Annotated in this window: 45 protein-coding genes (1 of these 45 running past the window's edge); 14 read left to right on the forward strand and 31 right to left on the reverse strand. The window is 71.5% G+C overall.

Annotation, left to right across the window (positions count from 1 at the left end; translation table 11 throughout):
- Positions 1–122 precede the first annotated feature (122 nt).
- The 4 genes from ACWCRJ_RS01595 to ACWCRJ_RS01610 form a co-directional block, all read right to left on the reverse strand.
- A complete protein-coding gene (locus tag ACWCRJ_RS01595; protein WP_450937355.1) occupies positions 123–791 on the reverse strand; it encodes a DUF2567 domain-containing protein in 669 nt (222 codons plus the stop codon).
- 34 nt (positions 792–825) lie between these two features.
- Complete coding sequence (locus tag ACWCRJ_RS01600; protein WP_450937356.1) at positions 826–1,686, reverse strand: ABC transporter permease; 861 nt, start codon at positions 1,684–1,686, stop codon at positions 826–828.
- Between the two features lie 70 nt (positions 1,687–1,756).
- Positions 1,757–2,782, reverse strand: a complete 1,026-nt coding sequence (locus ACWCRJ_RS01605) for an ABC transporter ATP-binding protein (protein WP_450937357.1) — start codon at positions 2,780–2,782, stop codon at positions 1,757–1,759.
- Between the two features lie 109 nt (positions 2,783–2,891).
- Positions 2,892–4,112, reverse strand: a complete 1,221-nt coding sequence (locus ACWCRJ_RS01610) for an NYN domain-containing protein (protein ID WP_450937358.1) — start codon at positions 4,110–4,112, stop codon at positions 2,892–2,894.
- A gap of 256 nt (positions 4,113–4,368) precedes the next feature.
- On the opposite strand from ACWCRJ_RS01610, the gene ACWCRJ_RS01615 reads away from it, so the two are divergent.
- The gene (locus ACWCRJ_RS01615) at positions 4,369–4,533 is read left to right on the forward strand and encodes a hypothetical protein (protein WP_005478180.1); all 165 of its coding nucleotides are present in this window, start codon (positions 4,369–4,371) and stop codon (positions 4,531–4,533) included.
- A gap of 105 nt (positions 4,534–4,638) precedes the next feature.
- On the opposite strand, the gene dnaE is transcribed toward ACWCRJ_RS01615, so the two are convergent.
- Positions 4,639–8,178, reverse strand: coding sequence for a DNA polymerase III subunit alpha (gene dnaE, locus ACWCRJ_RS01620; protein ID WP_450937359.1), 3,540 nt, complete (start codon positions 8,176–8,178; stop codon positions 4,639–4,641).
- Positions 8,179–8,395: 217 nt separating this feature from the next.
- On the opposite strand from dnaE, the gene ACWCRJ_RS01625 reads away from it, so the two are divergent.
- From ACWCRJ_RS01625 to ACWCRJ_RS01635, 3 genes are all read left to right on the forward strand, one after another.
- A complete protein-coding gene (locus tag ACWCRJ_RS01625) occupies positions 8,396–9,730 on the forward strand; it encodes a DUF2252 domain-containing protein (RefSeq protein WP_450937360.1) in 1,335 nt (444 codons plus the stop codon).
- Between the two features lie 103 nt (positions 9,731–9,833).
- Positions 9,834–10,517 (forward strand): hypothetical protein, encoded by a 684-nt coding sequence (locus ACWCRJ_RS01630; protein ID WP_450937361.1) that lies wholly within the window; start codon positions 9,834–9,836, stop codon positions 10,515–10,517.
- Between the two features lie 77 nt (positions 10,518–10,594).
- Entirely contained in the window at positions 10,595–11,395 is an 801-nt protein-coding gene (locus ACWCRJ_RS01635; RefSeq protein ID WP_450937362.1) for a DsbA family protein, read from the forward strand.
- 134 nt (positions 11,396–11,529) lie between these two features.
- Here ACWCRJ_RS01635 and ACWCRJ_RS01640 read toward each other — a convergent pair whose 3' ends face one another.
- A complete protein-coding gene (locus tag ACWCRJ_RS01640) occupies positions 11,530–12,162 on the reverse strand; it encodes a hypothetical protein (protein WP_450937363.1) in 633 nt (210 codons plus the stop codon).
- A 271-nt stretch (positions 12,163–12,433) separates the two neighbouring features.
- Between ACWCRJ_RS01640 and ACWCRJ_RS01645 the strand changes: the two genes are divergently transcribed.
- On the forward strand, positions 12,434–15,709 hold the full coding sequence (locus ACWCRJ_RS01645) for a helix-turn-helix transcriptional regulator (protein ID WP_450937364.1): 3,276 nt from the start codon (positions 12,434–12,436) through the stop codon (positions 15,707–15,709).
- 173 nt (positions 15,710–15,882) lie between these two features.
- Positions 15,883–17,559, forward strand: a complete 1,677-nt coding sequence (locus ACWCRJ_RS01650) for an alkaline phosphatase D family protein (RefSeq protein WP_450937365.1) — start codon at positions 15,883–15,885, stop codon at positions 17,557–17,559.
- A 23-nt stretch (positions 17,560–17,582) separates the two neighbouring features.
- Here ACWCRJ_RS01650 and ACWCRJ_RS01655 read toward each other — a convergent pair whose 3' ends face one another.
- Positions 17,583–18,281 carry a dienelactone hydrolase family protein gene (locus ACWCRJ_RS01655; RefSeq protein WP_450937366.1) on the reverse strand — a complete coding sequence of 233 codons (699 nt, stop codon included), beginning with the start codon at positions 18,279–18,281 and terminating at the stop codon, positions 17,583–17,585.
- A 38-nt stretch (positions 18,282–18,319) separates the two neighbouring features.
- Here ACWCRJ_RS01655 and ACWCRJ_RS01660 point away from each other — a divergent pair, with 38 nt between their 5' ends.
- Entirely contained in the window at positions 18,320–19,444 is a 1,125-nt protein-coding gene (locus ACWCRJ_RS01660; RefSeq protein ID WP_450937367.1) for a mechanosensitive ion channel family protein, read from the forward strand.
- A gap of 76 nt (positions 19,445–19,520) precedes the next feature.
- Here ACWCRJ_RS01660 and ACWCRJ_RS01665 read toward each other — a convergent pair whose 3' ends face one another.
- The 5 genes from ACWCRJ_RS01665 to ACWCRJ_RS01685 all read right to left on the reverse strand — a co-directional run bounded on the left by ACWCRJ_RS01665 (position 19,521) and on the right by ACWCRJ_RS01685 (position 24,305).
- Positions 19,521–21,107: a Na+/H+ antiporter gene (locus ACWCRJ_RS01665; RefSeq protein ID WP_450937368.1), complete on the reverse strand. Its 1,587-nt coding sequence runs from the start codon at positions 21,105–21,107 to the stop codon at positions 19,521–19,523.
- 72 nt (positions 21,108–21,179) lie between these two features.
- Positions 21,180–21,656, reverse strand: a complete 477-nt coding sequence (locus tag ACWCRJ_RS01670; protein ID WP_450937369.1) for a GNAT family N-acetyltransferase — start codon at positions 21,654–21,656, stop codon at positions 21,180–21,182.
- Positions 21,653–22,597 (reverse strand): RluA family pseudouridine synthase, encoded by a 945-nt coding sequence (locus ACWCRJ_RS01675; protein ID WP_450937370.1) that lies wholly within the window; start codon positions 22,595–22,597, stop codon positions 21,653–21,655. Before ACWCRJ_RS01675 ends, ACWCRJ_RS01670 begins: the two co-directional genes overlap by 4 nt.
- A 76-nt stretch (positions 22,598–22,673) precedes the next feature.
- On the reverse strand, positions 22,674–23,285 hold the full coding sequence (gene lspA / locus ACWCRJ_RS01680) for a signal peptidase II (RefSeq protein ID WP_450937371.1): 612 nt from the start codon (positions 23,283–23,285) through the stop codon (positions 22,674–22,676).
- A gap of 81 nt (positions 23,286–23,366) precedes the next feature.
- Positions 23,367–24,305, reverse strand: coding sequence for a TraR/DksA C4-type zinc finger protein (locus ACWCRJ_RS01685; RefSeq protein ID WP_450937372.1), 939 nt, complete (start codon positions 24,303–24,305; stop codon positions 23,367–23,369).
- A 650-nt stretch (positions 24,306–24,955) separates the two neighbouring features.
- Between ACWCRJ_RS01685 and ileS the strand changes: the two genes are divergently transcribed.
- Positions 24,956–28,099: an isoleucine--tRNA ligase gene (ileS, locus tag ACWCRJ_RS01690; RefSeq protein ID WP_450937373.1), complete on the forward strand. Its 3,144-nt coding sequence runs from the start codon at positions 24,956–24,958 to the stop codon at positions 28,097–28,099.
- Between the two features lie 252 nt (positions 28,100–28,351).
- On the opposite strand, the gene ACWCRJ_RS01695 is transcribed toward ileS, so the two are convergent.
- From ACWCRJ_RS01695 to rsmH, 16 genes are all read right to left on the reverse strand, one after another.
- Positions 28,352–29,647, reverse strand: a complete 1,296-nt coding sequence (locus ACWCRJ_RS01695; RefSeq protein WP_450937374.1) for a DivIVA domain-containing protein — start codon at positions 29,645–29,647, stop codon at positions 28,352–28,354.
- A 52-nt stretch (positions 29,648–29,699) separates the two neighbouring features.
- Positions 29,700–29,990 (reverse strand): YggT family protein, encoded by a 291-nt coding sequence (locus ACWCRJ_RS01700; RefSeq protein ID WP_028796910.1) that lies wholly within the window; start codon positions 29,988–29,990, stop codon positions 29,700–29,702.
- Between the two features lie 50 nt (positions 29,991–30,040).
- Entirely contained in the window at positions 30,041–30,682 is a 642-nt protein-coding gene (locus tag ACWCRJ_RS01705; protein ID WP_097250399.1) for a cell division protein SepF, read from the reverse strand.
- A gap of 128 nt (positions 30,683–30,810) precedes the next feature.
- Positions 30,811–31,530: a YggS family pyridoxal phosphate-dependent enzyme gene (locus ACWCRJ_RS01710; protein ID WP_450937375.1), complete on the reverse strand. Its 720-nt coding sequence runs from the start codon at positions 31,528–31,530 to the stop codon at positions 30,811–30,813.
- A gap of 5 nt (positions 31,531–31,535) precedes the next feature.
- Positions 31,536–32,300: a peptidoglycan editing factor PgeF gene (gene pgeF, locus ACWCRJ_RS01715; protein WP_450937376.1), complete on the reverse strand. Its 765-nt coding sequence runs from the start codon at positions 32,298–32,300 to the stop codon at positions 31,536–31,538.
- Entirely contained in the window at positions 32,297–33,487 is a 1,191-nt protein-coding gene (gene ftsZ / locus ACWCRJ_RS01720) for a cell division protein FtsZ (protein WP_450937377.1), read from the reverse strand. The genes pgeF and ftsZ overlap by 4 nt, the downstream gene beginning before the upstream one ends.
- A 279-nt stretch (positions 33,488–33,766) precedes the next feature.
- Positions 33,767–34,564: a cell division protein FtsQ/DivIB gene (locus ACWCRJ_RS01725; RefSeq protein WP_450937378.1), complete on the reverse strand. Its 798-nt coding sequence runs from the start codon at positions 34,562–34,564 to the stop codon at positions 33,767–33,769.
- A 58-nt stretch (positions 34,565–34,622) separates the two neighbouring features.
- On the reverse strand, positions 34,623–35,720 hold the full coding sequence (gene murG, locus ACWCRJ_RS01730) for an undecaprenyldiphospho-muramoylpentapeptide beta-N-acetylglucosaminyltransferase (protein WP_450937379.1): 1,098 nt from the start codon (positions 35,718–35,720) through the stop codon (positions 34,623–34,625).
- Positions 35,721–35,726: 6 nt separating this feature from the next.
- A complete protein-coding gene (ftsW, locus tag ACWCRJ_RS01735; RefSeq protein WP_450937380.1) occupies positions 35,727–37,076 on the reverse strand; it encodes a putative lipid II flippase FtsW in 1,350 nt (449 codons plus the stop codon).
- An 88-nt stretch (positions 37,077–37,164) separates the two neighbouring features.
- Positions 37,165–38,592, reverse strand: coding sequence for a UDP-N-acetylmuramoyl-L-alanine--D-glutamate ligase (gene murD / locus ACWCRJ_RS01740; RefSeq protein WP_450937381.1), 1,428 nt, complete (start codon positions 38,590–38,592; stop codon positions 37,165–37,167).
- Complete coding sequence (gene mraY / locus ACWCRJ_RS01745; RefSeq protein ID WP_005478222.1) at positions 38,574–39,647, reverse strand: phospho-N-acetylmuramoyl-pentapeptide-transferase; 1,074 nt, start codon at positions 39,645–39,647, stop codon at positions 38,574–38,576. The genes murD and mraY overlap by 19 nt, the downstream gene beginning before the upstream one ends.
- On the reverse strand, positions 39,644–41,059 hold the full coding sequence (locus tag ACWCRJ_RS01750; RefSeq protein WP_450937382.1) for a UDP-N-acetylmuramoyl-tripeptide--D-alanyl-D-alanine ligase: 1,416 nt from the start codon (positions 41,057–41,059) through the stop codon (positions 39,644–39,646). The genes mraY and ACWCRJ_RS01750 overlap by 4 nt, the downstream gene beginning before the upstream one ends.
- Positions 41,060–41,063: 4 nt before the next feature.
- The gene (locus ACWCRJ_RS01755; RefSeq protein ID WP_450937383.1) at positions 41,064–42,731 is read right to left on the reverse strand and encodes a UDP-N-acetylmuramoyl-L-alanyl-D-glutamate--2,6-diaminopimelate ligase; all 1,668 of its coding nucleotides are present in this window, start codon (positions 42,729–42,731) and stop codon (positions 41,064–41,066) included.
- Between the two features lie 62 nt (positions 42,732–42,793).
- Positions 42,794–44,575, reverse strand: a complete 1,782-nt coding sequence (locus tag ACWCRJ_RS01760; RefSeq protein WP_450937384.1) for a peptidoglycan D,D-transpeptidase FtsI family protein — start codon at positions 44,573–44,575, stop codon at positions 42,794–42,796.
- Positions 44,576–44,766: 191 nt separating this feature from the next.
- Positions 44,767–45,363: a hypothetical protein gene (locus tag ACWCRJ_RS01765; RefSeq protein ID WP_450937385.1), complete on the reverse strand. Its 597-nt coding sequence runs from the start codon at positions 45,361–45,363 to the stop codon at positions 44,767–44,769.
- Positions 45,364–45,493: 130 nt separating this feature from the next.
- Positions 45,494–46,450: a 16S rRNA (cytosine(1402)-N(4))-methyltransferase RsmH gene (rsmH, locus tag ACWCRJ_RS01770; protein ID WP_450937386.1), complete on the reverse strand. Its 957-nt coding sequence runs from the start codon at positions 46,448–46,450 to the stop codon at positions 45,494–45,496.
- A 328-nt stretch (positions 46,451–46,778) separates the two neighbouring features.
- Between rsmH and ACWCRJ_RS01775 the strand changes: the two genes are divergently transcribed.
- The 4 genes from ACWCRJ_RS01775 (at position 46,779) to ACWCRJ_RS01790 (ending at position 52,530) form a co-directional block, all read left to right on the forward strand.
- Complete coding sequence (locus ACWCRJ_RS01775) at positions 46,779–47,324, forward strand: beta-class carbonic anhydrase (protein WP_005478235.1); 546 nt, start codon at positions 46,779–46,781, stop codon at positions 47,322–47,324.
- 285 nt (positions 47,325–47,609) lie between these two features.
- Positions 47,610–48,650 (forward strand): AAA family ATPase, encoded by a 1,041-nt coding sequence (locus ACWCRJ_RS01780; RefSeq protein ID WP_450937387.1) that lies wholly within the window; start codon positions 47,610–47,612, stop codon positions 48,648–48,650.
- The gene (locus ACWCRJ_RS01785; protein ID WP_450937388.1) at positions 48,647–50,005 is read left to right on the forward strand and encodes a DUF58 domain-containing protein; all 1,359 of its coding nucleotides are present in this window, start codon (positions 48,647–48,649) and stop codon (positions 50,003–50,005) included. Before ACWCRJ_RS01780 ends, ACWCRJ_RS01785 begins: the two co-directional genes overlap by 4 nt.
- Positions 50,002–52,530, forward strand: coding sequence for a transglutaminase TgpA family protein (locus tag ACWCRJ_RS01790; RefSeq protein ID WP_450937389.1), 2,529 nt, complete (start codon positions 50,002–50,004; stop codon positions 52,528–52,530). The genes ACWCRJ_RS01785 and ACWCRJ_RS01790 overlap by 4 nt, the downstream gene beginning before the upstream one ends.
- Positions 52,531–52,891: 361 nt before the next feature.
- Here ACWCRJ_RS01790 and ACWCRJ_RS01795 read toward each other — a convergent pair whose 3' ends face one another.
- The 3 genes from ACWCRJ_RS01795 to ACWCRJ_RS01805 form a co-directional block, all read right to left on the reverse strand.
- A complete protein-coding gene (locus tag ACWCRJ_RS01795; protein ID WP_046913833.1) occupies positions 52,892–53,293 on the reverse strand; it encodes a DUF3040 domain-containing protein in 402 nt (133 codons plus the stop codon).
- A gap of 287 nt (positions 53,294–53,580) precedes the next feature.
- Positions 53,581–54,351, reverse strand: a complete 771-nt coding sequence (locus tag ACWCRJ_RS01800; protein ID WP_046913834.1) for a methyltransferase — start codon at positions 54,349–54,351, stop codon at positions 53,581–53,583.
- 132 nt (positions 54,352–54,483) lie between these two features.
- Positions 54,484–55,023, reverse strand: coding sequence for an SAV_6107 family HEPN domain-containing protein (locus ACWCRJ_RS01805; RefSeq protein WP_020115262.1), 540 nt, complete (start codon positions 55,021–55,023; stop codon positions 54,484–54,486).
- 175 nt (positions 55,024–55,198) lie between these two features.
- On the opposite strand from ACWCRJ_RS01805, the gene ACWCRJ_RS01810 reads away from it, so the two are divergent.
- Both ACWCRJ_RS01810 and ACWCRJ_RS01815 read left to right on the forward strand, forming a co-directional pair.
- The gene (locus ACWCRJ_RS01810) at positions 55,199–56,143 is read left to right on the forward strand and encodes an ATP-binding cassette domain-containing protein (protein ID WP_450937390.1); all 945 of its coding nucleotides are present in this window, start codon (positions 55,199–55,201) and stop codon (positions 56,141–56,143) included.
- Positions 56,115–57,671, forward strand: the 5' portion of a protein-coding gene (locus ACWCRJ_RS01815; protein ID WP_450937391.1) for a YhgE/Pip family protein. Its footprint extends 528 nt past the window's final position; the window shows 1,557 of its 2,085 coding nt (coding positions 1–1,557); it begins with the start codon at positions 56,115–56,117; its stop codon lies beyond the right edge, outside the window. Before ACWCRJ_RS01810 ends, ACWCRJ_RS01815 begins: the two co-directional genes overlap by 29 nt.

Raw genomic sequence — 57,671 nt, forward strand, 5'->3', positions numbered from 1 at the left:
GGCAGTCCTGCGGGCCTGAAAAGCTCGGGGCGCAGCCCCTGCTTTTCAGGGGCGCGGGGAACTGCGCGAGAAGCCCCACGCACCCGCACCCGACAACGGCCCCCACCCGCACCCCGGAGGGCCTACGCGCTCGGGGAAGACGTACCGTGCCCGTCCTCGAACACCGGCGGCTCCGGATCCCGCGGCCCGAACAGCGCGGTCAGGCACAGGTGCACCAGCAGCGCCGCCATCGGCCACGCCAGCAACGCCCCCTTCGCGGCCAGCTTCAGCGGCGCGGAGAACGTCACCCCCTGCCCGACCTCCTTCGCCCGCGCCGCGACATCGGTCTCGGGCCCGAGCCAGACCCCGAGCCGCCATGCCAGCACCCCCGCCAGCAGCCCGCCGACCGTGAGCGCCGCGACGAGCGGCACCCCGCCTCGCCGGCGCAGCAGGAAGACGACGAGCGCGCACAGCGCACCGGCGCCCAGGGCCAGCAGCACGAACGTCCCGTCGACACCGACGGCCTGTTCGCCCTCGGTGTCCTCGAAGTAGACGGCCGACCCGTCGGAGACGAGCGGCACGTGCGGCGCGAGCCACCACCACAGCAGACCGAGCACCGCACCGCCGAGCACCGCCGTGACCACGGTGAGGACGGCGGCCTCGATCAGTTCGGTCCGCAGTCCGGGACCGGCCGGCTTCTGCGGCTCGTACCAGAGTTCCGCCTCGCCCCCGCCGCTGGTGGGCGGCGGACCCCAGGGGTCGTTCGGGGACTGGTTGTGCGGCGGCGGAGGGGGAGTCAACGGTGCGGTCACCCTGCCATCGTGCCAGGCCCGGCCGGGCGCCGCGTCACCGGACGGCGGCCCGCCGGTACGCCCAGGTGGCGACGGCGAGCGAGACGACCCCGACCCCCGCGCACACGGCGAGGTCTCCGACCACGAACGCCCAGTCCGGGTTCGGCCCGAACGTCCGCGCGAGGGCCTCGACCCCGTACGTCGAGGGCAGCAGATCCCGGGCGAACTGGATGAAGCCCGGCATCCGGTCGGCGGGCAGCACGCCGAGGAGCAGCGCGGCCGACATGCCGAGCTGCCCGAGGACGGTGGCGAGTTCCGGGCGCGGGGCGAGCAGACCGAGCGCGGCGCCCAGTCCGGCGAGGGCGGCCCCGGCGAGCGGGATCACGGCGGCGAGCATCCAGAGGTGGGTCAGCGGCAGCCCGAAGAGCACACAGCCGAAGACGGCGGTCACGACGGTCCCCGGCACGGTGAAGGAGGCGTACGCACCCGCGGCGCCCAGCACCACCGCCGCCGGCGGCACCGGCAGCGTCGCGTAGTGGTCGAGGCCACCGGTGGAGCGCAGCTGCCCGAAGTACTGGGCCAGCAGGTTCAGGGCGACGAACGCGACGACCAGGACCGCCGAACCGGCGACCACGGCGTGCGCCTCGGCTCCGCCGTCCACCACTCCGCGCATCAGGATCATGATCCCGATCGACTGGAAGGTGGCCACGAACAGCAGGGGGATCCGCGCGACCCGCGCCCGGGAGAGCTGCGCCCGGTACACGGCGCACAGCGAGGGCCACAGGCGCGCGCGAGGACCCAGCTCGGCGGCTTCGCGCTCCACGCGCCCTTCTGCGGCCAGGGCCTGGCCCGTCAGGATCTCGGCGGGTACGACACTCACGTCGAGCTGCTCCTCTGCGCTTCGGCTGTCGCCCATTGTCGTACGGCCGCGGCAGCCCGGCCGTTCACGCCCGCGCCGGCCGTTCTCCGGTTCACACCCGTGTCCCTCACCCCTTGACCAGTCCCTGTGCGCTGCCCGCGCTGCCGCCGAGCGCCAGGTAGACGTCCTCCAGGCTGGGCGTGGCGAGGGTGAAGTCGTCGAGCGCCACGAAGGCGGCGCCCCCGGTCACCGTGGCCACCACCGCGCGCGCCTCCTCGGGGGCGAGCCGGAGCGTCCAGCGGCGCCCGGACTCCACGGCGCGCGGGCGCAGCGCGGCGACCTCGGGCACGTCCAGCGGGGCCTTCTCCCGCCACACCAGCTCGACGCGCACCTCGCCGGCGACCCGCTCCTTCAGCCCGGCCGGGGTGTCGCAGGCGATGACCCGCCCCTGGTCGAGGACGGCGACCCGGTCGAGGACGGTCTCCGCCTCGATGACGTTGTGGGTGACCAGCAGGACCGTGGTGCCGGACTGGGCCCGCCGCCGGTCGACGGCGGCCCACACGGCCCGCCGCGCCACCGGGTCCATGCCGCTGGTCGGCTCGTCGAGCACCAGCAGGGGACGCTCCCCGACGAGCGCGGTGGCGAAGCAGGCGAGCCGCCGCTGCCCGCCGGACAGCTTCTTCAGCGGTCGTGCGGCTAGCCCGGTCAGCCCCAGCTCCTCCAGCACGGCGTCGCGCTCGGCCCGTGCCCGCCGTACCTCCAGCCCGCGCAGCCGCCCCGTGGTCTCCGCGGCGAGGGCCACGGTCAGTTCGTCCAGGGCGGTCGACTCCTGCCCCAGATAGGCGAGGATCCGCGCGGCCCGCTCGGGATGGCGCACGATGTCGTGGCCCAGGATGTCGACGGTGCCGTCGTCGGGCCGCATCAGCCCGGTCAGCTGCCGTACGAGCGTGGTCTTGCCCGCCCCGTTGGGCCCGAGCAGACCGAAGATCTCCCCGCGCCGGACCTCCAGCGCCACCGCGTCGTTCGCCCGCACCTCGGGAGTGCCCGGCGTACCCCGCCGCCCCCGGGTCGCCGGATAGGTCTTGGTGAGCCCCCGCACAGCGCACACGACATCCCCACCATGCCGGACCGCCTGTGCCGTACGCGTACTCACGAGGGACGAGCCTACGGGGTCCGGGGCGCCCTTTTCCCTCCGGGTCACCCGAGCCGCACTCCCCGGCACCCGGCGCCCGGCCGTGCACGCCCGCGCACGCGACCCCGGGCTACGAGGCGCTCGCGCCACCTCCGGAGGTGGTCCGCACATCGATCTCCCGCCAGAAGCCGGCCCGGATCGCGTACCGGTCGTGCTCGTCGATCTGGTCGTCCTTGTGCGCCAGCAGCCCGAACCGGGCCGCGTACCGCAGCAGCTCCCCGTCGACCCGGTGCGGCACCCGCGGGTACATCCCCGACAGCTTCTGCAGATGCGCCTGGTCGGGCAGCCGGGCCATCCACCGCCGGGCGAACACCTGTCCAACCTCGAAGGGGTCGCCGCCGACCGTGGTGATGTCCTCCTCCCGGTCGGCCCACCGCTGCTCCGCGCTCGTCAGCTGCGCCAGCGTCGGCATGGCCGCCGCCTCGGGCGGCTCCGCCGCGCCGCCGGGCCGGTCCACCCAGCCCTTGTCGGAGGACCACCGCAGGGTGGCCGTCGCCGGGTGCTGCGCGGGGTGCGCCCCCGGTGCCCGCATGGCGGCCAGGTCCTTCGGCGTCGGTACGCCCTTGTGCGCGGCCGCCCGTTCCTCGGTCCCGTTGCGCGCGGCATCGGCCGCCGAGGTGTGTTCGGGCTCTCCCGTCGGCCGTTCGGTGGCGGCCGCGAGGGCCGACTCGGGCAGCGGCGCCGACAGGATCGCGGCGATCTCCGGGCGTGGCACCGACTGCGGGGCGCAGACCCCGCCGAGATCCTTGGCCCGTACGGCCTTGGTGATCCACATCCGGTCGAGGACCCGCCGCTCGTCGGCCTCGGCGACCAGGTCCTCGGACTGGTTGTAGTCGCCGTCGGCGGCCTGGACGGCCCACAGATGCACGGCGACGCCGTGCTCCTTGGCGGCCATCATGCCCGGCAGCAGATCCCCGTCGCCGGTCACGAGGACCACGTCGGAGCAGGCGCGGTTGCGGGCCAGCTCGGTCAGTTCGGCGTGCATTGCGGCGTCCACGCCCTTCTGCGCCCACCGCCCGTCGCTCCGGGTCAGCGCGCCGAGCCGCACGGTCACCCGGGGCATCACGCGCAGCCGGCGGTGCTCGGGCTGCGGGACGCGGTCGGGGGCGCCGTCGAACCAGTAGATGCGCAGCAACGGCCGCTCGGTGTCGGCCTCGGCGCGCTCGCGCAGCCCCTGGATGAGGGCGGCGTGATCGACGGTGATGCGGGAGCGGGAGGGTTCCCCGGCGAGGAGGCTGGCGGCCGCGCCGAGCAGATACCCGGCGTCCACCAGGACGATGCAGCGGTCCACGCGATCCACCCTCTTTCCGGGAGGTTTGCTTCGGGCTTCCTTCGAGTCTGCCCGACCACGCGGAGGTTAACGGCCGGAACTCGATCTTCGGCGTGGCGTCTTCACGCCGTGCCACGCCGTGCGCCCTTCCGCGACACGGCACGCGGTCCGACAACTCTCGTCACGGACGGTGATTTTCCGAAATGCGCGCCTTGTCATGCTATGTGAATCTGGTCGCGGCCCTGGCCCCTAGACCCCCTTCAGGAGGCAGATCACCATGGCCAAGAACAAGAAGCAGGACCGTAAGCAGCCGCAGTCCGAGCGTGGCCGGCAGGAGACCCAGCAGCCCTCACTGGAGTCGCAGACCGAGACCCGCATGACCCAGGTGACACCCGGCGACATGGCCCGCAAGGGCCGGCAGAAGCGCTTCGGCCACAACTGACATCGCGGGCCGGGCTGTTGCAGCCCGGACACACCGAGGGGCGCGTCCGCACCACCGGACGCGCCCCTCGCGAAGTTCACGCCTGTCGCGCTCCGCCGGGCCTCATCAGCCGGCCAGGCAGGACGGGCCGAGCAGCACCTTCAGATCGCCGAACAGGGCCGGGTCGGGCTTCACCCGGTGCCGGTCCAGGCGCAGCACGGTCGTCTTGGTGGGACCCTGGAGCCGGATCCGGACCTCGCTGTCGCCCCTGTGGTGAGTCAGGATCTCGCCGAGCCGGCTGACCATGGGCGGGGTGACACGGGTGGCCGGGATGGTGAGGATCACCGGCGCGTTGGTGCCCGCGTTCGACAGGTCGGGGACCTGCATCTCCATCGCGACCAGCCGCGGCACCTCCTCGCGCTTGTCGAGGCGGCCCTTGACGAACACGACCGCGTCCTCGACGAGTTGGGTCGAGACGAGCTGGTAGGACGCCGGGAAGAACATGCACTCGATGGAACCGGCGAGGTCCTCCACCGTGGCGATGGCCCAGGCGTTGCCCTGCTTGGTCATCTTGCGCTGGAGGCCCGAGATGATGCCGCCGATGGTGACGACCGCTCCGTCGCCGTGTTCACCGCCGGTGAGCTGGGCGATGCCCGCGTCGGCCTTGTCGGAGAGCACGTGCTCCAGACCGAAGAGCGGGTGGTCGGAGACGTAGAGGCCGAGCATCTCCCGCTCCTGGGCGAGGAGATAGGTCTTCTCCCACTCGTCGGTGGTGAACTCGACGTCGAGTCCGAAGCCGGGCTCGGTGCTCTCCTCCTCGCCCATGCCGCCGAAGAGGTCGAACTGGCCCTCGGCCTCCTTGCGCTTGACCGCGACCACGTTGTCGATCATCGAGTCGAAGTGCGCGGTGAGGCCCTTGCGGGTGTGCCCCATCGTGTCGAAGGCGCCCGCCTTGATCAGCGACTCGGTGGTGCGCTTGTTGCAGGCGACGGCCTCGACCTTGTCGAGGTAGTCGGGGAAGGAGGCGTACTTCCCCTTGGCCTTGCGGCTGCGGATGATCGACTCGACCACGTTCGTACCGACGTTGCGCACGGCTTCGAGGCCGAAGAGGATCACGTCGTCGCCCTGGGCGGCGAAGTTGTGCTCGGACTCGTTGACGTTCGGCGGGAGCACCTTGATCTTCATGCGTCGGCACTCGTTGAGGTAGACCGCCGACTTGTCCTTGTCGTCCTTGACCGAGGTGAGCAGCGCGGCCATGTACTCGGCCGGGTAGTTCGCCTTCAGATAGCCGGTCCAGTAGGAGACCAGTCCGTACGCGGCGGAGTGGGCCTTGTTGAAGGCGTAGCCGGCGAAGGGGACCAGGACGTCCCACAGGGCCTGGATGGCTTCGTCGCTGTAGCCGTTCTTCCGGGCGCCGGCCTGGAAGAGGACGAAGTTCTTCGCCAGTTCGTCGGGCTTCTTCTTGCCCATCACGCGGCGGAGGATGTCGGCCTCGCCGAGCGAGTACCCGGCGATGATCTGGGCGGCCTTCTGCACCTGCTCCTGGTAGACGATCAAACCGTAGGTGACCGCGAGGACCTCTTCGAGCGGCTCCTCCAGCTCCTTGTGGATCGGCGTGATCTCCTGGCGCTTGTTCTTGCGCTCCGCGTAGTTGATGTGCGAGTTCATGCCCATCGGGCCCGGTCGGTACAGGGCCGAGACGGCGGAGATGTCCTCGAAGTTGTCGGGCTGCATCTGGCGGAGCAGGGAGCGCATCGGGCCGCCGTCGAACTGGAAGACGCCGAGGGTGTCACCGCGGCAGAGCAGTTCGAAGGTCTTGGGGTCGTCCAGCGGGAGGGCGAGCATCTCCAGGTCGATGCCCTTGTTGGCCTTCACCATCTTGATGGCGTCGTCCATGATCGTGAGGTTGCGCAGGCCCAGGAAGTCCATCTTCAGCAGGCCGAGCGACTCGCACTGCGGGTAGTCCCACTGGGTGATGGTCACGCCGTCGGTGTGCCGCACCCAGATCGGGGCGTGGTCGACGATGGGCTCGCTGGACATGATCACGCCGGCCGCGTGCACACCCATCTGCCGGACCAGGCCCTCGACGCCCTTGGCGGTGTCGATGACCTTCTTGACGTCCGGTTCGTTCTCGTACATCGACCGGATCTCGCCCGCCTCGCTGTAGCGCGGGTGGGAGGGGTCGGTGATGCCGTTGAGGTCGATGCCCTTGCCGAGGACGTCGGCGGGCATCGCCTTGGTGAGCCGGTCGCCCATCGCGTACGGGTAGCCCAGCACGCGCGCGGAGTCCTTGATGGCGTTCTTCGCCTTGATCTTGCCGTAGGTGCCGATCATGGCGACCTTGTCGGCGCCGTACTTATCGGTGACGTACCGGATCACCTCGACGCGCCGGCGCTCGTCGAAGTCGATGTCGACATCGGGCATGGAGACGCGTTCGGGGTTGAGGAACCGCTCGAAGATCAGTCCGTGCGGGATCGGGTCGAGGTCGGTGATGCCCATGGCGTACGCGACGATCGAACCGGCGGCGGAGCCACGGCCGGGGCCGACCGCGATGCCCTGCTTCTTGGCCCACATGATGAAGTCGGCGACGACGAGGAAGTACCCCGGGAACCCCATCTGGATGATGACGTCCATCTCGTACTCGGCCTGCTTCTGCCGGTCGTCGGGGACGCCGCCCGGGAAGCGGCGGGCCATGCCGCGGCGGACCTCCTCCTGGAACCAGGTGACCTCGGTGAAGCCGTCGGGGATGTCGAACTTCGGCATGAGGTTCTTGGCCTCGAACATGCCGGAGGTGTCGATCTGCTCGGCGACCAGCAGGGTGTTGGCGCAGCCCTCCTGCCAGGCGTCCGAAGAGTCGACGGCGTACATCTCGTCCGTGGACTTCAGGTAGTAGCCGGTGCCGTCGAACTTGAAGCGGTCCGGGTCGGAGAGGTTCTTGCCGGTCTGGATGCACAGCAGGGCGTCGTGCGCGGTCGCCTCGTGCGCGTACGTGTAGTGCGAGTCGTTCGTGACCAGCGGCGGGATGCCGAGCTTCTTGCCGACCCGGAGCAGGTCCTCGCGGACCCGGTGCTCGATGTCGATGCCGTGGTCCATCAGCTCCAGGAAGTAGCGGTCCTTGCCGAAGATGTCCTGGTACTCGGAGGCCGCCTTCACCGCCTCGTCGAACTGGCCGAGACGCAGCCGGGTCTGCAGCTCGCCGGAGGGGCAGCCGGTGGAGGCGATGAGCCCCTCGGACCACTGGGAGATGGTCTCCTTGTCCATCCGGGGCCACTTCTGCAGCCAGCCCTCGGCGTACGCGTCGGAGGAGAGCTTGAAGAGGTTGTGCAGTCCCGTCCTGTTCGCCGCCCAGATCGTCTTGTGCGTGTAACCACCCGAACCGGACACGTCGTCGCGCTTCTGGTGCGGCTGGCCCCACTGGATCTTGCGCTTGTTGCGCCGGGACTCGGGGGCGACGTACGCCTCGATGCCGATGATCGGGGTGACGCCGGCCTTCTTGGCGGTGTGGAAGAAGTCGTAGGCCCCGTGGAGGTTGCCGTGGTCGGACATCGCGATGTGGGTCATGCCCATCTCGTTGCACGCGTTGAACATGTCCTTGAGCCGCGCGGCACCGTCCAGCAGCGAGTACTGGGTGTGGACGTGCAGGTGCGTGAACGGCGGCTTTGACACGGCTTCGGCCTCCAAGGGACACAACAGGGGAAACAGGCGTGAACGGCATCCCCACGGGCTGCGGACAGTCTGGGGGACAGCGTCGAAGTCTATGCCTCGGGACTGACACCGCGAGGGGTGTCCCCCGTACCTTTCGACGGAGGAGTCGCGGGCACTCGCGCGCGGCTTCGCACGTTGAGAGAGCGACCCACCCGTGATCATCAGGAGGCACCCCGCGATGTCGGTTCCACAGCTCGACGACGAGCGCCGCGGCGAGGAGATCCTCGCCGTCTTCGACACCGCCTTCGGCCAGCTCCTGGCCGCCGATCCGGCCGCGTTCCGCGTGAAGTTCCGGAAGATGGCGGCCTCGGCCTTCGCGTTCTACCGGGGCACGGCGTGCCTTTTCTACAACGACCTGGACGACGAGAAGGCCTCCGGTCCGTACCTGGACGAGCGCACCTCGCGCGTGTGGATCCACGGCGACCTGCACGCGGAGAACTTCGGCACGTACATGGACTCCACGGGCCGCCTGATCTTCAACGTGAACGACTTCGACGAGGCGTACGTCGCCCCCTTCACCTGGGACCTGAAGCGCTTCGCCGCCTCCGTGGCGCTCGTCGGGTACGCGAAGGCGCTCGGCGACGAGCAGATCACGGAGCTGGTGGAGACCTACGCGGCCGCCTACCGCGAGCGGATCCACGCGGTGGCGGCCGGCGCCAAGCGGGACGAGGTGCCTCCGTTCACGCTCGACACCGCCCAGGGCCCGCTGCTGGACGCGCTGCGCGACGCCCGCTCGCTGACCCGTTTCGGCCTGCTGGACTCGATGACGGAGATCCGCGACTTCGAGCGCCGCTTCGCGCCGGGGGGCGGCTCCATCGAGCTGGACGCGGCCACGCGCTACAAGGTGCTGGCCGCCTTCGACGGCTATCTGGAGACGCTCCCGGAGTCCTCGCTGACCCGCCCGGACTCCTACCGGGTGAAGGACGTCGTCGGCCGCCGGGGCATCGGCATCGGCTCGGCGGGCCTGCCGTCGTACAACATCCTGCTGGAGGGGCAGAGCGACGCCCTGGAGAACGATGTGGTGATCTACATCAAGCAGGCCCAGACCCCGGCCGTCTCCCGGCACATCACCGACCATCGGATCCGTGACTACTTCCAGCACGAGGGCCACCGCACGGTGATCTCGCAGCGCGCCCTGCAGGCCCACGCCGACCCGTGGCTGGGCTGGACCGAGCTGGACGGCGCCGGGCAGCTGGTCGCCGAGGTGTCGCCGTACGCGGTGGACCTGGACTGGAGCGACATCGACGACCTGGAGGAGATCGCGGCGGTCGTCGCCGACCTCGGCCGGGCCACGGCCACGATGCACGCGGCGGCGGACGACCTGACGGGGCAGTCCCTGGTGCCGTTCTCCACGGAGCGGGCCATCGACGCGGCGATCGCCGCCGACGAGGAGGGCTTCGCACCGCTCCTGGTGGACTTCGCGCACGCCTACGGGGCTCGCGCGCGCAAGGACCACCAGATCTTCGTCGACCTCTTCCGCAACGGCCGGATCCCCGGCCTGCGCAACCACTGAGCACTCGCGGAAGGACACCGACGAGGACGAGACGAGACGTCGGGCACTCACAGGGACCTTTTAGCGGTCCCTTACGTGCCTGCGTGGGAGACTCTCAGACGCCATGGACATATCCGGGACCCATTTCAGAGCCGTACGCGCGGCGCTGTTCACGGCTGTCGTCGTGACGCTCGGCACCGCGTCGCACGTGCTGCTGTCCGGGGTCCCGCTCCCGCTCACCGTCGTCGCCGCGATCACCGCCGCCGTCTTCCTCGTCGCCTACGCGCTGGCCGGCCGCGAGCGCGGCTTCGGGCGGATCGCCGGGGTGCTGATCCCGCTGGAGCTGACCGCCGACACGGTCTTCACCGCGGGTCAGCACGCCTGTTACGGCGAGGCGGGCGGCCCCGTCACGGGGCCGCTGCGCCAGGTCGGGCTGGACGTGCTGTGCGGCGGCAGTGTGGGCGCGCCACTGGCGCGGGTGGCCGGCGGTTCCGAGCGGGCGGCGGCGCTGCTCGCGGGCGCCGGTCCGGGGGTCGCCTGGCTGCTGCTCGCCGCGCACATCGGCGTCGGCCTGCTGGCCGCCACCTGGCTGCGGCGCGGCGAGCGGGCGCTGGCCCAGTTGCTGGACGCCGCGGTCGCCGCGGGTTTCCGGCCGCTGCTGATCGCGGTCGCCGCGGTCCTGGTGCGGCCCCCGCGGGCGCAGCACCGGCCGACGCGCACCGCGCACCGTACGGCCAGTGCCCGCACCCTTCTCCACACGCACTCCCTGGGGCGGCGTGGACCGCCGTGCTCGGTCACCTTCGCGTGACCACCTCCTGAGCACGAGCAGGTCCCCCTCACATCTCCGCGCACCACGTGTGCGCGTTTCCCAGGGAGTTCATCCACATGAGCAAGCGGAACAGCAGCGCGGCGAAGTCGGCGGCCCGTGAGCGGCTGCGTCTGGAGCGTGAGCGTCAGGCCAAGCGCGCGAAGGTCAGGCGGCAGGCGATCGTGGCGTCCTCGATCGTCGCGGTCCTCGCGATAGCCGGCGGCATCGGCTACGCCGTCGTCCAGAACAACCAGCCCGGCAAGTGGGAGGAGGCCGCCAAGGCCACGGTGGTGGCCCCGGGGAACACCTCGGGCAAGAACGGCACCACCGTGCTGATCGGCGACTCCACGACCAAGAACGTGGTCCACCTGTACGAGGACCCGCGCTGCCCGGCCTGCGCCGCCTTCGAGCAGACCGTCGGCGAGACGGTGAACAAGGGCATGAAGGACGGCGACTACAAGCTCTCCTTCACGCTGGGCACCTTCCTGGACGGCAACCTCACCGGCGAGGGCTCGAAGAACGCGCTGAGCGCCCTCGGCGCCGCCCTGGACGTCAGCCCCGAGGCCTTCCTCGACTACAAGACCGCGCTGTACTCGACGAAGTACCACCCGGAGGAGACCACCGACGAGTTCGCCAAGGACAGTTATCTGATCAAGGTGGCGAACACGGTCGACGCGCTGAAGAACAACACGAAGTTCCAGGACGCCGTGAAGGAGGGCACCTACGACGCCTGGGCGATGAGGATGAGCAAGTCCTTCGACGACGCCGAGGGGGTCAAGTCGACCCCCACCATCAAGATCAACGACAAGACGATCGCCAACCCGTCGACGGTCGCGGACTGGGAGAAGGCGCTCAAGGACGCGGGCGTCACCAAGTAGCGGGCCGTAGGCGGCGGCAGGCGGCCGCCGCAGGGCGCGCGTGAACGGGCGGGCGCCCCGGAGAACGACTCCGGGGCGCCCGCCCGGCTACGGCTACGGCTAGGACGGCTCGGCGGCTACGGCGGCTACGGCGGCTACGGCGCGATGTACGGCTTCACGCGCTTGCGGTAGTCCTCGGCACGGACCTCGTTGTAGTACTTGTCGGCGTCCTCGTCGTCCGAGGTGAAGATGTAGACCGGGCACTCGTCGGACTCGGCCTTGCCCTTGTACGCGTACTGCTCCTTGCCGGTGCGCGCCTCGACGACCCGCACCCGGTACGAGGTGTTGTACGTCCGGATCTTCAGCGGCTTGCCGTCGGCCTCCATGTCGCAGACCTTGCCGGTCGCGGTGGCCTTCGTGCGCTCGACGCAGACGACCAGCTCCGCCTCCTCCGGCTTGTCCTCGTAGCCGAGGAACCAGCCCTTGGGGAAGTCGCCGTCGACCGGCACGCTGCTCGTCCAGCCGTCGCCGGTGCTGTTCATGAGCTGCGCCGGGTGCACGGTCTTCTTCGCACGGTCGTAGGCCGGCAGCCCCTCGAAGCCGAGCCCGTCCGTGCAGACCCGCTCCAGGTCCTGGGTCGTCACCGGAACCTCCGGTGCGTCCGCGGCGGCCCCGCCCGACGACGATCCGCCGCCGCTCCCGGCCCCCGTGGTCGCGGCGGGTGACGAACACCCGCACAGGACCGCGCCCAGCACTCCTGCGGCGACCCAGATCCGGGCACGCTGCATGACGACCTCCCTGCCGAAAGAAAGAGCGGCAGGCAGGGCATGTCCCCCCGGGTCATGCCCTGTCCCCCTGCCCTGCCGAACAGAAGCCTGCCGGACTCCGGGCCCCCGGATATCGGGGAAGATCCCCCATGTAGTGGTGCGACCCCCGGGGAAGTGGGGGCTACCCTGTACGCGCCTCGAAGGCACATTCGAGGGGTGCCCGGCGGGGGTTGCGTACGGGGGCGTACGAGGGTTGCCACGACCATCCCGACAGGGCGCAGGGGGCCTGCAGTTGTCGTCGTTCTCTTCGATGCCGTCGTCGTTCTCCTCGACGCGGTCCTCGGCGTTCTCGTCGGTTCCGGCGTTCTCGTCCCTCACGTCCCTCACGTCCCTCACGTCCTTCTCGTCGTTGTCGTCGCCCGCTCCGGTCGGCAGACAGGCGGAGCGGGACCTGCTGACGGCTGCCGTCGGGGCGGCCCGGGACGGGCGGGGTTCGTCGGTGTTCGTGCTGGGCGAGCCCGGTATCGGCAAGTCCCGGCTCGTCGAGGACGCGGCGGCGGCCGCCGCCGGTGCCGGGGCACGGGTCCTGCGCGGGCGCGCCGCGTCCGCCGGGCGGGCCGTACCCCTGCGTCCGCTGGCGGAGGCGGTGTTCTCGGGGTTACGGGGCGAGGGGGCGCCCTCGGGCGGGGACCTGGGCCTCTACGAACCGCTGCTGTCCCGGCTGTGCGGGCTGGCACCGCAGGACGGCGCCCCGCTCGTCGGGTACGCCGAGGCGGTGCTCCGGCTCCTGCACGTCCTCGGCCGGGAGGGCGGCTGTGTCCTGGTGCTGGAGGATCTGCACGACGCGGACGCCGACACGCTCGCCATCGTCGACTATCTGACGGACAACCTCTCCGGCCAGCGTGCCGTGCTGCTGGCCACCCTGCGCGGCGAGCCCGGCCCGGCACTCGCCCTCGCCGAGGGCGCCACGTCCCGTCGTACGGCCCGCACGGTCCGCCTCGCCCGCCTCGGGCCGGCCGGCACCGCCGAGCTGGCCGCCCGGTGTCTGGGCCACGACACCGCCGAGGACGTACCGGCAGCGGTGCTGGACCGGCTGCACACCGTGTCCGAGGGCGTCCCCTTCGTGGTGGAGGAACTGCTGCGGGCCATGGTCGACGGCGGCGGTCTCGTCCGGGACGGGGGCTCCCGCTGGACGGTGACCGGCTCGCTGGACGCCGGCGTGCCCGACACCGTCGCCGCCGCCGTCCTGCAGCGTGTGGACCAGCTGCCACCGGCCGGCATCGCCCTGCTGGAGGCGGCGGCGGTCCTCGGCAGACGCTTTCCCGTGGACATCGCCGCCCGCGCGGCGGGCCTGGACCACGCCACCGCCCTCACCCAGCTCCGCCACGCGGCCCACGCCCATCTGGTCTCCGACGCCACCACCGCGTCGGACCCCGGCTGGCACACCTTCCGCCACGCCCTCACCGCCGACGCCATCACCCGCCGCCTCCTCCCACCGGAGCGCACGGCCCTGTGCCTGGCGGCGGCGGACGCGATCGAGGCGGCGGAGGGGGTGGGGCGTCAGGAGGCGAGCGCCGGCGGGCCGGGCTTCGACCGGGCAGGCATCGACGGGGCGGACCGTGACGAGGCGGGCCTCGAAGGGACGACCGCCGACGGGACCGATCCGACACGCCCGAGCAGCTGGGGTGGGCGCGGCGGAGGCGAGGGCGGCGGGAGCCACCGCGTCGGCCTCTCCCCCGGGCCGGACCACCCCCGCCGGCCCCTGGGCGCAGACGCCGACGACGACCTGTACCGGCTCGCCGCGGAGCTGTGCGTGGCCGGAGGGCGGTCGGCGCGGGCGGCCGTGCTGCTCGTCCGGGCCGGACGGCAGGCGGTCGCGCGGGGTGCGTTGTTGACCGCCGTCGAACTCCTCGACCGGGGTCTGGAACTGACCGCCGACACACCGGACGCGCCGCCCGAGGCCGTGGCCCGGCTGCTGGAGGAGCTGCTCGACACGCTGGTCCTCACCGGAGACGTACGGCGCGTGCCCGAGCTGGGAGACCGGCTGGACCGGGTCCTGACGGTCTCGGGCGCGCTGGCCACGCGCCGGGCGGCGGGCTTTCTGACCCGCGCGCGGGCCGCCGCGACCGCCCAGCAGTGGGAGGGCGGCCTGACCGCCGTACGGCAGGCGAGGGAGCTGCTCGGCGACACGCCCGACCCGGCGGCCCGCGCGGCCCTGGACGCGGTCGCCGCCCACCTGGTGCTCAACTCGCAGCGCCCGGACCGGCTGGAGGGCGCCCGCGCGCTCGCCGAGGGCGCCGTCGCGACCGCCGAGGAGGTGGGGCTGCCGGAGGTGGCGTGCAAGGCGCTGAACATGCTCGGCTACTGCCTGCGGCCCCGGGACCTCGCCGAGGCGGAGGACGCGTTCGCGCGGCTGGTCGCCATCGCCGAGGCCCACGCGCTGCCGGTGTGGCGGATCCGCGGCCTGCTGGAGCTGGGCGTGCTCGACCGCGTCCGGTTCACCGGCACGGACCGGCTGCTGGCCGCCCGCGCGGCCGCCGAGGACACCGGCGCGGTGCTCCTGACGGCCTGGGCCGACATGCATCTGACCCTCGCCCACATCCTGCGCGACGAACACGACCGGGCGACGGAGTCCGCGCGCCGGCTCCGGACGACGGCCCGCAGACTGCGGCTGCGCGAGGTGGAGCTGATCGGCACCGGCGTGGACGGCATCATCGCCGCCTCGCTCGGGGAGCGGGAGAAGCTCGACGCCACCCTGCGCACCCTGGAGCGCGCACTCGCGGGGCGGAGCGCCGGGGCCCTGTGGGGCTACGCCGACACCTCCGTGTGGGGCTGGGCCCAGGGCATCTGCTCCCTGCTGCGGGAGGAACCCGACCGCGCGCTGGCCGAGTTCACGGAGGCGGACGGGGTCATGCGGGCACTGCCCAGCACCGGTGGCGTGACCGGCTTCCTCGGCCCCTACCTCCTCCTGCGCACCCTGCGCGGCACGGCCGACTGGGGCGAACTGGACGGCCCCGGCACCGAACGGCTCGCCCAGGTCCAGTGGGACCGCCCCTTCGCCGGCTGGTCCCGAGCCGTCCTGCTGGGCCGCGAGGGCCGCGCCGCCGAGGCCGCCAAGGCGGCGGAGGAGGCGCTGACCGGGACCGCCGGGACCCCCCTGGCCGCGCATCTCTGTCTGCGCCTGGGCGCCGAGGCCGCACTCGCCGACGGCTGGGGCTGGCCCGTCGAATGGCTGCGTGCCGCCGAGCAGTTCTTCCACGAGCGGGGCACGACCCGCGTGTCGGCCGCGTGCCGGGCGCTGCTGCGCGACGCGGGCTCCCCCGTGCCCCGCCGCCGCCGGGGCCACGACACCATCCCGGCAGAGCTGCGGCGCGCGGGGGTGACCGCACGGGAGTACGAGGTCCTGCGGCTGCTCGGTGCCCGGCTGGGCAACCAGGAGATCGCCGAGCACCTGTTCCTCTCCCCCCGCACCGTCGAGAAGCACCTCGCCAGCCTCCGTGACCGCACCGGCCGCCCCGACCGCGCCGCCCTGATCGCCCTGGCCAGGAAATACGCCGACGAGCGGTGACCGGCGGGCCGGCTCCTCGGCGCCTGCCCGCCGTGGCACGGCCGCTGACGACTCCTCAGCCCGCGCCGGAACGCGATCACCACCCCACGCGCAGCGCACAACCGTCTGAACTCTGCGCGGATTTCGGGCTTCTGTCTTACCCCCGGCTCTACTGATCAGTAATCTCATCGGCCGTGACCAGTCGCAGATCTCACTCCCGCCCCGACTCCCCCGCCCAGCCCCCGGGTTCGGCCGCTCCGAGTCGCCGCACGGTCGTCAAGGCGGCCGCCGCCGGGGCCGTTCTCGCCGCGCCGCTCGCCGCCGTGATCCCGGCCCACGCGGCGCAGTCCCCCGCCTTCCTCCACGGCGTCGCCTCCGGCGACCCGCTGCCCGACGGTGTCCTGCTGTGGACCCGGGTGACACCCGTCGCCGCCGCGATACCCGGTTCCGGTCTCGGCCCGGACGTCGAGGTCGGCTGGACCGTCGCCCTGGACAAGGCGTTCACGAACATCGTCGCCAAGGGCTCGACGACCGCGACCGCCGCCTCCGACCACACCGTCAAGGCCGACGTCCGCGGCCTGGTGCCCGCCACGAACTACTGGTTCCGCTTCTCGGCCGGCGGCACCGACTCACCCGCCGCCCGCACCCGCACCGCCCCGGCCGCCGACGCCGCCACCGCCAACCTGCGCTTCGGCGTGGTCTCCTGCGCCAACTGGGAGGGCGGCCACTTCTCCGCCTACCGCCATCTGGCCGCGCGCGGCGACCTGGACGCCTGGCTGCACCTCGGCGACTACATCTACGAGTACGGCACCGGCGAGTACGCCACCCGCGGCAAGGTCGTACGCCCGCACGCGCCGACCCACGAGATCGTCTCCCTCGCCGACTACCGCGTCCGGCACGCCCGTTACAAGACCGACCCGGATCTGCAGGCCCTGCACGCGGTCGCGCCGGTCGTGGCCGTCTGGGACGACCACGAGATCGCCAACGACGCGTGGTCGGGCGGCGCCGAGAACCACACCGAGGGCGCGGAAGGCACCTGGGCGGCACGTCAGGCGGCGGCCAAGCAGGCGTACTTCGAGTGGATGCCGGTGCGCCCGGCGCTCGCGGGCACCACCTACCGCCGCCTGCGCTTCGGCAAGCTCGTCGACCTCTCGCTGCTGGACCTGCGCTCCTTCCGCTCGCAGCAGGTGGGCGTGGGCGACGGCGAGGTCGACGACCCGGACCGTACGCTGACGGGCCGGGCCCAGCTCGACTGGCTGAAGGCCGGGCTGAAGTCGTCCGACACGACGTGGCGGCTGGTCGGCAACTCGGTGATGATGGCGCCGTTCGCCCTCGGCAACCTCACGGCCGACCTCTTCGAACCCCTCGCGGAGCTGCTCGGTCTGCCGAAGGAGGGCCTCGCCCTCAACCCCGACCAGTGGGACGGCTACACCGACGACCGCCGCGAACTCCTCGCGCATCTGCGGCAGAACGCGATCGGCAACACGGTCTTCCTCACCGGCGACATCCACATGGCCTGGGCCAACGACGTACCGGTCAACGCCGGGACGTACCCGCTGTCGGCCTCCGCCGCCACCGAGTTCGTGGTCACCTCGGTCACCTCCGACAACCTTGACGACCTCGTCAAGGTCCCCGAGGGCACCGTCTCCGCGCTGGCCTCCCCGCTGATCCGCGCCGCCAACCGGCATGTGCACTGGGTCGACACCGACCGCCACGGCTACGGCGTCCTGGACATCACCGCCGCGCGGGCCCAGATGGACTTCTACGTCCTCTCCGACCGTACGAAGCCCGACGCGACGTCCTCCTGGGCACGCTCGTACCGGACACGGAGCGGAACCCAGAAGGTGGAGCGGACGTACGACCCCGTGTAGGCCGCGATGAACCGGCGGCGGGACTAGAGGGTTTCGAGGAAGCCGAGCGCCACCCGCCAGGTGGCCTCGGCGGCCTCCTCGTCGTAGTCCGGCAGCTCGGGGTCGGTGTAGAGGTGGCCGGCTCCGGCGTATCTGTAGACCTCGACGTCGGCCCCGGCCCTGCGCATCTGGAGGTACCAGGCGCTCAGCCAGTCGTCCGGCTCGAAGGGGTCGGGCTCGGCGACGTGCAGCTGGACGGGCAGGTCGTCCACGGACGCGGTGGCGGCGATGTCCGAGGTGCCGTGCAGAAGCAGCAGCCCGCGCGCGTTCTTGTCGCCCAGGGCCAACGTCTGGGCGGTCGCGGCGCCCAGGGAGAACCCGGCGTAGACGAGGCCCCGCTCCGAGTACGGCGCGGCGGCCAGGACCGCCCGCTTGAGAAGCTCCTCCCTGCCCAGCTCCTCGTTGAAGGCCATGCCGTCCTCGACCGTGTCGAACGTCCGGCCGGCGAAGAGGTCGGGGGTCCACACCTCGTGTCCGGCGGCGCGCAGCCGGTCCGCCGCGTGGCGCACCGCGGGCCGCAAACCGTAGGTCGAGTGGAAGAGCACGATGTTCATGAGGCCATCGTGCCAGCCGGGTCCGGCAGCCGGCCCGCCGACCGGTTCCCCGAGCAGCCCGCCGGCCGGTTCGCCGACCGATTCGCCGTAGGGCCGCGGCGCCCGTACCCAGAGCGCGTCGGAAGTCACATGTTCATGACCCCGCGCGGCCGGTTACGTTCGAAGGCATGGAGAATCTACTCCGCCCATTGATCGTCGTCGGCGGTTCGGTCGTCCTCACGCTGCTCATCGGCTGGACGACCGACCTGCTGCTGCGCAAAGCGGACCAGCGGCACCACGAGACACCTCTGTGGGGCCTGCTGCGCCGCGGCCGCATCCCCTACCAGCTGGTCCTGTGCGCGGCCTTCCTCAGAGCGACGTACGACGAGGCGCAACTGCTGGAGCAGCACCGGACCGCCGTCGGCCGCACCCTGACGCTGGTGCTGATCGGTTCGACGGCCTGGCTGGTGATCCGCATCGCGGCGGCGATAGTGGAGACGACGTACAGCCGTTACGCCCGTGTCCACCGCGACGCCGCCCGGGTACGCCGGGTGCGCACCCAGGTGACGCTGATCATGCGGGTGGTCGCGGCGATCGTCGGTGTGGTCGCCGCGGCCGCGATGCTGCTGACCTTCCCGGCGATGCGCGCGGCCGGCGCATCGCTGCTGGCCTCGGCCGGGCTGCTCGGCATCGTCGCCGGTATCGCCGCGCAGTCCACGCTGAGCAACCTCTTCGCCGGGCTGCAGATCGCCTTCGGCGACATGGTCCGCCTCGGTGACGTGGTCGTGGTGGAGGACGAGTGGGGCACGGTCGACGAGATCACCCTCACCTTCCTGACGGTCCGCACGTGGGACGAGCGCCGCATCACGATGCCGGTCTCGTACTTCACCTCGAAGCCCTTCGAGAACTGGTCCCGCGGCGGCGCCCAGATGACCGGCACGGTCTTCCTCCACGTCGACCACGCCGCGCCGCTGCCCGCGATGCGCGACAAGCTCCGCGACATCCTGCGGTCCTGCCCCGCGTGGGACGGCCGTCACTACGACCTGACCGTCACCGACACGACCCCCTCCACCATGGAGGTCCGCGCCCTCGTCACCGCCAAGGACCCGGACGACCTGTGGACCGTCCGCGTCACCGTCCGCGAACAGCTCATCCACTGGCTCACCGAGACCCACCCGTACGCCCTCCCCCGCGTCAACACCGCCGACGCGGTCCTCTCCCCGGCCCACCCGGGCGGCCACGCCGACGGCCGCGTCCCCCGCCTCACGCGCGGCCGAGTCCACGAGCCCCCGAGGTCGACGGGCCGAGGCTGACAGACCGCGGGTGCGGGCTCAGCGGCCGTTCACGCCCCCTGAGCCCGCACCCGCACCCGCACCCGCACCCGCCGACTCACCGCAGACTGCGCACATCCAGATGCCGCAGCACCCGGTCCACCACCTCGGGATTCGCCCCCGGCTCACTGCGCGCGGCCAGCACCTCGTGCCGAGCCGCGCTCAACATCTCCCCCTGGATCCGCCGCATCCGGCGAAGCCTGTGCACCCGCTGCTCGTGTCCTTCCCGGCGCTCGTCCTCCCCCACCTCCGGACTGATCCGCACGCCGATCTCGAAGGCCCGCCGCAGCAGCCGCTCGGACATCTCCTCCGGCAGCTCCTCCGTCTCCTCGATCTCCTTCAGCCGCCGCTTCGCCGCCTTCGCCGCCCGCACGGCCAACGCCTTCTCGAACTCCTTCTCGGCCCCCTCGTCCGCCCGCACCCCCAACCACCGCACCAGCCGCGGCAGGGTCAGCCCCTGAAGCACCAGCGTCGCCATGATCACGCCGAACGCGATGAACACGATCTCGTCCCGGTCGGGGAACGGCGCCCCGCTCTCGGTCTCCAGCGGAATCGCGAGCGCCAGCGCCACGGACGCCACCCCCCGCATCCCCGACCACCACATCACCACGGTCTCGCGCCACGACACCGGGATCTCCTCGTCGTAGTCCCGCTTCGCGTGCAGCCGCCGGGCCAGCCAGGTGGCAGGCAGCAGCCATGCCAGACGTACGAGCACCACGACCACCACGACGGCCGCCGCCCAGCCGAGCATCTCCTGCCACCGCCCGGACGCCGTACGGATCGCGTTGTGCAGCTCCAGCCCGATCAGCCCGAAGGCGACGCCGGTGACGAGCGTGTCCACGACGTCCCAGACGGTGTGCCCGGCGAGCCGTGTCAGGACGTCGTCCGCCCCGAGCGCGTACTCCGCGAGGAACAACGCGGTCGTCAGCACCGCGAGCACCCCGGACCCGTGCAACTCCTCGGCCATCACGTACGACGCGTACGGCACGAGCAGGGTCAGCCCGATCTGCAGCGTCGCGTCCTCCAGGAAGTCCATCAGCCTGTTGGCGGCCCAGCCGAGCACGATCCCCACGACGACGGCGACGACCCCCGACAGCACGAGCTGGAGCGCGGCCCGGGGCCAGGAGAAGGATCCGCTGACGGCCGCGGCGATGGCCACGTGGTAGAGCACGATGGCCGTGACGTCGTTGAAGAGACCCTCGCCCTCCAGGATCGACACCAGTCGGCGCGGCAGCCCGAGTTGGCCCGCCACGGCCGTCGCCGCCACCGGGTCGGGCGGCGCGACCAGAGCGCCGAGCGCGAGGGCCGCCGCGATCGGCAGTCCGGGCACGATCGCGTGCGCCACGGCGGCCACGGCGGCGGTGGTGACGAACACCAGCGCCACGGCCAGCAGGAGGATCGGCCGCAGGTTCGCCGTGAACTGCCGCCAGGAGGTGCGCCGCACCGCCGCGTAGAGCAACGGCGGCAACAGCAGCGGCAGAATGAGCTCGGGCGGGATCTGCACGTTGGGCACGAAGCCGGGTACGGCGAGGGCGATGCCCAGCAGCGTCATCAGTACCGGCGCCGGCAGTTTCAGCCGCTCCCCCACCGGCACACTGACCACGGCCCCGACCAGCAACACGAAGAACAGGGCCAACTGATCCATGGGGGCGCTCCGCTGGTGCTAGACGATCACGACCGGCCGGTATTCAGAGTGCCCCACCCGCACCGTCGAACGCTAAATCGACCGCCGCATCGCCCGATGAGGTATCCCCGCGTCCAGGAACTCCGGCCCGTACGCCACGTACCCCAGCCGTTCGTAGAACCCGAGCGCGTGCGTCTGCGCCCCCAGGTCCACCGCGGTCAGCCCGCGCTCCCGCGCCGCCTCCTCGACGGCCCGCACCAGCGCGACCCCGACACCCAGCCCGCGGGCCTCCCCCACGACCGCGAGCCGCCCCAGGGAGCCGACGCCCGGAGCCCCACCGGTCTTGCCGGCGGCGGCCTCCCCGTACAGCAGCCGCCCGGCCCCGAGGGGCGTCCCGTCGTCCCGGACGGCGAGGACGTGCACGGCCCCGGCGTCGTACGCGTCGTACTCAAGGTCCTGCGGCACGCCCTGCTCGACGACGAAGACCTCCTTGCGCACCGCGAAGCACGCCTCGCGGTCGGCGGGACCGTCGGCGACGCGCACCTCGTAGGACACCGGCACGGGACTCACGCGTACGTCTCCTCGCGCACCTTGTCGAGGGCCTTCTGCAGATCGGCCGGGTAGTCGCTCTCGAACTCGACCCAGCTGCCGTCCCCGGGGTGCTCGAAGCCGAGCCGGACGGCGTGCAGCCACTGGCGGGTGATGCCGAGCCGCTTGGCGAGCGTCGGGTCGGCGCCGTACGTCAGGTCGCCGACGCAGGGGTGCCGGTGGGCGGACATGTGGACGCGGATCTGGTGGGTGCGCCCGGTCTCCAGCTTGATGTCGAGCAGCGAGGCGGCCCGGAACGCCTCGACCAGGTCGTAGTGCGTGACCGACGGCTTGCCCTCGGCGGTGACGGCCCATTTGTAGTCGTGGTTCGGGTGCCGTCCGATGGGCGCGTCGATGGTGCCGCTCGTGGGGTCGGGGTGGCCCTGGACCAGCGCGTGGTACCGCTTGTCGACGGTCCGCTCCTTGAACTGGCGCTTCAGTGAGGTGTAGGCCCGCTCCGACTTGGCGACCGTCATCAGTCCCGAGGTGCCCACGTCGAGCCGGTGCACGATGCCCTGGCGCTCGGCGGCGCCCGACGTCGAGATCCGGTACCCGGCGGCGGCGAGCCCGCCGATGACGGTCGGCCCGGACCAGCCGGGGCTGGGGTGCGCGGCCACGCCGACCGGCTTGACGATCACCAGCACGTCATCGTCGTCGTGCACGATCTCCATGCCCTCGACCGGCTCGGCGACGATCTGCACCGGCGCGGGCGCCTGCGGCATCTCGACCTCCATCCAGGCCCCGCCGTGCACCCGCTCCGACTTGCCGACCACCGACCCGTCGACCGTGACCTTCCCCGCGGCGGCGAGCTCGGCCGCCTTGGTACGGGAGAAGCCGAACATGCGGGAGATGGCGGCGTCGACACGCTCGCCCTCCAGGCCGTCGGGCACGGGCAGGGTACGGATCTCGGGAATCGTGCTCACCCGTCGAGTATGCCGGACGGGTGAGAGCCGCCCGACCGTGCCTGTGGACAACCTCCTCGACGCGGCGGCCCCGCTCTCAGCCCTTGTGGACGGTCCCGTCCGGGTCGAGCCCCCGGAACGACAGCAGCACGATCAGGATGCCGCCGCACACGATGGCCGAGTCGGCGAGATTGAAGACCGCGAAGCCCTTGGGCGCGATGAAGTCGACGACCGCGCCCTCGAAGACTCCCGGCGCACGGAAGATCCGGTCCGTGAGGTTGCCCAGCGCGCCCCCGAGCAGCAGGCCGAGCGCGATCGCCCAGGGCAGGCTGTAGAGCTTGCGGGCGAGCCGGGCGATGACCACGATCACGATCGTCGCGATCACCGTGAAGATGATCGTGAAGGCCTCGCCGAAGCCGAAGGCCGCACCCGCGTTGCGGATCGCCTCGAACTTCAGCCAGTCCCCGATGATCTCGATCGGTTCGTGGTGCTCCAGCTTGGCGACCACAATCATCTTGCTGACCAGGTCGAGCGCGTACGCCAGCGCGGCGACCCCGAACAGCACGGCGATGCGGCGCTTGCCGCGCGGGCGCGCGGGCGCGTCGGCCTGCTCCGCCACGGCACCGTTCCCGCCGTCGGACTGCTCCGGGTCGGTCCCCGCCGCGTCTGGGATGTCCGGCGTACCGATGATGCGCTCCGCCTCTGCCACGTGAGTCCCTCAACCTAGGTTCCTGACTGAGGACAAAGGTACGACACGACCCTCACGGACCAGGGGCTCAGGCCGCGATCACTAGCGGCGTTCCTGCTTCTGCTTGCACTCCACACAGAGAGTGGCCCGGGGAAACGCCTGCATCCGTGCCTTTCCGATCGGATTGCCGCAGTTCTCGCAGAGGCCGTACGTGCCCGAGGCCAGCCGGTCCAGGGCGCGCTCGGTCTGGTCGAGCATCTCGCGCGCGTTGTGGGCGAGCGACAGCTCGTGCTCGCGCGTGATGTTCTTCGCCCCGGTGTCGGCCTGGTCGTCGCCGGCGCCGTCCCCCGAGTCCCGCATCAGGCCCGTGAGCGACCGCTCGGAGGCCTCCAGCTCGGCCCTCAGCCGCACGGCCTCGGACTGCAGCTCCGTGCGGGCCTCGGTGACCTCGTCCGGGCTCCAGGGGTCCTCGCCGGGCCGTACGGCCAGCTCGCCGGGCTCCACCGCGGCGGGCCGCGCCTTGGGGACGGCGGAGGGCTTCCGCTTCGCCGCCGTAGCCGTACCAGGAGTGTTCTTCGCAACCACCGTCGTGGCTCCCGTCGTCTCGGCGGCCTGGGCCGCGTCCGCCTTCTTGACCGTGCTCTTCTTCGCAGAGGGGCTCTTCGCCACGCTCTTCGCCGTGCTCTTCCTGCCCGCGCTCTTCCTCGCGGCGGGCTTGCGCGCGTCGGCCTTCCCGGCCGCCGCGGCCTCCTCGGCCGCCACCGCCGTCTCGGTCGCCGTCGCCTTCTCGGTCGCCGTCGCCTTCTCGGTCGCCGTCGCCTTCTCGGTCGCCGTCGCCTTCCTGGCCGCGGTCTTCTTCACGGCCGTCCTCGCGGCGACCGTCCCTTCGGCCGCGGTCTTCTTCGCCACCGCCTTCTTCGCCACCGTCTTCCCGCCGGCCGCCTTCACCGCCGCGGCCTTCGCACCCTCGCCTCCGCCGCCGGAGGCCACCGTGGATCCACCGGACGCCGGCTGCTGTACGGCGGTCTTCTTCGCCACCATGGCCGCGGCCCCTTCACATATTGTGATCTTGCACGCGAATCGTGCTGGGACGATAAATCGACCTGAGTCCCTCGGCAACGGGGCAGACCACCCGATTCTCCCACCTCACGGCCGTCACGCGACGAGCCTGCAAGCGTTGTGCCCAGCTCCCCGCCGGGTATTCCGGCCCGGCGGACGTCCCAGGATCCGGACGCCCCGCCCGCGCCATTCGGGTCACCCCGCAGGTCACCGCGCGCCCGGCCGCGAGGCCCGCCGAAGGCCCCGCCCCACCCCTCCCACGCGCCCTCGAAAACCGGTCGGCCGCCGTCCGTGCGGCGCCGTACACTGGGCGCAGCGAGAAGCGTGGATGGGGACGAGTAGCGTCGTACGCAGCCCAGAGCGACCCGGGGACGGTGGAAGCCCGGGGGCGAGCGCGATGTGAAGATCACCCCGGAGCCGCCGGAAGAAAGCCGCAGCCCATGGCGCCGTCCGTGGGGCGCGGCGAGTAGACCCGGTATCGCGACCCCAATGAGGGGGCTCACCGGCGCGTACGGCGCACAGGGGAGCCAAGGAGGGTGGTACCGCGGGAGCGCGCCGCACACGGCGTACGAAGGATCGAAGCTCTCGTCCCTCCGACGGAAGGCAGCAAGTCCGTTGGAGGAAGCCCGCTCATGACAGAGCCGACGTACCGCCAGGTGCCCGCCCAGGTCGATCTGCCCGCGCTCGAGCACGCGGTGCTCGACTTCTGGCGCGACCAGAAGATCTTCGCCAAGAGCCTGGAGCAGTCCGAGGGCCGCCCCGAGTGGGTGTTCTACGAGGGACCGCCCACCGCCAACGGCATGCCGGGCGCCCACCACATCGAGGCCCGCGTCTTCAAGGACGTCTTCCCGCGCTTCCGCACGATGCGCGGCTACCACGTGGCCCGCAAGGCCGGCTGGGACTGCCACGGCCTCCCGGTGGAGCTGGCGGTCGAGAAGGAACTCGGCTTCAACGGCAAGAAGGACATCGAGGCGTACGGCATCGCCGAGTTCAACGCCAGGTGCCGCGACTCGGTGACCCGGCACACCGACGCCTTCACCGAGCTGACGACCCGCATGGGCTACTGGGTCGACCTCGACGACGCCTACCGGACCATGGACCCCGAGTACGTGGAGTCCGTCTGGTGGTCGCTCAAGGAGATCTTCGGCAAGGGTCTGCTGGTCCAGGACCACCGCGTCGCCCCCTGGTGCCCCCGCTGCGGCACCGGCCTGTCGGACCACGAGCTGGCGCAGGGCTACGAGACGGTCGTCGACCCCTCGGTGTACGTCCGTTTCCCGCTCACCTCCGGTCCTCTCGCCGGCGAGGCAGCGCTCCTGGTGTGGACGACCACGCCGTGGACGCTGGTGTCCAACACCGCGGTCGCCGCCCACCCCGAGGTCACCTACGTGGTCGCCACGGACGGCACGGAGAAGCTCGTCGTCGCCGAGCCGCTCGTCGCCAAGGCGCTCGGCGAGGGCTGGGAGACCACCGGCCAGACCTTCACCGGCGCCGAAATGGAGCGCTGGACCTATCAACGTCCGTTCGAGCTCGTGGAGTTCCCGGAAACGGCCCATTTCGTCGTCAACGCCGAATACGTCACGACCGAGGACGGTACGGGCCTGGTCCACCAGTCCCCCGCCTTCGGCGAGGACGACCTCAAGGTCTGCCGCGCGTACGGCCTGCCCGTGGTGAACCCCGTCCGTCCCGACGGCACCTTCGAGGAGGACGTCCCCCTCGTCGGCGGCGTCTTCTTCAAGAAGGCGGACGAAAAGCTCACCGAGGACCTCCAGCAGCGCGGCCTGCTCTTCAGGCACATCCCGTACGAGCACAGCTACCCGCACTGCTGGCGCTGCCACACCGCGCTCCTGTACTACGCGCAGCCGTCCTGGTACATCCGCACCACCGCCGTCAAGGACCGTCTCCTCCAGGAGAACGAGAAGACCAACTGGTTCCCGGACTCGGTCAAGCACGGCCGCTTCGGCGACTGGCTCAACAACAACATCGACTGGGCGCTCTCCCGCAGCCGCTACTGGGGCACCCCGCTGCCGATCTGGCGCTGCGAGGAGAACCACCTCACCTGCGTGGGCTCCCGCGAGGAGCTGAGCCGCCTCTCCGGCACCGACCAGTCCGAGCTGGACCCGCACCGCCCGTTCATCGACGCGGTCACCTTCCCGTGCCCCGAGGACGGCTGCGGCGCCACCGCCACGCGCGTCCCGGAGGTCATCGACGCCTGGTACGACTCGGGTTCGATGCCGTTCGCGCAGTGGGGCTACCCGTACAAGAACAAGGAACTCTTCGAGTCCCGCTACCCGGCCCAGTTCATCAGCGAGGCCATCGACCAGACCCGCGGCTGGTTCTACACGCTGATGGCCGTCGGCACCCTGGTCTTCGACAAGTCGAGTTACGAGAACGTCGTCTGCCTCGGCCACATCCTCGCCGAGGACGGCCGCAAGATGTCCAAGCATCTGGGCAACATCCTGCAGCCGATCCCGCTCATGGACCAGCACGGCGCCGACGCCGTCCGCTGGTTCATGGCGGCCGGCGGCTCCCCCTGGGCGGCCCGTCGCGTGGGCCACGGCACCATCCAGGAGGTCGTCCGCAAGACCCTCCTCACCTACTGGAACACGGTCGCCTTCCAGGCCCTGTACGCCCGCACGTCGAACTGGGCGCCCAGCGCGGCGGACCCGGCCCCGGCCGACCGCCCGGTCCTGGACCGCTGGCTGCTGTCGGAACTCCACGCCCTCACCGACCAGGTGACCGGGGCCCTGGAGGCCTACGACACCCAACGCGCCGGCAAGCTCCTCTCGGCGTTCGTCGACGATCTGTCGAACTGGTACGTACGCCGGTCGCGCCGCCGTTTCTGGCAGGGCGACAAGGCGGCGCTGCGCACCCTGCACGAGGTCGTCGAGACGGTCACGAAGCTGATGGCCCCGCTGACCCCGTTCATCACCGAGCGCGTCTGGCAGGACCTGATCGTGCCGGTCTCCCCACAGGCCCCCGAGTCCGTGCACCTGTCCTCCTGGCCGGAGGCCGACCTCTCCGCGATCGACCCCGAGCTGTCCAGGCAGATGGTCCTGGTCCGCCGCCTGGTGGAGCTGGGCCGCGCCACGCGCGCGGAGTCGGGCGTCAAGACCCGCCAGCCCCTCTCGCGCGCCCTGGTGGCCGCCACGGGCTTCGACTCCCTCGACCCCGAACTGCACGCGCAGATCACGGAGGAGCTGAACGTCAGCTCGCTCGCCTCGCTCTCCGAGGTCGGTGGCTCCCTGGTGGACACCACCGCCAAGGCCAACTTCCGCGCGCTGGGCAAGCGCTTCGGCAAGCGCGTCCAGGACGTGGCCAAGGCCGTGGCGAACGCCGACGCGGCCGCCCTGTCCCTGGCCCTGCGCGAGGGCACCGCCTCGGTCGAGGTCGACGGCGAGACCGTCACCCTCGCCCCCGACGAGGTCATCATCACGGAGACCCCGCGCGAGGGCTGGTCGGTGGCCTCCGACTCCGGCGCCACGGTAGCCCTCGACCTGGAGATCACGGAGGAGCTGCGGCGGGCGGGCCTGGCCCGTGACGCGATCCGCCTGATCCAGGAGGCCCGCAAGAACAGCGGCCTCGACGTCGCCGACCGTATCGCCCTGCGCTGGACGGCCACGGACCCGGCGGTCACGGCCGCCCTGACCGAACACTCGCCGCTGATCGCCGACGAGGTCCTCGCCACGGACTTCACCACCGGCGAGGGCGACGAGACCTTCGGCACGCCCTTCACGGACGAGGGCCTGACCCTGACGTTCCGCCTCCGCAAGGCGTAGGCCCGTCGCCCTGCTCGGCCGGGCCGGCGAGCAGGGCCCCGCTCCGCACCACCCCGGGTGACCATGAAGGCCCGGGCGCCGTGAGAGATCTCGGTGTCCCGGGCCTTCGGCGTTGCGTCCGCCGCACATCCGCGCGCATCCCCGCGCGACCGCCCCGTCCCGGGGGCACGCACGGCAAAAGGGCGGGGCCCCGGAAAGAAATCCGGGGCCCCGCCCTGAACGCTGCCGACGCCTACGGCGTACCAGTAATCGTCAGTTGTCGTCCTCGTCGATCAGGAACCCGCGCATCGGCGAGGGAGCCTGCCCCATCGGAGAGGGACCCTGCGGCCGGACCGGAGCCATCGGCTGGGTCATGGCGGGCGACATCTGCTGCTGACCGCCGTAGGAGGGCGCGGCCGGAGACGGGGCGCCGCCCATGCCTCCACCCATGCCTCCGCCCATACCGCCCGGGTTGCCGCCGTACGACGGGGCGCTCGCGCCGGCCGGAGCCATCGAGGGCGCCGGGGACGGCGGCAGCGACGCGGTCGCCGGGGTACGCGGCGGGGCCAGCGAGTCGTCCGCCTGGGTCTCCAGCTGACGCAGCTGCGACTCCAGGTACGACTTCAGACGCGTGCGGTACTCGCGCTCGAAGCCGCGCAGGTCCTCGACCTTGCGCTCCAGCGTGGCGCGGGCGGACTCCAGGGAGCCCATCGCGACGCGGTGCTTCTCCTGCGCGTCCCGCTCCAGCGCGTCGGCCTTGGCACGGGCGTCCCGCTCCAGACCCTCGGCGCGGCTACGGGCCTCACCGACGATCTTGTTGGCCTCGGAACGGGCCTCGGCGATCGCCTGGTCGGCGGTCTGCTGGGCCAGCGAGAGCACACGCGCGGCGCTGTCGCCGCCGGGACCCTGGCCGGGGCCGCCCATCGGACCGCCCATGGGGCCGCCCATCGGACCGCCCATCTGCTGCATGGGAGGCTGGCCGCCCATGGGACCCTGGCCCATCTGGCCCTGGCCCATCTGCGGCTGCATCTGGCCCTGACCCATGGGGCCCTGGCCCATCGGTCCCTGACCCATCGGGCCGGGACCCTGCTGCCCACCCTGGCCACCGGGGCCGGCGGGCAGCTGCGGAGCACCGCTCGGCAGCTGGGGCGGGCCACCCATGTGGCCCCCCATCTGCTGCGGCGGGCCCGATATCCCAGCGGGTACGGGTCCACCGGGACCGCGCATACCCTGCTGCTGCATACCGCCCTGCTGCATGCCGCCTTGCTGCATGCCACCCTGCTGCATGCCGCCCTGCTGCATACCCTGCTGCTGCATGCCACCCTGCTGCATGCCACCCTGCTGCTGGTCCTGAGGCTCCGGGGGCTTGCGCATGTTCTGCTGGTTCTGGGCAGCAGCACGCGTGGCCGCGGCCAGTTTGGCGCGCAGGTCCTCGTTCTCGCGTAGCAGGCGCGTCAGTTCGGCTTCGACCTCATCGAGGAAGGCATCGACCTCGTCCTCGTCATAGCCTTCTCGGAGGCGGACGGTCGTGAACTGCTTGTTCCGCACGTCCTCGGGGGTCAACGGCATCTCTTCACCTCAACGTAGTCATCGGCAGTCGGCAAGACCGGATCGTCCACAGTCACCTCGCGAGTCCACCCACGATGTTGATCAGGATGTAGACGATGATCATCAGTACGAAGAAGGACAGGTCGAGCGCCACGCCCCCGAGACGCAGCGGCGGGATGACCCGCCGCAGAAGCTTCAGCGGTGGATCGGTGACAGTGTAGGTGGCCTCCAGAACGACCACCATCGCCTTGCCGGGTTGCCACGAGCGGGCGAACTGGAACACATAGTCCATGACCAACCGGAAGATCAGCACGATGAGGAAACACATCAGAGCGATCCAGAGCACTTGCCAAACCACGCTCATGATCCGTGCTTCCCTCTCCCCTGTCCCACGTCTTGTTCCGGTCCTGCGTCTCAGCTCTGGTTGAAGAACCCGCCCTCTGCGATACGGGCCTTGTCCTCCGCCGTGACATCGACGTTAGCAGGCGACAACAGGAACACCTTCTGCGTCACCCGCTCGATGCTGCCGTGAAGACCAAACACCAAACCGGCCGCAAAGTCGACAAGTCGCTTCGCGTCTGTGTCGTCCATCTCAGTCAGATTCATGATCACCGGGGTGCCCTCACGGAAGTGTTCCCCGATGGTACGGGCCTCGTTGTAGGTCCGCGGGTGCAACGTGGTGATCCGGTAAGGCTCTCGCTCGGACACGACCTTGGGCATGATCACCGGTGCGTTCTTCTCCAGACTCGAACGTTCTTGTGTGATGGACGCCACGGGCGCGATCCGGGCGGGTCGCGCCGATTCCGCGGGGAGCGAAGTGGCGTGCGACACCGGTTCGCGCTGCACGGGGGGCTGTACCACTCGCACCGATTCATCCCTTTGGGACTGGTGTGACTGGTGTGCCTGATGCACCGGCTCGTGCCGGCGGTGGTCCCGCTCGGGCTCCGGGTCGAGCTCGGGCTCGAAGTCGTCATCGGGGTCGAAGCCCCTGCCGTCGTACCCATCGTCCTCCACGAGGCCGAGGTAGACCGCCATCTTGCGCATCGCGCCGGCCATGCTCTGAGTCCTCCGCTCTGTGGTGGATCCACTGACGACTTCCAAGTGCCCGCGATCCACGAGGTCGTTGCGCCCGCCTCTCGACGGAATGACCATATTTTCTGCTGTGGTCCGACTTCTTGGCGACGTTACCCGAGCCCGGGACGGACTCCGAGTACCGCAGTGCCGACGCGCACATGTGTCGCTCCGGCCGCGACGGCCTCCTCAAGGTCCGCACTCATCCCGGCGGAGACCATGTTCGCAGCCGGATGGGCTCGGCGCAGGTCGGTCGACAAATCCATCAACCGCTCGAAAGCGGCCCGTTGCCGTCCGGCGTACTCCCCGGTGAGCGGCGCGACGGTCATCAGACCATCGACCCGCAGCCCCGGCGCCCCCGCGAGGAGGTCGGCCAACTCTTCGATTCCGTCCGGCCCGACACCCCCTCGTTCCCCGCGGCCGCTCGCGTCGGCGTCGAGCGCGACCTGGATGAGACATCCCACCTCGCGCCCGGCCCGGACGGCCTCCTTCGACAGAGTCGTGACAAGCCTGGAACGATCGACGGACTGCACGAGATCCGCATAACGCACCACAGAGCGGACTTTATTGGTCTGCAATTGCCCCACGAAATGCCACACAAGGGGCAGATCCGAGCATTCGGCAGCCTTGGGCGCCGCGTCCTGGTCCTTGTTCTCGGCGACATGACGCACACCGAGTTCCGACAGGATCCGCACATCGTCCGCCGGATAGGTCTTGGTCACCACGACCAGGGTGACCTCGTCCCGCCCGCGCCCCGCGGCCGCGCACGCCGCCGCGATGCGACCCTCCACCTTCGCCAGGTTCGCGGCGAGTTGTGCCTTACGGTCCGTCATGCCCATCAGTCCAGCCAGACATATCCCGCGAGTCGCCCTGTGGCGCCGTCGCGGCGGTACGAGAAGTGATCGCGCGACTCCAGCGTGCACACCGGCGACTGCTCCCGGTCGTGCACCCCGAGGCGCTCCAGCTGTGCGTGCACTCCGGCGCACACATCCACGGACGGCGTGCCCCAACTGGTCTCGGCGTACGCGGCCGGCTCGACGGTGGCCACCTCGGCGCGCATCGCTTCGGGCACTTCGTAGCACCGGCCGCAGACGGCGGGTCCGGTCCGGGCGACGATCCGGGCGGGTTCGGCGCCGAGTTCGGTCATGGCCCGAACGGCGGCGGGGACGACGCCGGCGACCATGCCGGGCCGGCCCGCGTGGGCGGCGGCCGCGACCCCGGCGACGGGGTCGGTCAGCAGGACGGGTACGCAGTCGGCGGTGAGGACGGCGAGGGCGAGACCGCGCCGGGTGGTGACGATCGCGTCGACGGACGGGATGTCGCCGGAACCCGAGCCTGGGCCGGAGCCCGGGCCCGAGCCGGAACCCCAGGGTCCGTCGACCACGGCCACGTCCGCGCCGTGCACCTGGTTCATCCAGACGACCCGGTCCGGTTCCAGACCCAGCGACTTGGCCGCCAGCTCCCGGTTCGTCGTCACGGCGCCGGCGTCGTCCCCGACCGCCCCGCCGAGATTGAGCTGCTCATACGGAGCGGCGCTCACCCCGCCCCACCTGTCGGTGAAGGCGAAGCGCGCGCCGCCCACGTGCTCGTGCCGTCCTATCACTTGAGGAAGTCCGGCACGTCCAGCTCCTCCGCCGCACTGTCCGAGTAGGACCGGGACGGCGGGACCGGCGGGGTGACAGGCGCCTCGTTCACCGGCTCCGGGGCGGGCGCCGGCTCCTCCTTCGGCTTGACGCTGCCGAGCGAGCCGAAGGACGGCCGGCTCTCGGCGGGCCGGACCGGCGCCGGCTCCTCGCGCTTGGCCGCGGCCGAGCCGAGGATGTTGTCGCGCTTGGCCGGGGGCTGACCACCGTCGAACCCGGCCGCGATGACCGTGACCCGGACCTCGTCGCCGAGCGCGTCGTCGATGACCGCGCCGAAGATGATGTTGGCCTCGGGGTGGGCGGCCTCGCTGACCAGCTGTGCGGCCTCGTTGATCTCGAACAGACCGAGGTCGGAGCCACCGGAGATGGAGAGCAGCACGCCCCGGGCACCGTCGATGGACGCCTCCAGCAGCGGCGAGGAGATCGCCATCTCGGCGGCGGCCACCGCGCGGTCGTCGCCGCGGGCCGAGCCGATGCCCATGAGGGCCGAACCGGCCTCGGACATCACGGACTTGACGTCGGCGAAGTCGAGGTTGATCAGGCCGGGCGTGGTGATGAGGTCGGTGATGCCCTGGACACCGGAGAGCAGGACCTGGTCGGCCGACTTGAACGCGTCCAGAACGGAGACCTGGCGGTCCGAGATGGAGAGCAGCCGGTCGTTCGGGATGACGATGAGGGTGTCGACCTCTTCGCGGAGTTCCGCGATGCCGTCCTCTGCCTGGTTGGCGCGGCGGCGGCCCTCGAAGGTGAAGGGGCGGGTGACCACGCCGATGGTGAGGGCGCCCAGCGAGCGTGCGATGTTGGCCACGACGGGCGCGCCGCCGGTGCCGGTGCCGCCGCCTTCGCCGGCCGTCACGAAGACCATGTCGGCCCCCTTGAGGACCTCCTCGATCTCCTCGCGGTGGTCCTCGGCCGCCTTGCGGCCGACGGCCGGGTTGGCACCGGCGCCGAGTCCGCGGGTGAGTTCGCGGCCGACGTCGAGCTTGACGTCGGCGTCGCTCATCAACAGAGCTTGCGCGTCGGTGTTGATGGCGATGAACTCGACGCCCTTGAGACCGACCTCGATCATCCGGTTGATGGCATTGACACCACCGCCGCCGACACCGATGACTTTGATGACTGCGAGGTAGTTCTGCGGTGCTGCCACGTCGAAGGCCTCTCGCCTCGAGTTACGTGTCGCCGCTTCGCGGGGTACCCGTGATGCGACGACTGATGCCGAAGTGGGACGGTCCGAACGCCGACCCGAACCCTAACGCTGAAGTTTAGGGTTACCAGTGTGACTGTTCCTTGGACTCTTCCGAACAGGACACTAAGTCGACAAGTGGCGCACGTTCAACGAACACGCCGAACCTCCCGTTTTTCTTTTCACCCTATGTGATCAGGCATAGCGATGCCCAACCAGGGTGCTGGCCTGCACGGATGCGCGTCAACTCCCTGATGACGCGGGCGCGGTGGGGGCGCTCACGTCGAAGTGCCCCGCGTCCGGGGCTGCTTTGATCAGGGCGGCGAGCGCGCGGGCCTTCGCGCGCCCCTTCTCCGCACTCCCCCACGCGACGGTGCGGTCCCCGGCCAGCTCCAGCGTGATGGAGTCGTAGGAACGGACCTTGACGACCAGGGTCTCGTGCGCGATCACGGCCGGAATGTCACCGGCGACCCGTACGGCCCCCCGTACGAGCCGGTCCTCCCCGAATCGCCGCAGCCCGGCGGCGGACGTACTCGCCCGGGTCACCGTCAATTCCAGTACGGGAACCCCTTCCGGGGCGCGCGAAACCGTGGCAAAACGCACCCCTTTCGCGTCCACTTCGACGTACTTGCCCGCATTTCCGGCCGCTTCGACAATCAGGACCGGAGTACGTTCGCGCACTTTCAGCCCGATTCCGTGGGGCCAGGAGCGGGTGACCTCGACCGAGTCGATTCGCGGCAATTTCCGCAGCAGACGTGACTCGATCCCGTCGAGGTCGACGGAGATCAGCGGGTCGCCGAGCGGTACGCCGGCGGCCCGGCGCACCTCCCCCACGGTGAGCACGCGGGTGCCCGACACGGACACCCGCTCCGCCCGTAGCCACGAGGAGCCGTACAGGGCCCAGACCGAGGCGCCGCCGGTCAGCACGAGGGCGACCGCGACGGCGATCAGCGCCCGGGGGCCGGGGAGCCGCCGCCGGGGCGGCGGGCCGGGGTCCAGATCCTCGTCTGCGCCGCGTTCGGCGGTGGTCGGTCCGGCCACGCCCACTCCCTCTCCTGGCCCGGTTCGCCTCCGGGCGCCTCAGCCGGCGAACCGCTCCCTAGCGGTGTCCACGCCTGGCGGCGATCGCCTCGTACACCATCCCGACGAGCAGGTCGTCGGCGTCCCTGCGGCCGAACTCGCTGGCCGCGCGGGACATCTCGTACAGCCGGTGCGGGTCGGCGAGGACGGGCAGGACGTTCTGCTGCACCCACTGGGGCGTCAGCTCCGCGTCGTCGACCAGCAGTCCGCCGCCGGCCTTGACCACCGGCTGGGCGTTCAGTCGCTGTTCGCCGTTGCCGATGGGCAGCGGGACGTAGGCGGCCGGGAGCCCGACGGCGGAGAGTTCGGCGACGGTCATCGCGCCCGCGCGGCAGAGCATCATGTCGGCCGCGGCGTACGCGAGGTCCATCCGGTCCACGTACGGTACCGGGATGTACGGGGGCATCCCCGGCATCTGGTGCACCTGCGGCAGTTCGTTCTTCGGGCCGACCGCGTGCAGGATCTGGATCCCGGCCTGCTGGAGGTAGGGCGCGACCTGCTGGACGACCTCGTTGAGGCGGCGGGCGCCCTGGGAGCCGCCGGAGACCAGCAGGGTCGGCAGGTTCGGGTCGAGGCCGAACATCGCGCGGGCCTCGGGGCGGGCGGCGGCCCGGTCGAGGGTGGCGATGGCACGGCGCAGCGGGATGCCGATGTAGCGGGCGTCACGGAGCTTGCTGTCCGGCGTGGAGACGGCGACCTGGGCCGCGTACCGGGAGCCGATCTTGTTGGCGAGGCCGGGGCGGGCGTTGGCCTCGTGGACGACGATCGGCACGCCGAGGCGCTTGGCGGCCAGATAGCCGGGCAGGGCGACGTAGCCGCCGAAGCCGACGACGGCGTCGGCCTTGGTGCGCTCCAGGATCTGCTCGGTCGCCTTGATCGTGCCGCGCAGCCGGCCGGGCACGGTGATCAGCTCGGGGGTGGGCTTGCGCGGCAGGGGCACGGCGGGGATCAGCGCGAGTTCGTAGCCGCGCTCGGGGACGAGGCGTGTTTCGAGGCCGCGCTCCGTGCCCAGGGCCGTGATGCCCACGGTCGGGTCCTGCCTGCGCAGGGCGTCCGCGAGCGCGAGCGCGGGCTCGATGTGACCGGCGGTTCCGCCACCGGCGAGTACGACATGCACCGAAATTCACCGCTCTCCGGACGAACGTGCCGAGACACGCCGTCGCATCGTGTTCCATCTCCCTGGCCCCGAAGGGCCGCCGCCACGCTTTCTACCAAAGCGGGGTTGCCGCATGGCCAGCGCCGCCCGCGCTGCGGGTTCGTCGCGCGCGAAGGCGATCAGCAACCCGATGGCGAACATGGTCGGCAGCAGGGCGGAACCTCCGTAGGAGAACAGCGGGAGCGGGACTCCGGCGATCGGCAGCAGACCGAGCACCGCACCGATGTTGATCACTGCCTGAGCGGTGATCCAGGTGGTCACGCCTCCCGCGGCATACCTGACGAAGGGGTCCTCCGTGCGTCCGGCCACGCGGATACCCGCATAGCCTAGAGCCGCGAAGAGGGCGAGCACCGACAGCGTCCCCGCGAGGCCCAGTTCCTCGCCGGTGACGGCGAAGATGAAGTCGGTGTGCGCTTCCGGGAGTTGGCCCCATTTTTCCACACTGGCGCCCAGTCCCGAGCCGAAGATCCCGCCCGAGGCGAGCGCGTAGATGCCGTGCACGGCCTGCCAGCAGTCGGCGCCGTCGGTACGGGGTTCGGTGGCTCCGATGCAGGCCAGGCGGGCCATGCGGTTCTCGCTGGTCCTGATCAGGACGAATCCGATGAGCCCGGCGACGGACAGCACGCCCACGAACAACCGCGTCGGCGCCCCGGCCAGCCACAGCAGGCCGAACAGGATCGCCGTGAGAATGATCGCGGTGCCCATGTCGCCGCCGAGCATGATCAGCCCGAGCAGCATGAACGCGACCGGAACGAGCGGCACGAGCATGTGCTTCCACTGTGTCAGCAGCCGCTTGTCCTCCTTGCGGGCCATCAGGTCGGCACCCCAGAGCACCAGCGCCAGCTTGCCGAACTCGCTGGGCTGGATCTGGAAGGAACCGCCGATGGCGATCCAGTTCTGGTTGCCGTTGATCGACTGCCCTATTCCGGGCACCTGAACCAGGGCCATCAGGAACACACAGCCGGCCAGCAGCGGATAGGCCAGCGCCCGGTGCAGCTTGACCGGCATCCGTGAGGCCGTGAGCAGCAGCGCGGTGCCGATCGCGGCCGCGAGGAACTGCTTGCGGAAGAAGAAGGTCCCCGGCAGCGACTTCTGCAGCGCCGTGATCTGCGAGGCCGAGTAGACCATCACCAGGCCCAGCACGGTGATCAGCAGGCTGCCGCCGAGGATCAGGTAGTACGCGGTCAGCGGCCGGTCCCAGGCCTTGCGCGCCCGGGTGACGAACCGCCGCACGGGGTTCTCGCGCGGCGGCCGGGAGACGGGCGGCCGTCGTGTGACGCGCTGGAGGGGCGCACGGCTCGTACGGCTACCGGGCATCGGGGGCACCCTCGCCGCCGACCGAACGGATCCGTGTCACGCGTCCCTCCCAGGGTCACCCGGCGCCGCCAGGCGAGGCCTGGCCGGGTCAGCCGTCCGCGGAGGAGAGTTCGCGCACAGCCTCCGCGAACGCGTCCCCACGCTTGTTGTAGTTGACGAACATGTCCATCGACGCACAGGCCGGCGCCAGGAGCACGGTGTCGCCCGCCCGCGCCAGCGTCCGCGCCTCGCGGACGGCGGCGAGCATCGCCCCAGTGTCGGTCCGGTCGAGGTCGACCACCGGCACTTCGGGCGCGTGTCGCGCGAGCGCTTCCCGGATCAGCGCGCGATCCGCGCCGATCAGCACGGCGCCCCGCAGCCGCCCGGCCGCACCGGCGACCAGTTCGTCGAAGGTGGCTCCCTTGGCGAGTCCGCCGGCGATCCACACGATCGACTCGTACGCGGCCAACGAGGCCTGCGCCGCGTGCGTGTTGGTGGCCTTGGAGTCGTCGATGTAGGCGATGCCGTCCACGTCGGCCACGTGCGCGATGCGGTGCGCGTCCGGGGTGAAGGCCCGCAGGCCGTCCCGTACGGCAGCGGCGGGTACCCCGTAGGCGCGGGCGAGGGCGGCCGCGGCGAGGGCGTTGGCGATGTTGTGGGGGGCGGGCGGGTTCACGTCCGAGACCTCGGCGAGTTCCTGGGCGTTCTTCTGCCGGTTCTCGACGAAGGCGCGGTCGACCAGGATGCCGTCCACGACGCCCAGTTGGGACGGCCCCGGGGTGCCGAGCGTGAACCCGACGGCCCGGCAGCCCTCCTCGACGTCCGCCTCGCGCACCAGGTCCTCGGTCGCCTTGTCGGCCACGTTGTAGACGCAGGCCACCCGGTTGCCCTCGTAGATGCGGCCCTTGTCGGCGGCGTACGCCTCCATGGAGCCGTGCCAGTCGAGGTGGTCGGGGGCGAGGTTGAGGACGGCTGCGGAGTGGGCGCGCAGGGAGGGCGCCCAGTGGAGCTGGTAGCTGGACAGCTCGACGGCCAGGACGTCGTAGGGCTCGTCACCGAGGACCACGTCCAGGAGCGAGACGCCGATGTTGCCGACGGCGGCCGTGCGCAGGCCCGCGGCCTCCAGGATGGAGGCGAGCATCTGGACGGTGGTGGTCTTGCCGTTGGTGCCCGTGACGGCCAGCCAGGGGGCGGCCTCGGGCCCCCGCAGCCGCCAGGCCAGCTCGACGTCGCCCCAGATCTCCAGGCCGGCCGCGCGGGCCGCGTCGAACAGGGGCTTGTCGGGCTTCCAGCCGGGGGCGGTGACGACGAGTTCGGTGCCCTCGGGCAGGGTGGCGCCGTCGCCCAGGCGCACGGTGATGCCGAGCGCCTCCAGGTCTGCGGCCTGCGCGCGGGCGCGTTCGTCGTCGCCGTCGTTGACGACGGTGACGGCCGCGCCGAGGCCGTGCAGGACCCTGGCCGCCGGGATGCCCGAGACGCCGAGCCCGGCGACGGTGACGCGCTTGCCCTGCCAGTCGGTCACTTGTCGGCCGCCCATCCCGCGTAGAAGAGGCCCAGTCCGACGATCACACAGATGCCCTGGATGATCCAGAAACGGACCACGACGAGGACCTCGGACCAGCCCTTGAGCTCGAAGTGGTGCTGGAGCGGGGCCATGCGGAAGACCCGCTTGCCGGTCAGCTTGAAGGAGCCGACCTGGATGACGACCGACATCGTGATGAGGACGAACAGACCGCCGAGGAGCGCGAGCAGCAGCTCGGTGCGGGAGCAGATCGCGAGACCGGCGAGCGCGCCGCCGAGGGCCAGCGAACCGGTGTCACCCATGAAGATCTTCGCGGGCGAGGTGTTCCACCACAGGAAGCCCAGGCAGGCGCCCATCAGCGCGGAGGCCACGATCGCCAGGTCGAGCGGATCTCGTACCTCGTAGCAGGCGGAGGGGTTGGTCAGGGTCTGCGTGTTGGCGCAGGACTCCTGGAACTGCCAGACGCCGATGAAGGTGTACGCGCCGAAGACGAGGACGGAGGCGCCGGTGGCGAGGCCGTCCAGACCGTCGGTCAGGTTCACGCCGTTCGACATGGCGAGGATCATGAACAGCGCCCAGATGACGAACAGCACCGGGCCGATGGTCCAGCCGAAGTCCTGGACGAAGGAGATCTTGGTGGAGGCCGGCGTCTGGTCGCGGGCGTCCGGGAACTGCAGCGCCAGGACCGCGAAGCCGATGCCGACGATCAGCTGGCCGGCCATCTTCGCCTTGGCCCGCAGACCGAGCGAACGGCGCTTGACGATCTTGATGTAGTCGTCGAGGAAGCCGACGAGACCCATGCCCGCCATCAGGCCGAGCACCAGCAGACCGGAGAAGGTCGGCGGCTGTCCCGAGATCACCTTGGCGAGGAAGTACGCCACGACCGTCGCCAGGATGAAGGCGATACCACCCATGGTCGGCGTACCGCGCTTGCTGGCGTGCTCGCGCGGGCCGTCGTCGCGGATGTACTGGCCGTAGCCCTTGCGGGCCAGCAGCTTGATCAGCAGCGGCGTGCCGACCAGGGTCAGGAAGAGGCCAATGACTCCTGCGAACAGGATCTGATTCATCATCGGGCGGCGACCTCACCCTCGTTGCCGCTGTCGAGCAGCGCCTGCGCCACGCTCTCGAGCCCGACCGACCGGGACGCCTTCACGAGCACGACGTCCCCCGGGCGCAACTGACTGCGCAACAGGTCGATCGCCGCCTGTGCGTCGGACACGTGCACCGACTCCTCACCCCACGAACCCTCGTTATATGCGCCCAGTTGCAGCCAGGACGCTTCCCTGCCCCCGACCGCGACGAGCTTGCCGACATTGAGCCGGACGGCGAGCCGTCCGACCGCGTCGTGCTCGGCGAGCGATTCGTCCCCGAGCTCGGCCATCTTGCCGAGCACCGCCCAGGTCCGCCGCCCCTTGCCCATGGCTGCGAGGGCGCGCAGAGCGGCCCTCATGGACTCGGGGTTCGCGTTGTAGGCGTCGTTGACGACCGTCACGCCGTCCGGGCGCTCGGTGACCTCCATGCGCCAGCGGGAGAGGGAGCCCGCCTCGGAGAGCGCGGTGGCGATCTCGTCTGCGGACATGCCCAGCTCATGGGCGACGGCGGCCGCGGCGAGCGCGTTCGACACGTGGTGCTCACCGTACAGGCGCATGGTCACATCGCTTGCACCGGAGGGTGTGTGAAGCCTGAAGGCGGGCTGTCCGGCGTCCGTGAGCGTCACGTTCTCGGCGCGTACGTCCGCTTCGCCGGACTCTCCGAAGAGGATCACCCGGGCCTTCGTACGGGACGCCATGGCCCGCACGAGGGGGTCGTCGGCGTTGAGGATCGCCGCGCCGCCCTCCTGCGCGGACGGCAGGGCCTCCACCAGCTCGCCCTTGGCCTGCGCGATCTGCTCGCGGCCGCCGAACTCGCCGATGTGGGCGGTGCCGACGTTCAGGACGAGGCCGATCCTCGGCGGGGTCAGGTCGGTGAGGTACCGGATGTGGCCGATGCCCCGGGCGCCCATCTCCAGCACCAGGAAACGGGTCTCCTCGGTGGCGCTGAGCGCGGTGAGGGGCAGCCCGATCTCGTTGTTGAGGGAGCCGGGCGTGAACACGGTCGGCGCCTTGCGCCGGAGCACCTGGGCGACGAGGTCCTTGGTGCTGGTCTTGCCCGCGGAGCCGGTGAGGGCCACAAGGGTCGTGCCGAGCTTGCGGACGACGTGCCGGGCGAGGGCGCCGAGCGCCGCCTGGACGTCGGGCACGACGATCGCGGGCACGCCGACGGGACGGGACGCCAGCACCGCTGCCGCACCCGCCTCGACGACCGCGGCCGCGAAGTCGTGTCCGTCCACGCGCTCGCCCGCGAAGGCGACGAAGAGGCTGCCGGGACCCGCCTCACGGGAGTCCCGGACGACCGGTCCGGTGACCAGAGCCGACGGATCCGGTATGTCGTGCGTCTGCCCGCCGACGACTTCTGCGATCTCGGCGAGAGAGAGGGCGATCACAAGTTCATCCCTGGGTCTGCTGGATAGCTTCGCGAAGCACCTGGCGGTCGTCGAAGGGACGTACCACGCCGGCGATGTCCTGGCCCTGCTCGTGGCCCTTGCCCGCGACCAGCACGGTGTCGCCCGGCCGCGCGCGGGCCACCGCGGCGGCGATCGCGGCGGCCCGGTCCTCGAACAGGAGGACCTCGCCGCGCTCGTGCGCCGGCACGGACGCCGCGCCCTGGAGCATGGTCGCGAGGATCGCGAGGGGGTCCTCGGAGCGGGGGTTGTCGGAGGTCAGTACGGCCGTGTCGGAGAGCCGGGCCATGGCGGCGCCCATCGGCGCGCGCTTGGTCGTGTCCCGGTCGCCGCCGCAGCCGAGCACGATGTGCAGGCTGCCCTCGGTGACCTTGCGCAGCGCCTTGAGGACCGACTCGACCGCGTCCGTCTTGTGGGCGTAGTCGACGACCGCGAGGTAGGGCTGCCCGGCGTCCACGCGCTCCAGCCGGCCCGGCACGCCCGGTACGGCGGCGACACCGTCCGCGGCGGTCTGCGGGTCGATCCCGGCGACGGCCAGCGCGGCGACGGCCGCCAGGGTGTTGGCGACGTTGAAGGAGCCCGGCAGCGGCGACCTGGCGGTGATCCGCTCGCCCTTGGGCCCCACCACCGTGAACGTCGAGTCCATGGGGCCGACCCGGACGCCCTCGGCACGCCAGTCGGCGTCCGGGTGCCCCTCGGCGGAGAAGGTGACGACGGGGACCGTGGCCTCGTCGACGAGCCGGCGGCCGTACTCGTCGTCGAGGTTGACGACGCCGAGCCGGCTGCGTTCCGGGGTGAACAGCTGCGCCTTGGCCCGGAAGTAGTCCTCCATGCCGGAGTGGAACTCCATGTGTTCCGGGCTGAGGTTGTTGAAGACCGCCACGTCGAAGACGCAGCCGTCGACCCGGCCGAGGACCAGTGCGTGGCTGGACACCTCCATCACGACCGAGTCGACGCCGCGTTCGCGCATGACCGCGAACAGGGCCTGGAGGTCGGTGGCCTCGGGGGTGGTCCGCTCGGACTTGATGCGCTCGTCGCCGATGCGCGTCTCGACCGTGCCGATGAGCCCCGTGGAGCGCACGGCCCGCAGACCGCCCTCGACGAGGTACGCGGTGGTGGTCTTGCCGGACGTGCCGGTGATGCCGATCTGGAGCAGGTCGCGGCCCGGCCGGCCGTAGATCGTGGCCGCCAGTTCGCCCATCCGCGCGCGCGGGTTCTCCACGACGAGCGCGGGGAGCCCGGAGGCGGCGACGCGCTCGGCGCCGCTCGGGTCGGTGAGGACGGCGACGGCGCCGAGGCCGGCCGCCTGGTCCACGAAGTCGGCGCCGTGCAGACGGGCGCCGGGCAGGGCGGCGTACAGGTCGCCTGGGCGGACGGCCCGCGAGTCGTGGGTGATGCCCGTGACCTCCGCGGCGCTCCCCGGCTGCTCGGCACCCACCTGGCCGGCGAGGTCCGCGAGGGATGTGGCGGAGACCTGGAGCGGCCTGGGCGGTCCCGGATATGTCACGGGAACGTCCTTCTGGGTGGTTTGGGACTGATCAGCGTGTGGCACGGCGGTGAGCGTACCGGGCGCACCCCCACGGGAGCGAAGCGAGGGTTTGTGCGAGCGGGGCTCGGAGGTGTGGTTCCCGGGGTCGGGAGTGATCATGGTCACGAGTCGGTTCCTGGCTGGTTGCGCTGATCAGCGGGTGGATCAGGACGTGGTCAGGCGGCGAGTCAGGGCGTGAAGGCGACCGGCAGGTTCGCCGGCTTCGCCCCGGTGGGCGGGACCTGGAGGGTCTTCAGGGCGAACTCCATGACCTCCTTGTAGATGGGTCCACAGATCTGACCGCCGAAGTAGTTGCCCTTGGTGGCGTTCTGGATCGCGCAGTAGACGGTGATCCTCGGCTTGTCGGCGGGCGCGAAGCCGGCGAAGGACGAGGTGTAGCCGCGGTAGCGGCCGGTGGCCGGATCCACACGGTTGGCCGTACCCGTCTTGCCCGCGACCCGGTAGCCGGGGATGCGCGCCTTGGTGCCGGTGCCCTCCTCGTCGTCCACGACGGACTCCAGCATCCGGGCCAGGGCCTTCGCCGTCTTCTCGCTCACGACCCGGTTCTTCTCGGGCTTGGGCGCGGGGGTGAAGCGGCCGTCCGGCCCCTTGGTGCCTCGTACGAGGGTCGGTTCGACGCGTACGCCGCCGTTGGCGATCGTCGAGTAGACGGAGGCCGCCTGCATGGCGTTTATCGACACGCCCTGGCCGAAAGGGATCGTGTACTGCTGCGAGGTCGACCAGTCGCCGGGCGCGGCGAGGATGCCCTTGGTCTCGCCCGGGAAGCCGAGGCCGGTGTAGCTGCCGATGCCGAACTTGCGCAGGTAGGAGTGGAGGATCTGGTTCGACTCGCGCTGATTCCGGCCGAGTTCGCCGGTGGCGAGGATGGTGCCGATGTTGCTGGACTTGGCGAGGACGCCGTTGAGCGTCAGGTACCAGGTCGGGTGGTCGATGTCGTCCTTGAACAGCCGGTCGCCGCGGTGCAGCCGGTTGGGCACGGTGACGTGGGTGCCCGGTGTGGCGACGTTCTCCTCCAGTACGGCGGCCATCGACATGACCTTGGCGGTGGAGCCGGGCTCGAAGGCGTCCTGGAGGGCCGCGTTGCCCAGCGCGTCCGGGTTCGCCTTCGTGAGGTCGTTGGGGTCGAAGCCGGGTGAGTTGGCCATGGCGAGGATCTCGCCGGTACGGGTGTCCTGCACTATCACGTACCCGCGGTCGGCCTTGGACTTCTTCACCTGCTCGGTGATGGCGTTCTGCGCGGCCCACTGGATGTCACGGTCGATGGTCAGCTCGACGTCGGAGCCGGCCACGGCGGGGGTCTCGGTGGAGCCCGCGGTGGGCACCAGACGGCCGCCGGACTGGGCGTAGCGGATCTTGCCGTCCTTGCCCGCCAGACGGCTGTTCCACTGCTGCTCGATGCCGCCGCCGCCCTTGCCCTCGGCGTTGACCCAGCCCAGTATCCCGGCGGCGAGGCCACCGTTGGGGTACACGCGCTTGCTGCTGGGCTCCTGGAAGACGCCGGCCAGGACGTTGACCGTGCCCTTCTCGTCGCCGGACCGCTGGACGAGCGCGGACTTCAGGTCGCGGATCTGGTTCCAGACCTGGGGGGTCTGGCGGCGGGCGAGGACGACGTAGCGGGTGTTCCTGGTACGCAGTCTCTCGGTGAGGGTCTCCTGGTCCGCGCCGAGGATCGGCGCGAGGAGCGCGGCCGCCTGCTCCGGTCCGTCGTCGATCCTCAGCTGCTCGCGCGTGAACATCGTCGGGTCGGCGGTGATGTCGTTGGCGTCGGCGCTGATCGCCAGGGCGACGCCGTTTCTGTCGGTGATCCCGCCCCGCTCGGCGGCCAGCACCCGGCCGACGTACCGGTTCCGGTCGGCCTTGGAGGCGTACTCGCTCGCGTCGACGGCCTGCACCTGGAGGAGCCGTACGACGAAGGCGATCATCACCAGCGTCAGCGCGAGGCTGACCATGCGCAGCCTCGGCCGCGGGCTGCCCAGCCGGATGGTGCGCGCGGCCGGCTGCCTGGGCGAGGCCGGGCGGCGCTGCGCGGCGGGCCGGGCGCCGGGGCCCGGTCGCTGCCGCGACCCGCCCGGGCGCGCGGGCCGGGCGGGTCCGGGTACGCGGCGGCGGGGGGGCTGCCTGCCTGAATCGGCCACTTCCGTCACCTGCCGGGGTTCGTCGGGAGCTGGGTGGACTGTGGGGACGCGCTGGTGGGCGTGGGGGCCGGGGTGGGGGTGTCCACGGGCGCCGGGGCCCGCGCGGGCTGCCGCGACGGCGTCGCGGAGGCCGGGGGCGTGGGGCTCGGGGTGGTGCTGGGAGTGGGGGCCGAGCTCGCGGGCGGGCCGGGGTCCAGGATCTCGGGCGCGAGGACGAGCGGCATACGGGCCACGGACTGCTGGGCCGCGCTCGGTACGCCCATGACGGTGCCGTCGGGGTTCAGGAAGGCCGGGTCCCCGCCGGGGACCATGCCCAGCTCGCGGGCGCGGCGCTGGAGGGCGTCGGGCGCGGAGTAGGCGTCCACGTCGCGCTGGAGCGCCTGTTCCTCGTCGGTGTAGCTCTTGACGTCGTCCTGGAGGTCGTCGAGCTTGAACGACCCTTCACTGAGGGCGGAGTTCAGCACGAGGAGTCCGATGAGGCCGCCGCCCAGCAGCAGGACGACGAGGAGGACGAACGGAGTGCGTGCGGCGCCTTTGGGCCGCACGGGCAGGAGCCGCGCGAGACGGGCGGCCCGGCCTCTCAGTTCGGGTTTCCTGCTCACGCGTCCTCCCTGTGCGTTCGGCTTCCGGACTCACTCACCGTCCCCGCGAGTTCGCTTCTCGGACTCACTCACCGTCACCCTTCACGCACCGTGTACGGCCGCCTCGTAGGCCTCATGCGGCTCACGTGCCTCACTCGACGTCTTCCCGCACGCGTTCCGCCCCGCGCAGACGTGCGGGGGCGGCGCGCCGGTTCTCGGCGACCTCTTCCTCGGTGGGAAGTTCGGCACCACGGGTGAGGAGCTTGAGCCTCGGCTGGTAGCGCTCGGGAACCACGGGCAGTCCGGGGGGCGCGGTGATGGCGGCGCCGGCGGCGAGCACCTGCTTGACGAGGCGGTCCTCCAGCGAGTGGTAGGACAGCACGGCGATCCGGCCGCCGACCGCGAGAGCCTGCACGGCGGCGGGGATCGCCCGCTCCAGGACGGTCAGTTCGCCGTTGACCTCGATGCGCAGTGCCTGGAAGGTGCGCTTGGCGGGGTTGCCTCCGGTGCGCTTGGCCGCCTGCGGCAGGGAATCGCGGATCAGTTCGACGAGGCGGGCGCTGTTGGTGAAGGGCTCCTTGTCGCGCTCGCGCACGATCGCGGAGACGATCCGCTTGGCCTGCTTCTCCTCGCCGTACGCCCGGAGGATCCGGACGAGCTCGCCCGCCGGGTAGGTGTTGAGGACCTCGGCCGCGCCGATGCCGGTCGTCTGGTCCATCCGCATGTCGAGGGGGGCGTCCTGGGCGTACGCGAAGCCCCGGTCGGCCTCGTCGAGCTGCATGGAGGAGACGCCGAGGTCGAACAGGACGCCCTGGACGCGCGGCAGGCCCAGGCGGCCCAGCACGTCGGGCAGTTCGTCGTAGACGGCGTGCACGAGGGTGGCGCGCTCGCCGAAGGGGGCGAGCCGTTCGCCGGAGAGGCGCAGGGCCTCCTTGTCGCGGTCGAGGGCGACGAGCCGCGCCTCGGGGAACCGGGTGAGGAGCGCCTCGCTGTGGCCGCCGAGGCCGAGCGTGCAGTCGACCACCACCGCGCCGGGCTCCGTGAGGGCCGGGGCCAGCATGTCCAGGCAGCGCTGGAGCATGACGGGGACGTGGCGGCTGTTGCTCAAGGGGCCCTCTCAGGTCCGGCGCGAGCCGCACGTACGCGCCGCGCACGCGGGGAGACGCCGGGCTGTCGCCGGTTCTCCTGGGGATTTCGAGTCCAGCAGGGGGCCTCGCCTCCCGCTCCGCGTCACTCTAGTCCACGGCATATCGCGGTCAATCAACCGGCCTGCGCGTCGCGCCGCCTCCTGCGGGTGAACCGGCGATGCCGGAGAAATCACCTGTACGGTCGAGATCCGGCCACTCCTGTGGGTTACCTCACAACAAGCCTCGATGACGTTCTTTGTCCTCTCTCACAGAGCGCCTCCGGCGGCGGTGACCAGTACCGTCATGGCTATGACGACCTCCGCAGCAATTCCCACCGGCCCCGAAGGCGCCATATCCGACGGCACCGTCACCGACCGTCTCGTCGAGGCGAACCAGCGGTACGCCGCCGCGTTCACCGACCCCGGGATGGACGCGCGCCCCGTCCTGCGCGTCGCGGTGGTGGCCTGTATGGACGCCCGCCTCGACCTGCACGACGCGCTCGGCCTGGAGCTGGGCGACTGTCACACCATCCGCAACGCGGGCGGCGTGGTCACCGACGACGTGATCCGCTCGCTCACCATCAGTCAGCGCAAGCTCGGCACCCGCAGCGTGGTCCTCATCCACCACACCGGTTGCGGACTGGAGTCCCTCACCGAGGACTTCCGGAACGAGCTGGAGACCGAGGTCGGGCAGCGGCCGGCCTGGGCGGTGGAGTCCTTCCGGGACGTGGACCAGGACGTACGGCAGTCCATGCAGCGGGTGCGCACCAACCCGTTCCTGTTGCACTCCGACGACGTGCGCGGCTTCGTCTTCGACGTGACGACGGGCCTGCTGCGGGAGGTCGACCCCGCCTGAGCCCGTCGAACCGGGCTGCGCGTGACCCCTCTCCTACCGCCTGAGGGAGGTCGCGCGCAGCCCCGGTTTCCTGTCAATCTGCTGGCATCTCGCCCTACAAAAGACCACAAATCCGACATATCGCAGACCGTTATCCACAGGCGAGTGACACGGATTGGTAACGGCAGCAAGAATGCGGATGTGACGTCACGCTGAGCAGTTTCCGCGTGGTGTCCGTGTTTCGGGGTGGGCCGGTCCGCATCGCAGAGCGACGGCCCGGAGAAAGAACGGGCCGAGGAGGGCCGGGTGACGACCTATGACGATCGAGCGAGCCTCACTGATCTGACCAGCACTGTGGAGCGAGTCCGCAGTTCGGTCGAAGGAGTGATCGAGGGCAAGCCTGAGGTCGTACGGCTTTCGCTGACAGTGCTGCTCGCCGAGGGGCATCTTCTGATCGAGGATGTGCCCGGCGTCGGCAAGACCATGCTGGCCAAGGCACTGGCGCGGTCCATCGACTGCTCGGTGCGGCGTATCCAGTTCACGCCGGACCTGCTGCCGTCGGACATCACGGGTGTGTCCATCTGGGATCAGCAGCGCAAGGAGTTCGAGTTCAAGCCGGGCGCGATCTTCTCGCAGATCGTGATCGGCGACGAGATCAACCGCGCCTCGCCGAAGACGCAGTCCGCGCTGCTGGAGTCGCTGGAGGAGCGCCAGGTCACGATCGACGGCACGACGTACGAGCTGCCCAGCCCCTTCATGGTGGTGGCCACGCAGAACCCCGTGGAGATGGAGGGCACCTACCCGCTGCCGGAGGCCCAGCGCGACCGCTTCATGGCCCGCGTCTCCGTCGGCTACCCCAGTCCGGAGGCCGAGCTGCAGATGCTCGACGTCCACGGCGGCGTCTCGCCGCTGGAGGACATGCAGCCGGTGGCGCACGCGCACGAGATCGTGAAGCTGATCGAGGCCGTCCGGGGCGTGCACGTCGCGGAAACGGTCCGGCGGTACGCGGTGGACCTGGTCGGCGCCACCCGTAGTCACCCCGATCTCAGACTCGGCGCCTCGCCGCGCGCCACGCTGCATCTGCTGCGCGCGGCGAGGGCGACCGCCGCCCTGAACGGCCGGGACTACGCCCTGCCGGACGACATCCAGTCGCTGGCCGTGGCCATCCTCGCCCACCGGCTGCTGCCGACCGCGCAGGCCCAGCTCAACCGCCGGACGCCGGAGCAGGTCGTGCAGGAGATCCTGCAGCGCACGCCGGTACCGCAGGCACCCCAGGCGCAGAGCGGCTTCGGCTCGGTCCACGCCACGCCCGCGTACCCGCAGCAGCCGCCGCGGAGGCTTGGATGACCACCCCCGGGCCGGCGCCCACCCCGGAGCAGGACAAGGGCGGGCTGCGCACGGCCCTCGCCGGCCTCACCACGCGCGGGCGCTCGTTCCTGGCCGCCGGCATCGCGGCCGCCATCTGCGCGTACGTCCTCGGGCAGAGCGATCTGCTGCGGGTGGGCCTGCTGCTGGCCGTGCTGCCGCTGGTCTGCACGACCGTGCTGTACCGCACCCGATACCGGGTCGCGGGCAGCCGCCGGCTCTCCCCCGCGCGGGTGCCGGCCGGCGGTGAGGCCCGCGTCCATCTGCGGATGGACAACGTCTCGCGGCTGCCCACCGGGCTGCTGATGCTCCAGGACCGGGTGCCCTACGTGCTCGGTCCGCGCCCGAGGTTCGTGCTGGACCGGGTGGAGGCGGGCGGCCGCCGCGAGGTGTCGTACCGCGTCCGTTCCGATCTGCGCGGCCGGTATCCGCTGGGTCCGCTCCAGCTGCGCCTGACCGACCCGTTCGGCATGTGCGAGCTGACCCGGTCCTTCTCCACGTACGACACCCTGACCGTCGTCCCGCGCGTGGAGGCGCTGTCGCCGGTGCGGCTGGGCGGGGAGGCGAAGGGGTACGGCGACGGCCGGCAGCGTTCACTGGCGCTGGCCGGCGAGGACGACGTGATCCCGCGTGGTTACCGGCACGGCGACGACCTGCGCCGGGTGCACTGGCGTTCGACCGCGCGCTACGGGGAGCTGATGGTGCGCCGCGAGGAGCAGCCGCAGCGCGCCCGCTGCACGGTGCTGCTGGACACCCGGGCCGAGGCGTTCCTCGGCGCGGGCCCGGACTCGGCCTTCGAGTGGGCCGTCTCCGGCGCCGCCTCCATGCTGGTCCACATGCTCGAACGGGGCTTCTCCGTACGGCTGTTGACGGACACCGGCAGTTCGGTGCCCGGCGAGGGCGCGGACGGGTTCGCGGGCGCCAGCCAGGAGTCCGCCGACGCGGCGGGACTGATGATGGACACCCTCGCGGTGATCGACCACTCCGACGGATCGGGTCTCTCGCCCGCGTACGACGTGCTGCGCGGCGGTAACGAAGGGCTGCTGATCGCCTTCCTCGGCGACCTCGACGAGGAACAGGCGACGGTGATCGGCAAGATGCGCCAGCGCGGTGGCGGGGCGGTCGCCTTCCTGCTGGACAGCGAGGCGTGGACGACCGAGGCGGGCGAGGTGCCCGGTGCCGGGAGCGCGAGCGAGGAGTCGCTGCGGCTGCTGCACGAGGCGGGCTGGACGGCGCTGACCGTCCCTCGGGGCGCCTCGCTGGCGGACCTGTGGCGGCAGGCGGACCGGCAGCGTCTCGGTGTGATGTCCGGGAGCGGCATGGAGGGACGGTCATGAGCGGGCGGGCGAGGCTGGCGCTGTGCGCCTGGGCCGCGACGATCATGGCGGCGTGCGCACTGCTGCCTCTGGTCGACCCGGCGACCTGGATCTTCCAGGCCGCCCTGATGCTGGGTGTGCTGACCGGCGTGGGAGCGCTCACGCGGCGGGTCCCGCTGGCCCGGCCGCTGACCGTGGCCGCGCAGGCGCTGGTCGCGCTGATGATGCTGACGCTGGTCTTCGCCCGGGAGCAGGCGGTGGCCGGGATCGTCCCCGGTCCGGAGGCCTTCCAGCAGTTCGCGGAGCTGCTGCGGGCGGGCGCCGACGACGTCGGGCGGTACGCCATCCCGGCCCCGCTGAGCGACGGCATCCAGCTGATGATCATCGGCGGTGTGCTGGTGATAGGCCTCATGGTCGACGCGCTCGCGGTGACGTTCCGCAGCGCGGCCCCGGCAGGCCTGCCGCTGCTCGCGCTGTACTCGGTCGCGGCGGGGCTCTCCGACGGCGCCGCGTGGCTGTGGTTCCTGCTGGCCTCCGCCGGCTATCTGCTGCTGCTCCTGACCGAGAGCCGCGACCGGCTCTCCCAGTGGGGCCGGGTCTTCGGCGGTGCGCCCCACGGTCCGCGCGCGGAGTCCGCGGGCGGCGCGGTGGCCCCGGTCCGCACCGGTCGGCGCATCGGCGCGGTCGCGCTGGGCATCGCCCTGGTGGTGCCCCTCGGACTGCCCTCCCTCGACGGGGGACTGCTGAGCGGTACGGGCACCGGCATCGGCGGGGGCTCCGGCGGTGGCACGATCTCCGCGGTGAACCCCGTGGTGGCGTTGAGCGGCAGCCTGAACGTGGACGAGGACCGCCAGGTCCTGTCCTACCGCACCAACACGGACAACATGCAGGAGATGTATCTGCGGATCGTCTCCCTGGACAGGTTCGACGGCACCTCCTGGACGCCGACCGAGCGCTCCATCACCGGGGTTCCGGAGGAGTTCGGCACCCCCATCGGCCTCGCCTCCGACGTGAAGCGGACCTCGATCGAGACCCGGATCGTCGCGGCGCAGGACTACGAGCAGAACTGGCTGCCGATGCCGTACCCGGTCACGAGCGTCGACATCGACGGCGACTGGCGGTTCGAGCCCGTGGGACGCACGCTCGTCGGTGACCACGGCCAGAACACCAAGGGCGCGCGGTACAAGGTCGAGAGCCTGATCGTGCAGCCCACGGCGGAGCAGCTGGCCTCGGCGCCGGAGCCGCCCCCGTCCCTGCGGCGGGAGTACACCAAGGTGCCGGCCTCGCTGCCGCCGGTGGTGGCGAAGACCGCGCTGGACGTCACCAAGGGCGCGACGAACGACTACGAGCGGGCGGTGAAGCTGCAGGACTGGTTCGCGTTCAGCGGCGAGTTCACGTACGACACCGAGGTGCGTTCCGGCACGGGGGCGCGCGCGATCGCCCGGTTCCTCCAGGACAAGGAGGGCTTCTGCGTCCACTTCTCCTTCGCGATGGCGTCGATGGCCCGCACACTGGGCATACCGGCCCGGGTGGCCGTGGGCTTCACGCCCGGCACCCCGCAGACGAACGGCACGATGTCGGTGGGCCTGCGCGACGCGCACGCCTGGCCGGAGCTGTACTTCGAGGGCGTGGGCTGGACCCGCTTCGAGCCGACCCCCAACCGGGGCTCGACTCCCCCGTACACGGTTCCGGAGGAGTCCGGCACCGGCGGTCTGCCCGATGTGCCCCGGCCCTCGCAGTCGGCGTCCACGGCGCCGTCGGCCGTGCCGTCGGCGAGCGAGAGCTGCACCCCGCAGGAGGTGAAGCTGGGTGCCTGCGCGAGCGAGTCCGCGGCGGCCGTGGCGGATACGGACGACGAGGAGCGTTCGCTGTGGGGTCTGCTGTTCTTCTCGCCCTGGACCCTGTTGATCCTGCCGGGTGCTCTCCTGCTGCTGGCGATCCCGTTGCTGCCGATGCTGTGGCGGCTGCGGGTCCGGTCCGTGCGGCTGGGCGCGCATGACGGTGCGGTGCCGAAGGGTGACCGCGGGCCCGCCGTCGCGCGGGAGGTGACCGAGGAGGCGGACGGACCGCAGGGCTCCCTGGCCCCGGCGGGCAGAGCCGACGGGTTCGGCCGTACGGAGGCCGCCGCGGCCCATGCGCTGGCCGCCTGGCAGGAGGTGACCGACACGGCCTGGGACTACGGGATCACGCCGGACGAGTCGCTGACGCCTCGCAAGGCCGCCGCACGGATCGTGCGGATCGGGGAGCTCGAACCGTCGGCCGCTGACGCGGTGCACCGGGTGGCGGCGGCGGTGGAGCAGGTCCTCTTCGCTCCGCGTCCGCAGGTCCCGGCGGGTCTGGCCCGGGACGCGCACCAGGTCGCGGTCGGCCTTCGCAAACACGCCGACCGCCGGACGAAGCTCCGGGCACTGCTGCTGCCGCGTTCGACCGTTCGGGTGTTCTGGTCCCTTTCCGCCCGCTGGACGAACGCCCTGGAGGAGCTGCTGTCCCGTGTCCCGACGCCACGCCTGCCCTGGAGACGCCCCTCACCCGGCCGGCCCGGCTGACGGCCGGCGGCTCGCGGGCTCCGCTCACGTCTGCCCCCGCCTGGGTTCGCCGGGCGGGGGCAGACGTGTGTGGGTCATAGGGGGCGGGTCCGTGGCGTCGTCCGCGGGTCCGTGGCGTCGTCCGTGCCGCGCACGGTTGACCGTCTGGGGCTGGGGCCGGGCGACGGCTGGGGCTGGGCGACGGCCGGCTCCACCCCGGCGGTCGCCCGAGCACGCCGAAGCAGCCGTCACCGGAGAGGGTGCGGCTGTTCGATTTCAGGTTCCGGTTTCGGGCGTACGCGAAGGGTGACCGCCCCTCGGGTGGTCACCCTTCGTCCGTTTTCAGTTCAGCTGTGACTGTCGGATCGGAGATCCGGCGGACTCAGTGGCCGCCCTGCTCGTCACGACGACGCTGCCAGCGCTGTTCGATTCGGTCCATCATGGAGCGACGCTGTCGGGCCTGACGACGCGCGCCGGCGGAGCCTGCGGCACCGGCGGGCTGCTCACCCGGCTTGGGGGCCTTGCGCCAACCGGTGACGGCGAGCACGGCGCAGCCCAGCATGACGAGGAACCCCACCACGCTGACCCAGATCTGCTGTGCGACCATTCCGGCCATGAGGAGCGCGATACCCACCAGAAAGCCCGCGACCGCCTGGTAGACCCGCCGCCGGGTGTACGTACGCAGCCCGCTTCCCTCGAGCGCTGACGCGAACTTGGGATCTTCGGCGTACAGCGCTCGCTCCATCTGCTCGAGCATGCGCTGCTCGTGCTCTGAGAGCGGCACGGAGTCCTCCTCATCGTGCGGTCGCCGGAGCGACCCGGGGGGTCCTCTTCAGGATAGGCAGGGAATCGCCCCCTTGAAACCCGCCCCTCTACGCCAATTCGCCAACCGGGACCCGCCATGGCACCCCGACTCGCTGAGGTGTGAATTCCCCAGCGGACGGCCCGTCATGCCGGAACGGTCTCCCTCGATCATACGGCTCCGAGCGCCCGATCGGGGGGCCTGTGGCGTACTCCATCCGCCGCCGAGCCCCTGATCAGGGGGTCACCCCATTCGTCCCGGGGGCCGGATCAGGACCCGGCGGCCCCTCGCGTCTCGCCCAGCACATGAAGTTGGGTCGCCACGGAGTGGAAGGCGGGCTGTTCGGCGACCGCGGCCTCCAGCTTGAGCAGGGCGTCCAGGGCGCCCGGCTCGGTGTCGACGAGGACGCCCGGGACGAGGTCGGCGAAGACCCGCACGCCGTGCACGGCGGCGACCTCCAGGCCCGCGCCCTCGACGAGCGCGGTGAGCTGCTCGGCGGTGAAGCGGTGGGGAACCGGATCACCCTCGCCCCAGCGTCCGTTCGGGTCGTCGAGCGCCTGCCGGGCCTCCTTGAAGTGCCCGGCGAGGGCCCGCGCGAGGACCGCGCCGCCCAGGCCGGCGGCGAGCAGGCTGAGCACACCCTCGGGGCGCAGCGCGGCGACCGCGTTGCCGATGCCCTCGGCCGGGTCGTCCACGTACTCCAGGACGCCGTGGCAGAGGACGGCGTCGTACCCGCCGCGCTCGGCGACGTCGAAGAGGCCGTGGGCGTCGCCCTGGACGCCGCGCACACGGTCGGCGACGCCGGCCTCGGCGGCCCGGCGCTCCAGCGCGAACAGCGCGTTCGGGCTGGGGTCGACGACGGTGACCCGGTGGCCGAGGCGGGCCACGGGCACCGCGAAGTTGCCGCTGCCGCCCCCGGTGTCCAGGACGTCGAGCGACTCGCGTGCCGTGGCCTTCACCCGGCGGTCGAGGGCGTCTTGCAGGACCTCCCAGACCACGGCGGTACGGAGGGAGGCGCGGGGGCGCATCGGGTCCGACACGGCAGTTGACTCCTCGGCGCGGCACCGCCTGGCGTACGGCGGAGCGATGGGCTTGCGTCTCCACCGGGCCCGGGGGCCGCGATGGAGGGTGGCGACTGCCCCAACCCTAATGGGCGGCGCCGGGGCGGTCGGTCAGCCCGCGTCCGGGACCCCAGGCTCGCCGTCCCGCCGGGGCTGGGGCAGCACGGGCTGGAGCACCAGCATCCGTTCGACCAGGCGCAGGAACATCGCCACGTCGCGTATGAGGTCGTCGGCGTCCCGTGCGCTCGCCGCGCCCTGGATGCCCGCCTCGGCACGCGCCCTGCGGGCGGCGCCGGAGGCGAACAGCGCGCTCCACTCGGCGAGTTCGGGCGCTATCTCGGGGAGCACCTCCCAGGCACTGCGGATCTTCGCGCGGCGCTTAGGGGTGAGTTCGGGGCGGCCCCGGGCGGCGAGCACCGCGGCGGCGGTGCGCAGGGCGGCCAGGTGGGCGGTGGCGTACCGCTCGTTGGGCGCCTGGTGGGCGGACGCCTCGTCGAGTCCGGAGCGGGCCTGGGCGAGCAGGTCGAGGGCGGCGGGCGGGGCCGTCGCCCGGCGCAGCACGGGGTGCACGTCGCTCGCCGGGCCGGTCAGTGAGGGGGCAGGGCCGGTGGCGCGGCGCCGGTTGGCGGCTGCTGCGTGGTGGCTGGCCATGACGAACCTCCTGTCGTCTGCGGACGACACGCTCTGACACGAGGTGCCGTATGTGCCCATCGTGCGGTATGCCACTGACAATCCGTTCTGACCTGCTCTTTTGCTTCGATCAGAAGTTCGGAGTAGTTTTTGCACTGACCAGTCAGTTTAAAGAAATGCAGAGGGGCTCGGGAGCATGGGAGAGCCACGGGAGGCCGACGCCCGGCGGGAAACGGCCGGGGGCGTCGCCGTCGGAGCCGAGGGGTTCGGGCTGAAGGGGCCGCGCGGGTGGGCGTTCCGGGGCCTCGGGTTCGAAGCCGAGCCCGGTGCGCTGATCGCGGTCGAGGGGCCGTCCGGGTCGGGCCGGACCTGTCTGCTGCTCGCGCTCACCGGACGGATGAAGCCGAGCGAGGGGCACGCCACGGTCGGCTCCCTGCGGCTGCCGAAGCGGATGGCGGCCGTGCGCCGCGTCAGCGCCCTCGCCCACGTCCCCGGTGTGACCGACCTGGACCCGGCCCTGACCGTCGGCGAGCACCTGCGCGAACGGGCCCTGCTGCAGCGGCGGTTCGACGGCTCCCTGCGCGGGCTGCTGCGGTCCCGCGCCGAGCGCGCCGCCGAGGCGAAGGGCCGGATCGAGGCCGCCCTGACCGCCGCCGGTCTCGATCGCGAGGCCCTGCCCAAGGGCTCCCGGACCGCGGTACGCGACCTGGACCGGATGGATGCCCTGCGGCTGTCCGTCGCCCTCGCCCTCGTCGGCCGGCCCCGGCTGCTCGGCGTCGACGACACCGACCTGAAGCTCTCCGACGCCGAACGGGCCCAGGTGTGGGCCCTGTTGAGGTCTCTGACCGAATCCGGCATCACGGTGGTGGCGGTGTGCAGCGAGGCCCCGGAGGGGGCGGTCGTGGTGTCCACGGCGCCGGAGAAGGACGCACGCGCGCGTGCGGGCACGGGCGACGACAGCGACAGCACCGACACCGTCGATCCCGCCGACGCCACCGAGACCACTGACACCACCGAGACCATCGAGACCACCGGCGACATCGACCACAGCGCCACCACCGAAGCCACCGAAGCCACCGAAGCCACCGAAGCCACCGACAAGGAGTCCGCCGATGCGCTCGCCGAAACTGGCCGCTCTTGAGCTGAGGCGCTTCGGCCGGGGGAAGCTGCCGCGCGCCGCGCTGGTCTCGCTCCTGCTGCTGCCGTTGCTGTACGGCGCTCTGTACCTGTGGTCCTTCTGGGACCCGTACGGGCGGCTCGACCGCATCCCTGTGGCCCTGGTGAACGACGACAAGGGGGCGTCGGTCGGCAAGGAGCGGCTGACGGCGGGTGACGACATCGCCGAGGGGCTGCGCGAGAGCGACACCTTCGAGTGGCACCGGGTGAGCGCCGCCGAGGCCCGCGCCGGTGTCGAGGACGGCACGTACTACCTGTCGCTGACCATGCCGAAGGACTTCAGCGAGCGGATCGCGTCGAGTTCCGGGGACGTGCCGGAGACGGGCGCCCTCCAGGTGCGGACGAACGACGCGAACAACTACATCGTCGGGCAGATCTCGCGGACCGTGTTCTCGGAGGTGCGGACGGCGGCGTCGACGAAGGCGTCGCGGTCGTTCCTGGACCGGATCTTCATCTCGTTCTCGGACCTCCACGGGCAGACCGAGAAGGCGGCCGACGGCGCCGACGACCTCAAGGGCGGCATCGACAAGGCCGAGCAGGGCTCCAAGAACCTCGCGGACGGTCTGCGGACGGCGAAGGAGGGCAGCGGGAAGCTGTCCGGCGGTCTCGACGACCTGGACAAGGGCGCGGGCGACCTGGAGGACGGCGCCCAGCAGGTGGCGGACGGCACCGGGAAGCTCGCCGACAAGGTCGGCGCCGCGGCGGACCAGGTGCGGCCCTTCCTCGCGAAGAACGGCGACACGATCGCCGACACCGCCACCCTGGTCGCCGACTCGGCGGCCACGATCCGGGACCACCTCGACGCGTTCGTGACGACGGCACCGGCCGCCGCGACCGGCACCCGGGCCGCCTCCGACACCCTCGACGACGTGTACGGGCGACGCTGCGAGGAGCCGGTCCTGCCCGACGCGGCCTGCGCGGACCTGAAGAAGGCCAAGGACGCGGCGGCGCAGGCGGCCACGCTCGCCGAGGACGTGAACACCGTGGTGAAGAACTACGACGGTGACCTGAAGGCCTTCGACAAGGACCTGGAGACCCTGGAGAAGCAGGCCCGCGCCCTCGCGAAGGCCGCGCCCACCCTGTCCACCGACCTCGACGACGCCGTCGCCAAGGTGAACGCCCTCGACAAGGGCGCCACGAAGGTCGCCAAGGGGGCCAAGACGCTGCACACCGGTCTCGGCACCGCCAAGACGGGCGCGGAGGACCTGGACACGGGCGTCGGCGCGCTGAAGACGGGCGCGGTCGACCTCAAGGGCGGCATGTACAAGCTCGCCGACGGTTCGGGGAAGCTCGCGGGCGGTCTGCACGACGGGGCCGAGCAGATCCCGGACTACGACGAGCAAGCCCGCGACAAGCGCACCGAAGTGATGGCCGACCCGGTGCGCCTGGCCACCAGGGACCTGCACAAGGCGCCCAACTACGGCACCGGGTTCGCCCCTTACTTCATCCCGCTGTCCCTGTGGGTGGGCGCCATGGTGGCGTACATGCTGATC

Source organism: Streptomyces sp. NPDC002324 (assembly GCF_053593335.1).

Coding starts and splice junctions, on each gene's coding strand:
- ACWCRJ_RS01600 (WP_450937356.1), bottom strand. CDS start 1,686: ATGGGCGACAGCCGAAGCGCAGAGGAGCAGCTCGACGTGAGTGTCGTA.
- ACWCRJ_RS01615 (WP_005478180.1), top strand. CDS start 4,369: ATGGCCAAGAACAAGAAGCAGGACCGTAAGCAGCCGCAGTCCGAGCGT.
- ACWCRJ_RS01625 (WP_450937360.1), top strand. CDS start 8,396: ATGTCGGTTCCACAGCTCGACGACGAGCGCCGCGGCGAGGAGATCCTC.
- ACWCRJ_RS01630 (WP_450937361.1), top strand. CDS start 9,834: ATGGACATATCCGGGACCCATTTCAGAGCCGTACGCGCGGCGCTGTTC.
- ACWCRJ_RS01635 (WP_450937362.1), top strand. CDS start 10,595: ATGAGCAAGCGGAACAGCAGCGCGGCGAAGTCGGCGGCCCGTGAGCGG.
- ACWCRJ_RS01640 (WP_450937363.1), bottom strand. CDS start 12,162: ATGCAGCGTGCCCGGATCTGGGTCGCCGCAGGAGTGCTGGGCGCGGTC.
- ACWCRJ_RS01660 (WP_450937367.1), top strand. CDS start 18,320: ATGGAGAATCTACTCCGCCCATTGATCGTCGTCGGCGGTTCGGTCGTC.
- ACWCRJ_RS01665 (WP_450937368.1), bottom strand. CDS start 21,107: ATGGATCAGTTGGCCCTGTTCTTCGTGTTGCTGGTCGGGGCCGTGGTC.
- ACWCRJ_RS01685 (WP_450937372.1), bottom strand. CDS start 24,305: ATGGTGGCGAAGAAGACCGCCGTACAGCAGCCGGCGTCCGGTGGATCC.
- ileS (WP_450937373.1), top strand. CDS start 24,956: ATGACAGAGCCGACGTACCGCCAGGTGCCCGCCCAGGTCGATCTGCCC.
- ACWCRJ_RS01695 (WP_450937374.1), bottom strand. CDS start 29,647: ATGCCGTTGACCCCCGAGGACGTGCGGAACAAGCAGTTCACGACCGTC.
- ACWCRJ_RS01700 (WP_028796910.1), bottom strand. CDS start 29,990: ATGAGCGTGGTTTGGCAAGTGCTCTGGATCGCTCTGATGTGTTTCCTC.
- ACWCRJ_RS01705 (WP_097250399.1), bottom strand. CDS start 30,682: ATGGCCGGCGCGATGCGCAAGATGGCGGTCTACCTCGGCCTCGTGGAG.
- ACWCRJ_RS01710 (WP_450937375.1), bottom strand. CDS start 31,530: ATGACGGACCGTAAGGCACAACTCGCCGCGAACCTGGCGAAGGTGGAG.
- ftsW (WP_450937380.1), bottom strand. CDS start 37,076: ATGCCCGGTAGCCGTACGAGCCGTGCGCCCCTCCAGCGCGTCACACGA.
- murD (WP_450937381.1), bottom strand. CDS start 38,592: ATGGGCGGCCGACAAGTGACCGACTGGCAGGGCAAGCGCGTCACCGTC.
- mraY (WP_005478222.1), bottom strand. CDS start 39,647: ATGATGAATCAGATCCTGTTCGCAGGAGTCATTGGCCTCTTCCTGACC.
- ACWCRJ_RS01760 (WP_450937384.1), bottom strand. CDS start 44,575: ATGGTCAGCCTCGCGCTGACGCTGGTGATGATCGCCTTCGTCGTACGG.
- ACWCRJ_RS01775 (WP_005478235.1), top strand. CDS start 46,779: ATGACGACCTCCGCAGCAATTCCCACCGGCCCCGAAGGCGCCATATCC.
- ACWCRJ_RS01785 (WP_450937388.1), top strand. CDS start 48,647: ATGACCACCCCCGGGCCGGCGCCCACCCCGGAGCAGGACAAGGGCGGG.
- ACWCRJ_RS01790 (WP_450937389.1), top strand. CDS start 50,002: ATGAGCGGGCGGGCGAGGCTGGCGCTGTGCGCCTGGGCCGCGACGATC.
- ACWCRJ_RS01805 (WP_020115262.1), bottom strand. CDS start 55,023: ATGGCCAGCCACCACGCAGCAGCCGCCAACCGGCGCCGCGCCACCGGC.
- ACWCRJ_RS01810 (WP_450937390.1), top strand. CDS start 55,199: ATGGGAGAGCCACGGGAGGCCGACGCCCGGCGGGAAACGGCCGGGGGC.